At 68.3% G+C, this 57,671-nt stretch carries 47 protein-coding genes (2 of these 47 cut by a window edge); 24 read left to right on the top strand and 23 right to left on the bottom strand.

The window, feature by feature from the left end; genetic code table 11:
- Positions 1–308: the 5' end (the start) of a hypothetical protein gene (locus tag QHF83_RS21935; protein WP_282419848.1), read on the bottom strand. The gene continues 526 nt to the left of window position 1, outside the view; only the first 308 of its 834 coding nucleotides appear in the window; its start codon is at positions 306–308; its stop codon lies beyond the left edge, outside the window.
- A 358-nt stretch (positions 309–666) separates the two neighbouring features.
- Between QHF83_RS21935 and QHF83_RS21930 the strand changes: the two genes are divergently transcribed.
- The 14 genes from QHF83_RS21930 to QHF83_RS21865 all read left to right on the top strand — a co-directional run bounded on the left by QHF83_RS21930 (position 667) and on the right by QHF83_RS21865 (position 13,520).
- On the top strand, positions 667–1,182 hold the full coding sequence (locus QHF83_RS21930) for a DUF6572 domain-containing protein (RefSeq protein WP_282419847.1): 516 nt from the start codon (positions 667–669) through the stop codon (positions 1,180–1,182).
- 218 nt (positions 1,183–1,400) lie between these two features.
- Positions 1,401–2,543 (top strand): HNH endonuclease, encoded by a 1,143-nt coding sequence (locus tag QHF83_RS21925; RefSeq protein WP_282419846.1) that lies wholly within the window; start codon positions 1,401–1,403, stop codon positions 2,541–2,543.
- Positions 2,544–2,635: 92 nt separating this feature from the next.
- A complete protein-coding gene (locus tag QHF83_RS21920; protein ID WP_282419845.1) occupies positions 2,636–3,697 on the top strand; it encodes a serine hydrolase domain-containing protein in 1,062 nt (353 codons plus the stop codon).
- Between the two features lie 191 nt (positions 3,698–3,888).
- Positions 3,889–4,566 carry a hypothetical protein gene (locus QHF83_RS21915; protein WP_282419844.1) on the top strand — a complete coding sequence of 226 codons (678 nt, stop codon included), beginning with the start codon at positions 3,889–3,891 and terminating at the stop codon, positions 4,564–4,566.
- A 5-nt stretch (positions 4,567–4,571) separates the two neighbouring features.
- Positions 4,572–5,243 (top strand): DUF5819 family protein, encoded by a 672-nt coding sequence (locus QHF83_RS21910; RefSeq protein WP_282419843.1) that lies wholly within the window; start codon positions 4,572–4,574, stop codon positions 5,241–5,243.
- Entirely contained in the window at positions 5,233–6,201 is a 969-nt protein-coding gene (locus tag QHF83_RS21905; protein WP_282419842.1) for an HTTM domain-containing protein, read from the top strand. Before QHF83_RS21910 ends, QHF83_RS21905 begins: the two co-directional genes overlap by 11 nt.
- 332 nt (positions 6,202–6,533) lie before the next feature.
- Entirely contained in the window at positions 6,534–6,872 is a 339-nt protein-coding gene (locus QHF83_RS21900) for a hypothetical protein (protein WP_282419841.1), read from the top strand.
- Between the two features lie 14 nt (positions 6,873–6,886).
- The gene (locus QHF83_RS21895; protein WP_282419840.1) at positions 6,887–7,963 is read left to right on the top strand and encodes a serine hydrolase domain-containing protein; all 1,077 of its coding nucleotides are present in this window, start codon (positions 6,887–6,889) and stop codon (positions 7,961–7,963) included.
- Between the two features lie 4 nt (positions 7,964–7,967).
- Complete coding sequence (locus QHF83_RS21890; RefSeq protein ID WP_282419839.1) at positions 7,968–8,552, top strand: hypothetical protein; 585 nt, start codon at positions 7,968–7,970, stop codon at positions 8,550–8,552.
- Entirely contained in the window at positions 8,549–9,433 is an 885-nt protein-coding gene (locus QHF83_RS21885) for a hypothetical protein (protein ID WP_282419838.1), read from the top strand. Before QHF83_RS21890 ends, QHF83_RS21885 begins: the two co-directional genes overlap by 4 nt.
- A gap of 17 nt (positions 9,434–9,450) precedes the next feature.
- Positions 9,451–9,876, top strand: a complete 426-nt coding sequence (locus QHF83_RS21880) for a hypothetical protein (protein WP_282419837.1) — start codon at positions 9,451–9,453, stop codon at positions 9,874–9,876.
- A gap of 97 nt (positions 9,877–9,973) precedes the next feature.
- Entirely contained in the window at positions 9,974–12,058 is a 2,085-nt protein-coding gene (glyS, locus tag QHF83_RS21875) for a glycine--tRNA ligase subunit beta (RefSeq protein ID WP_282419836.1), read from the top strand.
- A gap of 52 nt (positions 12,059–12,110) precedes the next feature.
- Positions 12,111–13,196 carry a ribosome small subunit-dependent GTPase A gene (rsgA, locus tag QHF83_RS21870; RefSeq protein ID WP_282419835.1) on the top strand — a complete coding sequence of 362 codons (1,086 nt, stop codon included), beginning with the start codon at positions 12,111–12,113 and terminating at the stop codon, positions 13,194–13,196.
- Between the two features lie 54 nt (positions 13,197–13,250).
- On the top strand, positions 13,251–13,520 hold the full coding sequence (locus QHF83_RS21865; protein WP_282419834.1) for a hypothetical protein: 270 nt from the start codon (positions 13,251–13,253) through the stop codon (positions 13,518–13,520).
- 6 nt (positions 13,521–13,526) lie between these two features.
- On the opposite strand, the gene QHF83_RS21860 is transcribed toward QHF83_RS21865, so the two are convergent.
- From QHF83_RS21860 to QHF83_RS21850, 3 genes are read right to left on the bottom strand one after another with little or no spacing between them, the layout of a single operon-like run.
- The gene (locus tag QHF83_RS21860; protein WP_282419833.1) at positions 13,527–14,414 is read right to left on the bottom strand and encodes an alpha/beta fold hydrolase; all 888 of its coding nucleotides are present in this window, start codon (positions 14,412–14,414) and stop codon (positions 13,527–13,529) included.
- Positions 14,411–15,271: a 16S rRNA (cytidine(1402)-2'-O)-methyltransferase gene (rsmI, locus tag QHF83_RS21855; protein ID WP_282419832.1), complete on the bottom strand. Its 861-nt coding sequence runs from the start codon at positions 15,269–15,271 to the stop codon at positions 14,411–14,413. The genes QHF83_RS21860 and rsmI overlap by 4 nt, the downstream gene beginning before the upstream one ends.
- Before the next feature lie 3 nt (positions 15,272–15,274).
- Positions 15,275–16,444, bottom strand: a complete 1,170-nt coding sequence (locus QHF83_RS21850; protein ID WP_282419831.1) for an RNA polymerase factor sigma-32 — start codon at positions 16,442–16,444, stop codon at positions 15,275–15,277.
- Between the two features lie 96 nt (positions 16,445–16,540).
- Here QHF83_RS21850 and QHF83_RS21845 point away from each other — a divergent pair, with 96 nt between their 5' ends.
- Together QHF83_RS21845 and mutL are read left to right on the top strand one after the other, a co-directional pair.
- The gene (locus QHF83_RS21845; RefSeq protein WP_282419830.1) at positions 16,541–17,227 is read left to right on the top strand and encodes a hypothetical protein; all 687 of its coding nucleotides are present in this window, start codon (positions 16,541–16,543) and stop codon (positions 17,225–17,227) included.
- On the top strand, positions 17,224–19,251 hold the full coding sequence (mutL, locus tag QHF83_RS21840) for a DNA mismatch repair endonuclease MutL (RefSeq protein ID WP_282419829.1): 2,028 nt from the start codon (positions 17,224–17,226) through the stop codon (positions 19,249–19,251). Before QHF83_RS21845 ends, mutL begins: the two co-directional genes overlap by 4 nt.
- Before the next feature lie 68 nt (positions 19,252–19,319).
- Here the strand turns inward: mutL and QHF83_RS21835 are convergent, their stop codons facing one another.
- From QHF83_RS21835 to QHF83_RS21815, 5 genes are all read right to left on the bottom strand, one after another.
- The gene (locus QHF83_RS21835; RefSeq protein ID WP_282419828.1) at positions 19,320–20,177 is read right to left on the bottom strand and encodes a S1-like domain-containing RNA-binding protein; all 858 of its coding nucleotides are present in this window, start codon (positions 20,175–20,177) and stop codon (positions 19,320–19,322) included.
- A 21-nt stretch (positions 20,178–20,198) separates the two neighbouring features.
- Positions 20,199–21,242 carry a hypothetical protein gene (locus QHF83_RS21830; protein ID WP_282419827.1) on the bottom strand — a complete coding sequence of 348 codons (1,044 nt, stop codon included), beginning with the start codon at positions 21,240–21,242 and terminating at the stop codon, positions 20,199–20,201.
- A 64-nt stretch (positions 21,243–21,306) separates the two neighbouring features.
- Entirely contained in the window at positions 21,307–22,308 is a 1,002-nt protein-coding gene (locus tag QHF83_RS21825; protein ID WP_282419826.1) for an NAD-dependent epimerase/dehydratase family protein, read from the bottom strand.
- Positions 22,305–27,092, bottom strand: coding sequence for an AMP-binding protein (locus QHF83_RS21820; protein WP_282419825.1), 4,788 nt, complete (start codon positions 27,090–27,092; stop codon positions 22,305–22,307). The genes QHF83_RS21825 and QHF83_RS21820 overlap by 4 nt, the downstream gene beginning before the upstream one ends.
- 99 nt (positions 27,093–27,191) lie before the next feature.
- The gene (locus QHF83_RS21815; protein WP_282419824.1) at positions 27,192–29,402 is read right to left on the bottom strand and encodes a prolyl oligopeptidase family serine peptidase; all 2,211 of its coding nucleotides are present in this window, start codon (positions 29,400–29,402) and stop codon (positions 27,192–27,194) included.
- A gap of 152 nt (positions 29,403–29,554) precedes the next feature.
- Here QHF83_RS21815 and QHF83_RS21810 point away from each other — a divergent pair, with 152 nt between their 5' ends.
- Positions 29,555–30,856, top strand: a complete 1,302-nt coding sequence (locus QHF83_RS21810; protein WP_282419823.1) for a cytochrome P450 — start codon at positions 29,555–29,557, stop codon at positions 30,854–30,856.
- On the opposite strand, the gene QHF83_RS21805 is transcribed toward QHF83_RS21810, so the two are convergent.
- The 5 genes from QHF83_RS21805 to QHF83_RS21785 all read right to left on the bottom strand — a co-directional run bounded on the left by QHF83_RS21805 (position 30,851) and on the right by QHF83_RS21785 (position 36,828).
- Positions 30,851–31,936 (bottom strand): 3-oxoacyl-[acyl-carrier-protein] synthase III C-terminal domain-containing protein, encoded by a 1,086-nt coding sequence (locus QHF83_RS21805; protein ID WP_282419822.1) that lies wholly within the window; start codon positions 31,934–31,936, stop codon positions 30,851–30,853. The two genes, QHF83_RS21810 and QHF83_RS21805, sit on opposite strands and share 6 nt — an antisense overlap.
- Complete coding sequence (locus QHF83_RS21800; protein WP_282419821.1) at positions 31,933–33,627, bottom strand: thiamine pyrophosphate-dependent enzyme; 1,695 nt, start codon at positions 33,625–33,627, stop codon at positions 31,933–31,935. Before QHF83_RS21800 ends, QHF83_RS21805 begins: the two co-directional genes overlap by 4 nt.
- Positions 33,628–33,702: 75 nt before the next feature.
- A complete protein-coding gene (locus QHF83_RS21795; protein WP_282419820.1) occupies positions 33,703–34,128 on the bottom strand; it encodes an STAS/SEC14 domain-containing protein in 426 nt (141 codons plus the stop codon).
- Between the two features lie 7 nt (positions 34,129–34,135).
- Positions 34,136–35,815 carry a urocanate hydratase gene (gene hutU, locus QHF83_RS21790; RefSeq protein ID WP_282419819.1) on the bottom strand — a complete coding sequence of 560 codons (1,680 nt, stop codon included), beginning with the start codon at positions 35,813–35,815 and terminating at the stop codon, positions 34,136–34,138.
- A 44-nt stretch (positions 35,816–35,859) separates the two neighbouring features.
- Entirely contained in the window at positions 35,860–36,828 is a 969-nt protein-coding gene (locus tag QHF83_RS21785; protein ID WP_282419818.1) for a quinone oxidoreductase, read from the bottom strand.
- Between the two features lie 105 nt (positions 36,829–36,933).
- Here QHF83_RS21785 and QHF83_RS21780 point away from each other — a divergent pair, with 105 nt between their 5' ends.
- A complete protein-coding gene (locus tag QHF83_RS21780; RefSeq protein ID WP_282419817.1) occupies positions 36,934–37,359 on the top strand; it encodes a hypothetical protein in 426 nt (141 codons plus the stop codon).
- Positions 37,360–37,430: 71 nt separating this feature from the next.
- Here the strand turns inward: QHF83_RS21780 and QHF83_RS21775 are convergent, their stop codons facing one another.
- Genes QHF83_RS21775 through QHF83_RS21765 form a run of 3 tightly spaced genes read right to left on the bottom strand, consistent with a single transcriptional unit; the run spans position 37,431 to position 39,287 of the window.
- Positions 37,431–37,745 carry a cupin domain-containing protein gene (locus QHF83_RS21775; protein ID WP_282419816.1) on the bottom strand — a complete coding sequence of 105 codons (315 nt, stop codon included), beginning with the start codon at positions 37,743–37,745 and terminating at the stop codon, positions 37,431–37,433.
- A gap of 10 nt (positions 37,746–37,755) precedes the next feature.
- On the bottom strand, positions 37,756–38,169 hold the full coding sequence (gene mce, locus QHF83_RS21770) for a methylmalonyl-CoA epimerase (protein WP_282419815.1): 414 nt from the start codon (positions 38,167–38,169) through the stop codon (positions 37,756–37,758).
- A 32-nt stretch (positions 38,170–38,201) separates the two neighbouring features.
- Entirely contained in the window at positions 38,202–39,287 is a 1,086-nt protein-coding gene (locus QHF83_RS21765) for a MaoC family dehydratase (protein WP_282419814.1), read from the bottom strand.
- A gap of 141 nt (positions 39,288–39,428) precedes the next feature.
- On the opposite strand from QHF83_RS21765, the gene QHF83_RS21760 reads away from it, so the two are divergent.
- On the top strand, positions 39,429–40,760 hold the full coding sequence (locus tag QHF83_RS21760; protein WP_282419813.1) for an AAA family ATPase: 1,332 nt from the start codon (positions 39,429–39,431) through the stop codon (positions 40,758–40,760).
- A complete protein-coding gene (locus tag QHF83_RS21755; protein ID WP_282419812.1) occupies positions 40,757–42,364 on the top strand; it encodes a hypothetical protein in 1,608 nt (535 codons plus the stop codon). The genes QHF83_RS21760 and QHF83_RS21755 overlap by 4 nt, the downstream gene beginning before the upstream one ends.
- A 304-nt stretch (positions 42,365–42,668) precedes the next feature.
- Here QHF83_RS21755 and QHF83_RS21750 read toward each other — a convergent pair whose 3' ends face one another.
- The gene (locus QHF83_RS21750; protein ID WP_282419811.1) at positions 42,669–43,358 is read right to left on the bottom strand and encodes a hypothetical protein; all 690 of its coding nucleotides are present in this window, start codon (positions 43,356–43,358) and stop codon (positions 42,669–42,671) included.
- Between the two features lie 125 nt (positions 43,359–43,483).
- On the opposite strand from QHF83_RS21750, the gene QHF83_RS21745 reads away from it, so the two are divergent.
- From QHF83_RS21745 to QHF83_RS21735, 3 genes are all read left to right on the top strand, one after another.
- Positions 43,484–43,939: a hypothetical protein gene (locus QHF83_RS21745; protein WP_282419810.1), complete on the top strand. Its 456-nt coding sequence runs from the start codon at positions 43,484–43,486 to the stop codon at positions 43,937–43,939.
- A gap of 61 nt (positions 43,940–44,000) precedes the next feature.
- Positions 44,001–44,951, top strand: coding sequence for a hypothetical protein (locus tag QHF83_RS21740; RefSeq protein ID WP_282419809.1), 951 nt, complete (start codon positions 44,001–44,003; stop codon positions 44,949–44,951).
- A 132-nt stretch (positions 44,952–45,083) separates the two neighbouring features.
- Complete coding sequence (locus QHF83_RS21735) at positions 45,084–47,324, top strand: MopE-related protein (RefSeq protein WP_282419808.1); 2,241 nt, start codon at positions 45,084–45,086, stop codon at positions 47,322–47,324.
- A 92-nt stretch (positions 47,325–47,416) separates the two neighbouring features.
- Here the strand turns inward: QHF83_RS21735 and QHF83_RS21730 are convergent, their stop codons facing one another.
- Positions 47,417–47,974, bottom strand: a complete 558-nt coding sequence (locus QHF83_RS21730; protein ID WP_282419807.1) for a protease complex subunit PrcB family protein — start codon at positions 47,972–47,974, stop codon at positions 47,417–47,419.
- 214 nt (positions 47,975–48,188) lie between these two features.
- Here QHF83_RS21730 and QHF83_RS21725 point away from each other — a divergent pair, with 214 nt between their 5' ends.
- Positions 48,189–50,372 (top strand): hypothetical protein, encoded by a 2,184-nt coding sequence (locus tag QHF83_RS21725; protein ID WP_282419806.1) that lies wholly within the window; start codon positions 48,189–48,191, stop codon positions 50,370–50,372.
- 3 nt (positions 50,373–50,375) lie between these two features.
- Here QHF83_RS21725 and QHF83_RS21720 read toward each other — a convergent pair whose 3' ends face one another.
- The 4 genes from QHF83_RS21720 to QHF83_RS21705 form a co-directional block, all read right to left on the bottom strand.
- The gene (locus tag QHF83_RS21720; RefSeq protein WP_282419805.1) at positions 50,376–51,602 is read right to left on the bottom strand and encodes a cytochrome P450; all 1,227 of its coding nucleotides are present in this window, start codon (positions 51,600–51,602) and stop codon (positions 50,376–50,378) included.
- A 46-nt stretch (positions 51,603–51,648) separates the two neighbouring features.
- Positions 51,649–53,700: an alpha-amylase family glycosyl hydrolase gene (locus tag QHF83_RS21715; RefSeq protein ID WP_282419804.1), complete on the bottom strand. Its 2,052-nt coding sequence runs from the start codon at positions 53,698–53,700 to the stop codon at positions 51,649–51,651.
- Positions 53,701–53,711: 11 nt separating this feature from the next.
- Positions 53,712–55,853, bottom strand: coding sequence for an alpha-amylase family glycosyl hydrolase (locus tag QHF83_RS21710; RefSeq protein WP_282419803.1), 2,142 nt, complete (start codon positions 55,851–55,853; stop codon positions 53,712–53,714).
- Positions 55,854–55,975: 122 nt separating this feature from the next.
- A protein-coding gene (locus tag QHF83_RS21705) for an AAA family ATPase (protein WP_282419802.1) crosses the window boundary here: on the bottom strand, positions 55,976–57,671 show its 3' portion. The gene runs 2,951 nt beyond the window's last position; 1,696 of the gene's 4,647 nt are visible here — the last part of the coding sequence; its start codon lies beyond the right edge, outside the window — the gene reads right to left on this strand; its stop codon occupies positions 55,976–55,978.

Here is a 57,671-nt window from a genome sequence, read left to right as displayed (position 1 = left end):
CGCGCGCGTTCGAGCAAGGCGCGTTGCGAGAGCCCCGCCTCGCTGCCGACCTTGGCCAGGAGGGCCGCATGATACTGGTCGCGCTCCGGGTCGCGCGGGGCGGGCGCCCAGAGGACAGGCTCGTCCGGGAGATCGAAGACCTCGTGTACCTCGCCGGGAATGGGCTCCGGGACGGCGATGCGCTCGGGGTTTTTCGAAAGGGATGGGCAGACGGCGGGCGGAGGTTCCGGGTTGGCGGGAATGGGAGCCGATGCCGAATGGCAGGCCGTGGCCAGCAGCGCGAGGAGGAGGGAGAGGCGGGAGCGCACCGGGGAACGCTGCGAACGCGATCCGGGGGTGTCAAGGCATGCTACGCCGTGCACTTCGGGTGTTTGGATGCTTCCTCTGCAGGCGGGGAGCGACACGAACCGCCTTCCGGGTCGATCGCTGCATGCAGGGACGTGCACCGAAGCCCGTTCGTGCGCGTTCCTTGCATGACGCGGACTGCACCAAGGGCCTTCGGTGCACGCCGCTGCATGACGCGGACCGCGCCAAGGGCCTTCGGTGCGCGTCCCGGCACGACAGGGCGGCGTCCGAACGCCCTTGGCGCGTTCCGTGTCGCGTGGATCGTGAGGCGGCTTGCAGAGCGTACTGAGCGGACGTAGCCTGCGATGATCGAAAAGGCCCATGAAGAGCCGCGGAAGAAGAATGGTGGGCCAGGCGAGGGTTGATGCCCATGACGAGGAGCCGCGGGGAGCGTTTCGTTCTGTCGCTCGTCGCGGCTCTTTTGCACCCGTATTTTACCAGTCGTGGCGCCTCTTCGCGCCGGACCAAACTGGAAGTGAGGCGACCATGACCATCGAACAAAGCAGAGTCGTGGATTGGCTTGGGATCGAGAAGGGCACAGGTCATGTAAGACTCACCGTCATCGACGATCTCGATTGGGTAGACGAACGGCGACACCTTCTGTTGCTGCAAGAAAAACTGAACACGTATCTCGCGTTCATCGAGAGTGGGGAGGTGTTCCAGCGCCTCGCCGAGGACGTCGGGCGTGAAGTGGAGCATTCCACACCCATCAAGGTATACATTCTTGCCAAATATGCGACCACACGCGAAGGCGAGGATTTCCTTGACTATGCCAGATCCATGTTCAAGGGCGCGGGGATCGACCTCATCTTCAAGCTGGTTGAGGTCCCGGGCTAGGAGCTTCACCGCGCCGGAGACGCGAAGAGAAACCGCCACGCTGGGGAGACCTGGATGACTGAGCTGAAGCCCGAGGACCGCACGACGCGGCGCGGGTGGAGTCGTATTTCAGCCGCTTCGCGAAGCCGCGAAAGAAGAAGGGTGGTCCGGGCGAGGGTTGATAGCCGTGACGGATGCTCGCTTGACAGGCGGGCGTCGCAAGCCCACGTTCAGTGCCCATGTCGATTTGCAAGTTGTGCAAGAAGCAAGATGCGATGTCGTTGGAGCACGTAATCCCGAGCGCGCTTGGCGGAACGCTCCAGGTAAAGGGCATCCTCTGCACGAAATGCAACAGCGAATCCGGTAGAGGTATCGACGCGGAGCTCATCAAGGCATTTGACTTCGCTCGTATGCTACTCGACATCAGAGGGGACCGGGGCCAGGCGGCCAACGTACGGGGGCAAGATCCCAAGCTTGGCGGTCTCATTTTGGAGTCGGGCGGCAAACCCCGACCCATGGATCATGCGCCTCAACTCCTCAGTGAAAATGCAGACGGGTCCAAGACCTACCGAGTAGCATCTCCGGCGGCGGCACGCAGGTTCGTTGAAGCGCAACGACGCAAAAACCCTGGTGCAAACTATCGAGTAAATGAGGCATGGACCACGAGTTCGTTCTCCGATATGGTCAACGTCAACTTCTCCATCGGAGGAGAGGATTTCTATCGGAGTTGCGTCAAGAGCATTCTATCGCTCCTCATTGTGCGTGGCGTGACCGATTCTCAGATCCTTGATGCAGGTGCTTGGCGCTACGTCGCCGGTGCATCCGGCGACGAGTCTGGCGTTCATACATGCTTGGCGCCGGCTCAGCCGCTTTGGAGCCCGTCCGAGCGCCTGGGTAAAATGTACCATGCAATTACGGTTCATGGCGATTCGTCAACCCGAGACGTACGGGCGGAGGTTCGCTTTTTTGGTGGCATATCAGTGGGCGTCGAGATCAGGGGCGCAGCCTGCACGGACTGCCGCTTCGGGTATGCCGTGGATCCAATGACCGGAGAGGAACAGGACCATGACACCTGGTCTGGAGCCCTCGCGGCACCGCCTCGTTACATAACTGACGAGGTCATCGAATCAACGCGCCAGGCTGTAACAGCTATCGTCAAGACTGGGCTGGAGCGACAAAACCAGCAACTGCTCCACGACATTACTGACAGAGCCATGGCGAAGGCTTTCGCCGGTCTCGAGGAAGGCGCCCCCATCCCGGCTGAAGTCCTGGACAGACTCGCTGAGGAAGTGGCCCTCGACTTCACGCGACACCTGATGCGCACCGACTGGAAGGAACCGGCCCCCGACCTCGTGGAAGAGCTGAATCGTCGCAAGTCGTGAGCCGACAGGTGCCCACGGCCAACCTCTTGCCCGTCCTTCTCCCTCCTCGATCCCCTCCCACACCCCCCCGTTTGCGCTACCTTGCGCGCCCCATGTCCCAGACCCGCGACCTCCTGCTCGAAATCGTGAGCGAGATCGAGGCCCCCGGGCTCGTCGTCGCCGTTTGTGACCGACGTGAGATCCTCTGGCACCACACTCGCGGTCATGCCGATCGCGAAGCTCGGTCGTCGGCAGACCTGGATACCCTCTTCAGCGCTTGCTCGATCACGAAGACCTTCACGGCTACTGCGATCCTCATGCTCCGTGACGCCGGGCTTCTTGCCCTAGACGAACCGCTGCACGAGAGCGTCCCGGAGGCGTCGGCTCTTCGCTATCCCACGACGGACTGCTCACCGATCACGCTACGCCACCTGTTAACACATACCTCCGGCCTTCCCCGGGGCATCCGAGACTTACGCGGTGTACTCCGACGCGAGCCAGATGAGCGCGAACTGTTGGAACATCTCTCCAACGTGACTCTGGAACGCGCACCGCATGAGGAGCGGTCCTATTCGAACCTCGGGTACGCTTTGCTCGGCATTGCCGTCGCTCGTCGGAGTGGAAAATCCTATACCTCGTACGTCGAGGAACAGATCTTCGCCCCTCTGGGAATTACAGAAGCGACATTCGATCCCGAGAATCATAGCGCGACTCACGCGACTCCACATGACATGCGCGACGGCGGCTTTTTCCCACAGGCGCTATGGAAACACGGTGCCTACGTCCCCGTCGGCGGCCTTTACGCATCCGCGCGCGCGCTCGTCCATTGGGTTCAGTATCAGCTTTCGGCGTGGCCCCCTCGCGACGATCTCGATCCTGCCAGGCCGCTTCGCCGATCGACCGTGCGCGAGTCGCACCGCATCGGCGGACTGCAACGCGCTGGGCGCAATGGTAGCGGCCTCGGATGGGCCATCGAACGCGGAGGCCTGGGGCATGTCGTGCATCATAGCGGCGGATCCCCGATCGGATACTCCTCGTTCGCAGGCTTCGAGCCCAACGTCGGCGTCGGTATCGTAGGACTGGCCAATGCCGACGTTGGCCTGGAGGCATCCCTCGTCAGATTGCTCCACGCTTTCGCCGTCTCCCGCGGCCTCGTCGAAGATCGCCGCCGGTAGCTCCCGTGCGCCGCGTCCGCGCCCTCGTCCCCTGGACCATCCTCGCGCTCCTCGTCCTCTGGCCGCCGGTCCACGTCCTCCTCGCGCTGGCGGCAGCCGTTACCTTGCTCAGGCTCTGACCCGATGCGTCCGTGGGGCTGCACACGTCAACGGCCTTGCCCGAGCGTAGCGGGCGGACGTACTCTGTGAGGATGGACAACCCCCGGGATGACACTCCCACCAAACAGTACCGCAAGAGCGGCGCCTTCACGATCTCCGGCATCCGGGCGGACGCCGAGACGCAGGGAATGGAGGCCGCCTTCGCGGCGGTGCACGTCGAGCTGAAGGCCAGGGACCGCGAGCAAGAGGATCTGGAAGAGGCGGTCGAGGAGCACGAGGCCGTGATCTCCTGCTGCGACCGCGTCGTCGATCGGATCGTCCGCTCCTTCGAGCTGCGCCTGCTCGATCTGTGCGAAAAGAATCGGGACGACCCGCGATATCGTCGTTATTTCGCCGAAGGCCTGCGCGCGGTGACGGAGGCCGACGCGCGCGAGGTCGAGCCCAAGATGGTGCGCGACATCGTCAAGGCCCTCGACGAGGACAAGAACAAGCCCGGCATGAAGCCGCTCCACGAGGAGTATTTCGCCAAGCTGCTCGGCGCCGTGGAGGCGGTCGAATTGGCGGACGCCGCGTGCACGAAGGTCGAGGAGGAGCTCGCGTTCCTGAAGGAAAAGACGATCCCCGAGGTGAAGCGCCGCTGGGTGGAAGAGCGAATCAAGCTGCACGCCGAGCTGACGAAGAAGTTCCCGCACGACGCGGCGCGGGTGGAGTCGTATTTCAGCCGCTTCGCGAAGCCGCGGAAGAAGAAGGGTGGGCCGGGCGAGGGTTGACGCCCGTGACGAGGAGCCGCGGGGAGCGTTTCGTTCTGTCGCTCGTCGCGGCTCTTTTGCTCGGCCTCCTCGGCGTTCATTTCGCCTGCACGCTGCTCTATCTCACCCCACCGAATCCGATCCGGATCGCGCTGCATGCGCCGCTCATGCGGTACATGCATCCGTACTTCTACCAGTCGTGGCGCCTCTTCGCGCCCGATCCGGGCGGGACCGACTCGCTCCTGCTTGTCAACTGCAATGTGCGCGAAGGTAGCGTGATGGTCGAGTCGGACTGGTTCGACATCACGACACCCCTTCACGAGCACCGGTACCGGCGTCGATTCTCGCCTGCGCTCCTCCTCGCCCGCGCGCAGGAGCCACGCTTGCTTCTGCGCGCCGATCCGATGAACGAGGCGATTCGCCGCTATGGGTTACCGAACCCTACGATCGAAGCCGCTCGCGAAGCGCTGGCTGCGGAAGCGCGCAGGCAGTTCGAGAGCGGGCGCGCGCACGCGAACCGCATCGCCTCCGCTGCATGCGATCGGCGCTTCGGTGTGGGCCGTACGGCGCAGGTGAGCGCGCAGTTGGTCTTGCGGAAGGTGCCACCCTTCGGGATGCGGGAGGGCGCGCCAACGCAGGAAGACACGTACACGCTGGAGCTGCCCTGGGCGCCGTACGAGGTCGTGGATGGCTATTGAGCCCGAGGGCTTCCTCGACCGCTTCTCACGACCCCATGGTCTGGCTGGGCTTGCGGCGTTTCGTATCGTCGCGGGGAGCACGATCCTTTATCAGTACCTCGTCAACCACGCACAGCGACGGTTCCTGTTCGGGCCGAATGGGGTGTATCCGCGAGACCTCCTCGGCGGCGCGTTTCCGCTCCTCGCGTGGAGCCGTTCCTACGTTTGGTTCGAAGCCATCTATCACGCGGGTATCGTGCTGGCTCTGCTCTGGGTCGCCGGTTGGCGGACGCGCTTCGTGACGCCGATCCTGTACGTGCTCTGGAGGTCGCTCGCAGCGCGCAATCCCGTGCTGGCCGACGGAGGGGACAACCTCGCGCATCTCCTGATGCTGTACGCATGCTTCGCGGATGTCTCCGGGCGGTGGTCGGTTGATACGCGAAGACGGCCCGAAAGCGCGCCCTGCACGCTCCTGCAGAAGTGCACCGCGATGGTGCACAACACCGCGCTCCTCGCGATGCTCGCGCAGGTCTGCCTCGTGTACGCGGTTGCGGGAGCGACGAAGGTGCAGGGCGAGACGTGGCGCGATGGGACGGCGATCTACTTCGCGCTACGCAAGGCCGAGTTCGCGTGGCCGGGATGGAGCGAGAAGGTCTACGCGAGCGCGTTCGTGGTGACGGCGCTGTCGTACGTGACGGTGGCGTTTCAGATCGCGTTTCCGTTCTGCGTCGCGCTCCATGCGCGAGCCAGAAGAGTGGTGCTCGTGATGGCGATCGGGTTTCACCTCGGCGTCGCGATGTTCATGGGGCTCGTGACGTTCGCGGCTTTCATGATCGCCGCGGATTTGCTGTTCGTGCCGGAGGAGGATTTTGCGCGGATCGGCCGGGGGTTGAAGCGGCTACGCGGCTGGCTTAGCGTGCGCATGCAGCATCGAGACCGGCGCCAAGGCGAGCCACCCAACGCGGGAGCAGGGGGATGAGTACGTTGTCAAGATTTTCGTACGCTGTGCCGGCCGTGGCGGGAGCGCTCGTCGTTCTCTGCGCGCTCGCGCTCGTGCGATCCTACTCGTCGATGCCCGAGGAGCCTCTGCGGGTTGCGATGACCCACGAGACGAACAGCGGTAGCACAGGCGAGGGAACGCCGCGGTCGCGGCAAGACGCTCCGCTGTCGGCGAGGTGGCTCGACGAGGAGGACGAAGTGGGCATGTTGGCCCAGCGCGCGGAAGAGGCGCGAGAGGAGCAAGAGGAGCTACGGGAAGAGGCCGAGGAGGAGTCAGGGTTGTCGACTTCGCGTTCCCCGCGTCCGCACTCCATGCTGCTCGCGCACATCGAGGTGATCAGCACCCGAGATCCGGCATCTGGTGTGGCGCCCGATCCATGCGTGCACCCGATCCAGCTTCCGCCGCCCAACGAGGCGATGCCACACACGAAGTTTTCGCTGCGCACGACGGCGCTTGCTGCGGATGGATCGAACGCCGAGATTCGCCACCTCGCCGAAGTTGCTGCTATCGCATCGTGCTCCCCCGAGGGCGGGTTTTACTTTGATAACCCACGGGCCGCTACGCATATCCACCGCTGCCCCACATCGTGTGCTTGGGTGCGGGGCGCGACGCATGGCGTGCGCGTCGACGTCCTCGCGAGCGCTCACTGAACCTAGAGGACCGCATGTTCGACACGGATGACGCGAAAGACCGAGTACTCCACGAGCTTATCGGTGAGGTCGAAGCGCCGGGGCTCGCCGTCGCCATCTGCGGCCGAAACGGGATCCTCTGGCATCACGCGCGGGGCCACGCTGACGCAGAAAGATCGGTACCCGTCGACCTCGACACGCCATTCGGCACCGGCTCAATAACAAAAACGTTCACAGCCGCAGCCATCCTGGCGCTCCGGGACGATGGCATCCTCAAGCTCGACGAGCCGCTGGTCGAGAGCATCCCAGAAGCTGCCGCGCTTCGGTATCCGACGAAGGATAGCGCGCCAATTACGCTGCGTCATTTACTCACCCATACCTCGGGCCTTCCCCGCGGCGTCCGCGATTTGCGGGGCGAGCTTCACCGCGAGCCCAATGACGACGAGCTGCTGGCGCACCTCGCGTCCGTGAGGATGGCGCGCGCGCCGGGAGTCGATGATGAATACTCCAACCTCGGCTTTGCTCTTCTCGGTATCGTCGTCGCGCGTCGCAGCGGGCAGCCCTATGCCTCCTTCATCAAGGAGAGGATCCTCGATCCCCTCGGAATGACGACGTCGACATTCGCGCCCGAAGTGCTTGGTGAGCATCTCGCCACACCCCACAAGAACCGCGATGGGGTGCTCGGTCCCAATAGACTATGGGAGCATGCCGCATACACGCCTGTCGGTGGTCTTTACGCGTCCACCCGCGACGTCATCCGCTGGATCTCATTCCAGCTCGCAGCCTGGCCGCCACGGGATGATCCTGATCCTGCGCGACCGCTGCGGCGTGCCACGGTGCGTGAGTCGCACCGCGTCGGCGGTCTCCACCGTATCGGACGACGCGGAAAGGGACTCGGCTGGTCGATCAAGGCAGATTCGCCCCTCGGGGAAATCGTTTGGCACAATGGTGGACTTCCGATGGGGTACGCTGCCTTTTGCGCGTTCGAGCCCACCGTTGGCGTCGGGCTCGTAGCGCTGACGAACGCGCTCGTCGACATGGATGACCGCATGTTCAAGACGCTTGCCAAGTACGCCGTCTCCCGCGGCCTCGTCGAAGACCGCCGCCGGTAGCTCCGTGCGCCGCATCCGCGCCCTCGTCCCCTGGACCATCCTCGCGCTCCTCGTCCTCTGGCCCCCGGTCCACATCCTCCTCGCGCGCCATTACCACTTCTCGACCTGGCGCTACGGCGGCTTTGGCATGTACGCAGCGCCCGACGGCGGCGAACGGGAGGTCTACGTCTTCATCCAGGACTGCAGCGCTCGGAACGCGACAGAGGTCGCTCCGACGACGACGAAGGCTCCTCCCGGTTTCATTTACCGCGTCCGCGCCGGTCGGGCGGACCTGATGGCTCTCCCCGAGCTTTCATCAGACGAACAACGGGCCTTGTCGAGCTTGACGAGGGACATCCGCTCCCTGAGCCGCCCCAGCGATTTCGAGCAGCTCGGCCGGTGGATCGATGCCAGGGGCGCGGCGAAAGGCGAGTCCCCGCCAGTCATCGCTGTCCTCGTATCCACGCCTCGCCTCGATACCGTGAAGGGAGCGGCGTACGCCGACGTTTTTGGTTTCCTTCGCGAGCGAGGCCGTTGGTCGTCCGTCGGAGAGGCATCGGGTACCAGCGCCCTCGATGTCCTGACGGCGCGCCTCTCCGCCTGCCCATGAATCCGCTCTCCTTGCGCGAGGTGACGAACGGGCTCGGACGCGAGTTCTGCGCGCCCGTCGCGCCGGACGTCGCCGCGTGGTTCCACCGGTTCTTCCTCGGGAAGACGCTGCTCCTCGAGTGCCTCGGCGTGATGGCTGCGCGAAATGCGGAAGGGCTCGCGCTCGCGCGAGTCCTTATCATGAGCACGGCGCTCCTGCTCGCCGAGACACGACACTTCGAGCGCTTGGGCATCTTCGTCTTCTTCCTGCTTCGGACCACGGACGTCGTCCTATCCTTCCCCTACACCATCAATCACGCGTTCTTCGAATGCGCGCTTCTCCTCGCATTGCTGCTGTCGGACCGCGAATCGGAGGTCCCGCAGCCGGCGCGCGTGGCGCAGGTCGGTATCCTTCTCGTCTTCTTTCAAGCAGGGGTTCAGAAGCTCGCGCACGGTCATTACGTGAACGGAGAGTTCCTCGCGCTGCGCGTGCTCTTCGACGAGGGAGACATGGGCCGACGGCTACGCTGGATGCTCGAAGGGACGGCGCAGCTCGGCGGGCTCGCTCCTTTGCCGCCGCTCCCGCTCCCGCGGCCGAGCTTCATCGCTGGCGCCGAAGTCTCGCTCCCAGCGTGGACGTGGAGCGTCCTCCGGGGGCTCTCGAACGGCGTGTGGATCGCCGAAATGGGGCTGCCGGTGCTCGCGCTGCACAAGGCGAGTCGAGCCTGGGCCGCGATCGGGTTGCTGTTCCTGGAGAGCTTCATCCTCGTGCTATCCGGCGAAACGAGCTTCGGGTTCACGACCGTGGCGTGCCTCCTTTCGTTCTTCCCGGAGCTGGCACGGTGGACGTACCCTGCTGCTCTGCTCGCCCTCACTGGGGTCGTCGTGCTGCTCGGCCGCTGAGCTCGGAGGTTATCATCATGAAACAAATTGTATGTTCGGTTTTCGCCCTGTGCCTCGTCGCTTGTGGCCCCGATTGGAATGGCACGTTCGCCGGGGAGCTCTCGCAGAGCGGCGATTGCTCCGATGGTTCGTCCGTCCCGGTGACGGAGGCGGACATCGAGCTGACGTTGTACGACAACGGCGATACCGTATCGTGGGACGCCGCGTGTGGCACGACGGTCATCGCCGACGTGGACGGCGAGGTCGCGAGGTTGCGTCAATCCAGTTGCCCGGCCGAGACGGTCAACGGGACGACCCAGAGCACCACGATCGAAGGCGGCACCCTCAGGCTGAGCGACACGGCGCTGCGCGTGGAGCTGGATCTCACGGTGACCCTCGCCGGAGCCACGACGGCGACCTGCGACCTGACGGCCGAGGGGACGCTCGAGCGCCTGTCGCAGTAGGCCGCTCGCGCCGAGGACGTACCCGCGAGCCCACGGCGGGACGTCCCCCACGCTTCCCCTGCCCCAAGCCGTCCGTTTGCGCTACCTTGCGCGCCCCATGTCCCAGACCCGCGACCTCCTGCTCGAAATCGGCTGCGAGGAGCTGCCCGCTTCGTTCGTCGACGCCGCGCTCCGCGCGCTCCCCGATCTTTTGAAGAAACGCTTCTCGGATCTGCGCATCACGCACGGCGCGATCCGCGCGCTCGGTACGCCGCGAAGGCTCGCCGTACTCGTCTCCGGCGTCGCCGAGCGCCAGCCCGATCTCGAAGAAGAGGTCACGGGTCCGCCCGTCAAAGCCGCGTTCAAGGACGGCGTGCCCACGAAGGCCGCCGAGGCGTTCGCGTCGAAGATCGGCGGCTCCGTGGCCGATCTGCGCCGCGTCGAGACGCCGAAAGGCGAGTACCTCGTCGGCACGCGGCGCGAAGCCGGCAAGCTCGCCTCCGCGCTCCTGCCCGAGGCGCTCGCACAGGTCGCGACCGCGATCCCCTTCCGCAAATCGATGCGCTGGGGCGCGGGCGATTACGCGTTCGGCCGGCCGATCCACTGGGTCATCGCGCTCTTCGGCGAGGACCTGCTCGACGTCGAGATCGCCGGCGCCAAGAGCGGCCGCACCACCTACGGCCATCGCTTCCTCGCGCCGGGCGCGATCACGATCACCTCGGCCGCGATGTACGTCGACGCGCTCCGCGCCGCGCACGTGCTCGTCGATCCCGAGGAGCGCGCGCGCGTGATGCGCGAGCGGCTCCTCGAGGCGGCCGCGTCCGCGGGCGGCACGCTCATCGAGGACGACTTCCTCATCGAGGAGAACCTCTCGCTCGTCGAGGAGCCGCACGTGATCGTGGGCGGCTTCGGCGACGAGTTCCTCGAGCTGCCCGAGCGCGTGATCCTCGCCGTCGCCAAGGGCCACCAGCGCTACTTCGGCATGCGCGCGCAGGACGGCAAGCTCCTGCCGAAATACCTCTCGGTCGTGAACACGGCCGAGAACCCCGCGAACATCCGGCGCGGCAACGACAACGTCATGCGGGCGCGGCTCTCGGACGCGCGCTTCTTCTACCGCGAGGACGTCAAGATTCCCCTCGCCGATCGGCGTACGAAGCTCGCCGGCATCGTGTTCCAGAAGCGGCTCGGCACCATGCTCGGCAAGGCCGAGCGCGTCGAGCGGCTCGCGCGCGAGCTCGGCCTCCTGCTCCAGCTCCCGGAGCCTGCGATCATGGCCGCGGCGAGCGGCGCGCACATCGCGAAGAGTGACCTCGTCTCGCTCATGGTCGGCGAGTTCCCCGAGCTCGAAGGCGAGATGGGGCGCGCGTACGCGCTCGCGCAAGGCACGAGCCCCGAGGTCGCCGACGTGATCCGCGAGCATTACCAGCCGAAGGGCGCGCAGGAAGCGACGCCGCCCTCGGACGCGGGCGCGCTCGTGTCGATCGCGGATCGGCTCGACACGATCGTCGGCTGCTTCGCCATCGGCCTCACGCCGACAGGCGCGGCCGATCCGTACGGCCTGCGTCGCGCGTGCCTCGGCATCCTGCGCACCGTGCTCGATCGAGGCTTCGACCTGCGCATCTCGGACGCGTTCCGCGCGGCGTACGACGGCTACGGCGGCGTCTCGCTCGACCTCGGGCCGGGCGAGCTCACGGACAAGCTCGGCGACTTCTTCACCGAGCGTCTGCGCGGTCTGCTGGAAGCGAAGCTGCCGAGCGACGCGGTCGCGGCCGCGCTGCCCGTCGCGGCCGAGCGGCCGCTCGACGCGCGGGCGCGGGCGACGGCGCTCGCGGGCCTCGACGCGGACACGCGCGCGCGGGTAGGGGAAGTCTTCAAGCGCGCCACGAACATCGCGAGCGGCGCTCCGGCCGGCGAGCCGACCCCGCCGCGGGTCGAGGATCACGCGAGCGAGAAGGCCGTGCACGACGGCTACCTCGCGCTCGCGTCGAAGCTCGTCGATCTGCGCCGCGCGGGCGACTACGCGGGCGCGCTGCGCGAGGTCGCGAGCTTCGCGCCGCTGCTTCACCGCTACTTCCTCGACGTGTACGTCATGACGGACGACATCCCCGTCCGCGAGAATCGCCTGCGCCTCATGCGGGCGATCAGCGAGACGTGCGCGACGCTCGCGCGGCTGGAGCTGCTCGGCGAACGGAAAGAAGCCTGACGGAAGGCCGTCCGTTCCTCTGCTATGGTTCGCGGGAGGCCACCCCTCCCGCATGAACCCCGACCTCGTCCGACTCGGATTCACCCCTCATTTCGCCGGCCATTTCGCCGCGCACGCCGCCGAGCATTCGACCTCGCGGCTGCCTGCCCGCGTCATCACCGAGCACCGGGGCGCCTATCGCGTGCACGATGGAACGATCGAGCGCTGGGCCGTGATCGCGGGCCGGCTCCGCCACGAGGCCGAGAGCCCGCTCGACATGCCCGCGGTCGGCGACTGGGTCGTCCTCGACGAGACGGCCGATACCGAAGGGCGCGCCGTCATCCAGGCGATCTTGCAACGCCGCACGGCCTTCGTTCGCCGCGCGGCGGGCCTCGACAAGAAGCCGCAGGTCGTCGCGGCGAACGTCGATCGGGTCTTCCTTGTGAGCTCGCTCAACCGTGATTTCAGCCCGCGTAGGCTCGAGCGTTACCTCGCGCTCGCCCGCGAGAGCGGCGCCGATCCGGTCATCCTGCTCAGCAAAGCCGACCTCGCCGATCCCGGCCCCGCGATCGAGGCGGCCTCGGCCATTGCGCGCGGCGTGCCCATTCATGCGTCGAGCTCCCAGACGGGCGAGGGCATCGAGATCGTGCGTGACTACCTGCGCGACAACAGGACCGGCATCCTGCTCGGCTCCTCCGGGGTCGGCAAGTCCACGCTGATCAACCATTTGCTCGGCGAAACGCGGTTCGCCACCTCGCCCATCCGCGACGACGACGACACGGGCCGCCACACCACGGTGCGGCGCGAGCTCGTGGTGCTGCCGACGGGCGGCATCATGATCGACACGCCGGGCATGCGCGAGATCGGCCTCTGGGAAGCGAGCGCGGGCCTCGACGAGGCCTTCGACGACGTCGCGGTGCTCGCGGCGAGCTGCCGGTTCTCCGATTGCCGGCACGAAAAAGAGCCTGGATGCGCCGTCCAGAGGGCCATCACCGAGGGCGCGCTCTCGGCGGAGCGGCTCGCGAGTTACAAGAATCTTCAAAAAGAGGGCGATCGGATCGAAATGGCCAGCGACCCGCGGGCGCGCTCGGAGGAGATTCGCAAGAATCGCGTGCAGGCGCGCGCATTGCGTGCGCACCTTCAGAAAAAGCGCGGCTGAGCCTCATTCGCTGCCCCTTGCGCTCGCCCCACGATCGAGGCGACCATACCGCCCATGCACGTTGCCTTCGTGGTGCACATGGTGAAGGGCTCCGACGCCGACACGCTCCTCTCGGAAGAGACCAAGCGCGATACGCAAGCCGTCGTGATGTCGCTCGAGGACGCCGGCAAGATGGGCTTCTCCACGTCCGGGATCACGCCGAAGCCCGGCCAGGAGGTGAACATCATCGTGGTCGCCCGCCGTGACGCGCCGTGGGTCCGCCGTCAGATCGAGGCCCACGATCACGTCGCGGGGTTCCACGAGGTCGACGTCAACCTCGCCTGAAGCGCGCTACGCGAGGAACGACGAAAGCAGCTCGGTGACACGCGCCGCGCCCTCGATGTGCGGCGTGTGCCCGAGCCCCGGCAGCATCACGAGCCGCGCGCGTGGCATCGCGGCCGCAGCCCCGATCGCGATCGGCGCGGGCAAGACGGGATCACGCTCGCCCCACACGAGTAGCGTCTCGGCGTCGATCCGCTGGAGCTCCGACGCTCGCTCGTACGCGGGGCCGACGAGCGGCATGAGCGCGTCGAACGCCCGCACCGGCGGCGCCTTCCCTCCGAGCACGGAGAAGAGCTCGACTTCGAGGCGCGCGAGGCGCTCTTCCCACGCATCTCCACCACGCGCGTCCCGCGGCAAACCGAGGGCCCCGAGCGTCCGCGCGATCCGCTCCGGCCCGAGCCGAAACAGCGCGCGTGATCGCAGGCTCGCCCAGGGACCGAGCCCCATCGAGGCGACGAGCGCGAGCTTCGGCGGCCGCACGTGGCCTCCGAGCACGAGCTCCAGCGCGACGAGCCCGCCCAGCGAATGCCCCACGATCGAAGCCTCCGCGAGGCCGAGCTCACGCACGAGCGCGGCGATCGGATCGACGAAGAAACGCGCCGCCGCGTCGCGATCGTCGCCCTGGAACGGCGGCGACGACGAGTGACCGAACCCCGGCAAATCCACCGCGATCACGCGACGTGATCGCGCGACCTCCGCGAGCACCGGCGCCCAGATCGTCCCCGCGGACCCCCGCCCGTGCAGAAACAGCACCGGCGCGCCCCGACCGCCTTCCAGCGTCCGCAGCGTGACCGGTGGCAGCGCCCTTCGCTTGACCTCAAACGAATCGCCGAGCGCCGCGAGGATCTCCGACTCGACCGGGCCCGGCCGCGACACCACCGCGTGGATGTCCGTCACCGCTCGTCCCTCTTCCGCGCGAGCACACGCGTGTAGAGCTCGCGACGCGGCCGGCCCGACACGAGCGCGAGCTCGTCGGCGATGTCCTTCGGCCGACGCCCGCGCGCGAGGTGCTCGTCGATGAGCCGATCGAGCTCCTCCTCGCCGACGAGCGGCCCCTTCGGCGCCTCGCCCGGACCGATCACGATCGTCACCTCGCCGAGTGTCTCGCGCTCGGCCGCGATACGCGCGAGCTCGGGCAACGTGCCGCGCAGGATCTCCTCGTGCATCTTCGTCAGCTCGCGCGCGACCGCGCCGGATCGGTTCGGCAAGCTCGTCGCGAGATCGGCGAGCGTCTCGGCCGTGCGCTCCGGCGACTCGAAGAGCACGACCGACTCGGGCGTCGCGCGCACGAGCTCGAGCGCATCGCGCCGCTCGGGACCTTTGCGCGGCAGAAAGCCGAGGAACCGAAACGCGCCCGTGCAAAGCCCCGACGCCGAGAGCGCCGCCATCACCGCGCTCGGCCCCGGGATCGGCACGACGCGCACGCCGGCCTCGGCCGCCGCGCGCACGAGGTCCGTTCCCGGATCACTCACGACGGGCGTGCCCGCGTCGGTCACGAGCGCGACGTCTTCCCCCGCGACGAGCCGATCGACCACACGCGCGACGTCATGCGCCGACGCATGCGCATCGAGCCTGTCGATCGGCTTCCCCGTGATCCCGAGGTGCGTGAGCAGCCCGCGTGTCCGCCGCGTGTCCTCGGCGGCGACGCGCGCCGCGTTCCGGAGCGTCTCCGCCGCACGTGGCGACAGATCGCCGAGGTGGCCGATCGGCGTCGCCACCACGTAGAGCACCCCTCGCTCGGGCGCGTCGCTCACGGCCTAGCTCGCGCCGCCGACGGCGTCGCCGAGCTCCTCGCGCAGGTACTCGCGCAGCTTCGTGGTCAGCCGCGCTTCGAGCTGCCGCACGCGCTCGCGCGAGATGCCGAACTCGTCGCCGAGCTCCTGGAGCGTGAGCGGCTCCTCGGCCGCCATGCGCTTGTCGAAGATGATGACGTCCTTGCCCTTCAGCGTCTCGCGGAACTTCGCGAGACGCTCGCGCACCATCACGTCCATCTCGTGCGACTCGAACGCGGCGTCCGGGCCGGTCGTGTACGAGGGCATGAGATCGATCCGCGACACGGAGCGACCTTCGCTGTCGCCGACGGGCGCGTCGAGCGACGCCTCGCCGCTCGACAGGCGCCGATCCATGTCGACGACCTCGCTCTCGTCCACCGAGAGGCGCCGCGCGATCTCGCCCGCCGTGGGCTCGATGCCCATCGCCGAGAGCCGCGCCTTCTCCTTGTTCAGGTTGAAGAAGAGCTTGCGCTGGGCCTGCGTCGTGCCGAGCTTGACGAGCCGCCAGTTGTTCAGGATGAACCGGAGGATGTACGCGCGGATCCACCACGCCGCGTACGAGGAGAGCTTCACGCCGCGATACGGATCGTAGCGCTTCACGGCCTGCATCAGGCCGATGTTGCCCTCCTGGATGAGGTCCATGATGTTCTTGTAGGCGCGGCGATACTCGTACGCGAGCTTCACCACGAGCCGGAGGTTCGCCGTCACCAGGCGCGCGGCCGTCTTGACGTCCTGCGTCTCGGCGTAGTGCCGCGTGAGCTTCTGCTCCTCCTCGGGCGTGAGCAGCGGATGGCGCTGCACCTCGCGCAGGTAGGCCTGCAGCGGATCGGTGCGCGAGAGCGCGCCGTCGCCGCCCTTCGCCGCGCCCTTGCGCTCCGCGAGGGGGAGTTTGTCCAGGGATCCCGCGTCCGCGTCCTCGTCGACGACCTCGAAGTCGGCCTCGACCACCTCGGCGTCCGCGCCCTCGTGCTCGGCCGCGTGGTCTTCGTCCTCCCCCGCGCCTTCGGCGGCCTGACCCGGCTCGGCGCTCGTCGCGGCGGCTCGCCGCTCGGCTTTCGCCGCGGCGGATGCCTCGCCTCGCTTGCCTCGCTTGGTCGCCCCGCCCGCCGAGGCTTTTGTCGTCTTCTTACCCGGCTCGGTCTTCTTGGTGGCCACCCGGTACCTCTTGCGGGCAATTTCTTAGTACACGTGGCCTACCTCGCGCCACCTGTGGTTCGCGGCCCCGCCGGAACGTGCTAGAGCCCCCCTTGCGTGAGCACTTCCGCGCCGCCTCCGCCCCCGTCCGCGCGCAAGCGCACGCTTCGGCCCTGGTACCTCGTTGCAGCGATGATCCTCGCATGGCTCATCGGTGTGCAGGGGCTCTCCGAGGCGTTCGCGACGCTCGTGTACCTGCGCGAGGGCAACCTGCCCGATGTCGCTGCCTTGACCGCGTCCATGAAGGACGCCGCCGAGCCGATCGAGGCGCTCATGGTCCTCCAGGAAGCCGCGCGTCTGCGCACGCTCGGCGAGATGGGCCCCCTCGCCTTCCCGCTCTTCGCGGGCCGCTTCTTGCTCTCCGTGCTGCTCGTCGTCGCGAGCGGCATGGCCATGAGCGGCAGGCCCGGGGCGCGCATGCTCGCCATCCAGGCGCTGCTCGCGAACGCCGCGCTCGCGACCTTGACGTTCTGGCTCTTGCGTGACGCGCGGTATGCGTGGGTCGACGCCGTCGTGCGCGTCGGGGACGTCCTGCCGGCGCTGCCCCAGGCCGCGCCCGCGGATCAACGCGAAGCGTGGCCGCTGCTCCTCGACCGGCGCCTCTGGCTCTGGCTGCCGCGCATCCGGCTCATCCTGTTCGACGTGGGGGCGCTCGTGCTCGCGACGATCACGCTCACGAGCCCGCGCACGAAGGCCTATTTCGAAGCGGTCGCGGCCGCCCAAGAGCAGACCGAGGACTCGTGACCGAGCTGCCCGGGCGTGTCCACGTCCTTCCGGACGACCTCGCCAACCAGATCGCCGCCGGCGAGGTCGTCGAGCGCCCCGCGAGCGTGGTGAAGGAGCTCGTCGAGAACGCGCTCGACGCCCGCGCGCGGAGGATCCGCGTCGACATCGAGGGCGGCGGCGTCACGCTCGTGCGCGTCACCGACGACGGCAGCGGCATGGATCGCAAGGACGCGACGCTCGCCGTGCTCCGCCACGCCACGAGCAAGATCGGATCGATCGACGACCTGCGCCGCATCCAGAGCTTCGGCTTCCGCGGCGAGGCGCTGCCGAGCATCGCCAGCGTCAGCCGCTTCGCGATGCGCACGCGCAAGCACGAGGACGACGAGGGCACGCTCGTCCGCATCGAAGGTGGAAGCCCCGCCGACGTCGGCCCGTGCGGCGTCGCGGTGGGCACGAGCATCGAGGTGCGCGACCTCTTCTTCAACGTCCCGGCGCGGCGCAAGTTCCTGCGCGCGGTGAGCACGGAGAGCGCGCACGTCACCGAGGTCGTCGAGTCCGCGGCGCTCTGCCGTCCCGACGTCACGCTCGTGCTCGCGCGTGATGGGCGCGTCGCGCGCGAGTGGCTGCGCACGCAGAGCCGCGAGGAGCGCGCGCGCGACGTGTTCGACGACGAGCCCCTCGCCGCATGCCGAGGCGAGCGGGGCCCCATGAACGTCGAGGCCTTCCTGTCGCGACCCGAGCGAGCACGCGCAGGCGCGACGCGGCTTCTGTTTTTCGTGAACGGCCGTCCCGTCAAGGACCGCACGCTCGCGCGCATGGTCGCGAATGCCTACGGCAGCGTGCTCGAACCGGGCCGTTATCCCGTCGGCGTCGTCCACCTCGACCTGCCGCCCGAGCTCGTCGACGTGAACGTGCACCCGCAGAAGGCGGAGGTCCGCTTCGCCGACGGCCGCGCGATCCAGGACGCGCTCTACAAGATCATCGCGGCGCCCCTGGCCCGCGCCTTCGGTTTGCCCGCGCCCGGCGCCTCGCCGTGGGCGCATTACCACAAGAATCGCGCCGAAGAGCGCAGCCTCCCGCCCGAACCCGCCGCGCCCCCGCCGCCGCCGACGGCCTATCTGCCCGGGATCTTCGGCAAGGGCCCCGCGCCCGCCGATGCCTCGGGCCCGGCTCCCTTCGGCCAGCGAAAACAGAAGCCGGTCGACGAGGCCACGCCGCCGCTCACGACGTGGAATGGCTCGGGGGAGCTGCCTCCGACGGAACATTGGAATGGTCATTCGGGACAAACCATTCCTTCGGAGCCGGAGCCGGACCCGTGGGGGCTCGCCGCGGAGGCGCCTCCTCCTGCGTCCCCGTTCCCGGCGGAGGCGCCGCAGACGCCGCCGCCGATCGCCGCTCCCCCACGCCCGATGCCATATCCGACGGCGGAGGAGCGCGCGCAGACGGCCGAGCGACCGGGCGCCTTCAGCGGGCTCTCGTTCGTCGCTCAGGTCCGGCGCACGTTCCTCGTCTGCGAGGGGCAAGACGGGCTCTTCGTCCTCGACCAGCACGCGGCGGCCGAGCGCGTCACATTCGAGCGGCTCCGCCGCGCCTACGAGACCCGCGCCGTCGCCTCGCAGCGGCTCCTGATCCCCGAAATGGTCACGGTCACGGCCGAGGAAGCAGCGATCATCGAGGAAGCGCAGGACGCGATCAGCCGCACGGGTCTCGACGTCTCGCTGCGAGGCATGCGCGACGCGGCGATCACGGCCGTCCCGCAGATCCTCTCCGCTCGCGCCACGCCCGCCGTCCTCCTGCGCGACTTGCTCGCCGAGCTCTCGCGCGTCGGCGAGCGCGCGTTCTCCGGCGCGATCGACCTCGCCCTCGCCACGATGGCCTGTCACGGCTCGATCCGGGCCGGCGACGCCGTCTCCAAGGAAGAAGCCGAGGCGCTCTTCCGCGCGCTCGACGAGGTCGATTTCGCCGGCCATTGCCCGCACGGCCGCCCCGTGGTCATGCGGATCCGATGGTCGGAGCTCGAACAGAAGGTCGGGCGGCGTTGACCGGGTCGAGCTCCCCGCGACCAAGTTCGCCGATGTCTGCGCCGTGACCCCGTCGCTTTGACGCCGCGCTAACGCCGGTTTGGCACGATGAACCCTTGCGGGTCCAGCGAAACCACGCGCTGCTTCAAGAGGTGCCCCACGGCCCGCTTGAAGGCCTTCTTGCTGAGCTGAAACATCGAGCGGATCTGGTCCGGGCTCGACCGATCGCCGACGCGCGGCGCGCCGGGACGCTCGATCACCGCGAGCACGCGCGCCGCGTCGTTCTCGATTTCCTCGTGCGCGTGCCCGCGGAGCGAGAGCTCGACCTTGCCGTCGGGCAGGATGTTCGCCACGCGGAAACGCGCCGTCTCCCCGCGCGAAAGCCGGTGCGGCTCGTACGCCGGGACCAACCCGACGACACGCCGTTCCAGAATGACGAACAGCCCGATGTCGGGGTCGTTCCGCCACGCCTCTCCGTCGATCCAGTCATCGAGTTCGTAATCGCCCTGGTCACGCAAAAGCTCGCTCACGCGCATCGTCCCGGCGAGCCGCCCCCGATCGTCGAGAAACAAACCAATCGGGTGCCGCTCGCCCACGTGCACGTCGCGCGTCTGCTCGCCATACGGCACGAGCAGCTCCTTCGGCAGGCCCCAATCGAAGAACGCGCCGTACCGATTGACGTCCGTCACCTTCAGGAAGGCGACCTCGTCGAGCGTGACCTTCGGCGTGCGTAACGTCGCGACGGGCCGCCCTTCCGAATCGAGGTAGACGAAAACGTCGAGCTCGTCCCCCTCCTTCGTGCCCTCGGGGACCTCGCCCCGCGGCAGCAGCACGACCTCGGCATTCGGCCGCAGGTCCCTCGAATCGACGGAGAGAAACGCGCCCGGCGGCCCCAGGCGCCGCACGGGCAGGTTCACGAATCGGCCGAGGAGATCGTCGTAGGGCATGCGGTTCGTCGCGAACGGCCTTTACTTGGCCGGCTTCGCCTCCTTCGGGAGCGGCGCCACGGTGCCGAGGTCCCATTCCTCTTGCACCGGCGAGGGGTTATCCTTGAAGGTCAGCACATACCCGAGGCCACCGTCGAACACCTGTTTGACCGTGCACGCCCCGAAGCGCACGACATCCTCGGTGAGGCAAGGCGCGCCCACCGCGAGGGGCTTCGAGACGTCGATGGGCGTCAGGTTCGCGGTCTTGACCTTGTGCACGCGCCGCCCCTCGCGCGCCCCGTATCCATTGCCGAATTGCGTCTCGACCGTGACCCAGGCGTCCTCGCCGCTCACCGCGAAGACCTGCCCGGCGTACGACGTATCGGGGTCCGGGCCACCGTCCGCGAAGCGCACCATCACATAACTCCCCATGCCGAGCGGCGTCTCGAACGCGAGCACCTCCTCCAGCGGGAGTTTTTCCTTCCGCAGCTTCTTCATGAACCGAAGCGCGCACGTCGCCGATTTCGCGTCCACGGCCTCGATGCGCCCGACCCAGTGGCTTTGCCCGAAATTGCAAATCGCGAACGCGCCCTTCTTGAGCCCCTTCGGCGCCACCGCGGGCCGCGCGAGCGCCGCCGGCACCGCGTACTTGTTCCCCCGCTCCTCGTAGACGACCTCGTTCGCGTCGGCCTTCAGGACGGTGACGAGCTTGATCCGGACCGCGCCGAACGAGTCCTTCGTCTCCCCGAGGCGGCCCATGTTGGGCGCGACGACCCACGCCTTCGGCGTGGTGATGGCCGCTCCCGTCTTCGGCCCATCCCAGAGCGCCCAGCGGCGAATGCCATCGGGGCCATCGACGTCGTGGACGAGCTCCTTCGGCTTCTCGGGCTCGGCCGCGGGCTTGGCCTCGGGAGCCGCGGTCGGCGTCGCCGTCGGAGCGGCCGAGGGAACGGCGGTCGGCGTGGTCGCGGTCGCCTTCGCCGGGTCCGCCGGAGGCGGGTTTTCCGCGGAGGAGCCGCCGCAGGCGGCAACCGTGAGGACGAGTGTCGCGAGAATCGCGGGAGAAACGAGCTTCGGGTAGGACATCTCGCCCGCGGACCCTAGTCGAGGGTGGTGCGCATCGCAATGGCCCCGAGGGGCCGTCCTCGACCTACACCTTCGGCCAGACGACCCCGCGCTCGCGCAGATCCTTCACCGTATCGGAGAGCGTCTCGATCGCGTCGCGCGGCGAGAAACCGAGCTCCCGCGCCGCCTTCTTCGCGTCGAGGTACCAGTAATGCTGGCTCATCTCCGCGCTCACCCGGTCGAGCGGGTTCTCCGTGTTCATCCGCTTGGCGATCCGCTCCATGATCTCGGCGCCCGCTTGCGCCAGAAGCAGGCTCTTCGGCGCCTTCATGGTCGGGCCCTTCACGCCCGTCACGCGCTCGAGCATCCCGAAGAATACCTCGAACGTCAGGTTTTTCGCGCCAAGCAGATATTTTTCGCCCGCCCGGCCCTTCTCCATCGCCGCGACCATCGCCACGGCCGCGTCCCGCGCGTCCACGAACGAGAGGCCGCCGCTCGGGATCATCGGCACGCGCTTTTCCATGAACTTCACGACGTCGCCCGTCGACGAGCCGAGCACGTCCCCGGGGCCGAGCAGGAGCGAGGGATTGACCGACACGACCTCGAACCCGGGGCCGCTGCGATCGAGCCCCGCGCGCTCGGCATACAGCTTCGACCGGTAATACGGCCAGCGCGCGATCACGTCCTGCGGCGGCAAGGCCGTCTCGTCGATGACCTTGGCCTCGCGGCTCACGGCAATCGTGCCGCTCGTGCTCGCAAGGACGACGCGCCGCACGCCCGCGGCCCGCGCCGCGTCGAGCGTGATCTTCGTGCCCTCGACGTGCACCCGGAAGAGCGCCTCCGCGTCCTCCGGCCGCCGCGAGACCCGGCCCGCGCAATGGAAGAGCCCTTCGCAGCCCTCGGCCGCGCGCTTGACGCTCTCCGCATCGAGCACGTCGCCGCGCGCCACGGAAAAACCCTCTTTTCCAGCGAAGTCCGTGGGCTCCTTGCGGCAAAGCGCCACCACCTGGTGACCGCCCGAGAGCAGCACCGAGACGAGGTGACGTCCGAGAAACCCCGTAGCACCCGTGACGAGATAGCGGCTCATACGAGATCGAATACCTTCTGGAAGGTCAAGAGCAGGGAGATGTCGTTCGATTTCACGGCGCCCGACATGAACTCCATCGGGCTCGGCGTGTAAGCCTCACGCACGATCTTGAGGAAGATCTCCGGCGACGTCTTGAGCACGCAATCGGCCGCGGCGCCCTCGGGCTTGCCCATCTTCGCCTCGCACTTGTTCGGCTCGACGCGCAGCGTCCACTTCGCCTCGTTTTCGTTGCCGAGCGTGAAGTAATACGTGACCGGCGCGGTCACGCGGCCCGGGACGAACTTCGTCTCGAGGTCGCGGAACAGGACGACGAGCGGGTGCTCCTGCTTCGGCGCCGCTTCCTCGATCCGGTCGATCTGCCGGATGTCGAGCACCTTGCCCTCCTTGAGGAGGACCACCGCCTGCCGCGTCAATTCCGCGACCTTGCGGCACGCCACGGTCGTCTTCATGCCCGCCGTCAGGCGCTTGAGCTCGCGCACTTCGAGCGGCGGGCCGATCCGCGCCACGAGAGAGCGCTTCTTCGGAAAATTCGCGCCCTTGGGCAACGCCTCGTAGGTTCCGCCCAGCCAAACCGGGAGGATGTCCACCTCGTGGTGCAACGCGAGGTGGCCGATCGCCGCGCCAAACTCGTGAACCTGGCCGTCGGTGCTGCGCGTGCCCTCCGGGAAGATCAGGATCGTGTTGCCCTGATCGATCAGATCCCCCGCCTGGCGGAGCGCCTGCCGGAGGCCGCCCTTGCGATCGAAGGGCGCGAGGTTCGTCAGGTTCTCGAAATACGCGCGGCGCCATTTCCCCGACTCGAAGAAATAGTCCTGCGCCGCGAGCGAGACGAGCTCGTCGCCGTACGCGCCGAGGGCGTACTTGACGAACCCCATGTCGAGGTGGCTCGCGTGGTTCGAGGCGACGATCGTGTTCCGGTTGTGCGGGATGTAGGCCCTTCCGTAGACCTTGGGGTGCATCACCCGGTCGTAGAAGTTCATCTGGGCCTTGCCGAGGAGCTGCTTGGCCATGTCGGCGAACGGCCTCGGGAGCTTGATCGGCTCGTCCTCGCCGTCCTCGACCTCCGCGAGCTCGACCTCGTGCGCCGCCTCGCCGCCGATCTCGACGACGAGCGCCTCCACGTCGCCCACCGTGTCGCAACGCGAGAGCCGGTCGGTGTCGATCGCCCGGCCCGTCTGCGCTTCGAGCGCCGCCGCGAGCTCCATCGCCATGAGCGAGTCGAACCGGAGATCCCCCCGGAGGCTCATCCCCGGCGTGAGATCGGCCGACTTCTTGTTCGCGATCGTGGCGATCGCGTGCCGCGCCGACGCGCTCGTCGCTTGCCCGCCCTCGCCCGCGGGCATCGCCGACGCGCTCGCGAGCTTCGCGAGCACGCTCTTCACCTCGCTGCGCTTGACCTTGCGCGTCGCGGTGCGCGGCAGGTCGTGGTCCCAGAGGTGCACGACCGACGGCTGCGCGACCTTCGGCAGCTTCTGGAACGCCTCGCGCAGCGCCTTCATCGCCTTCTCGTGGCGCTCGGCGCGGGAAGGACGCTTCTCGCCCTCCTCGGGCTCGCCCTCGTCACGCTCGGGCACGGCGAGGCACGCGACGCGCTCGCCGCCCTGACCGTCGTCGATGCCCACGATCGCGATCTCGCGGACGTGCGGGGTGCCGCCGAGGATGTTCTCGACGTCGTCCGGGTACACGTTCTCGCCGCTCGCCGTGACGATGACGTCCTTCTTGCGGCCGACGATGACGAGGCGGCCCTTCTTGTCGAGCTTGCCGAGATCGCCCGTGTGCAGCCAGCCGCCTTCGTCGATCGCGGCGCTCGTGGCCTCCTCGTTGCCCGCGTAGCCGAGCATCACGTTGGGCCCGCGCGCGAGGACCTCGCCGACGCCGCCCGCGTCGGGTTTGTCGATCTTGATCTCGACGTTCGGGATGGGCTTGCCGACCGTGCCCGGCTTCAGGCTCGGCGAGGCCTTGGCCACGGTGAGCACGGGCGCCGCCTCGGTCAAACCGTAGCCCTCGCTGAGCGGCAAACCGAGGCCGCGGAAGACGTTCGCCGTGTCCTTCGGGAGCGCGGCGCCGCCCGAGATCAGGAAACGAACGTTGCCGCCGAGCGCCTTGTGCACCGTGCCGAAGAAGACGCGGCCGAGGTTCAAGCCGGCCTTTTCGCCGAGCAAACGGTTGAGCTCGAGGGCCCAGTCGAAGGCCGCCGCGGCGGCAGGACCCTGCTCCTTCACGCGCGAGGTCACGCGGCGCTCGAGCATCTGCCAGAGCGCGGGCACGCCGACCATCGCCGTGATGCGACCCTCCTTGAGGCCCTTCGAGACGCGCTCGCCGCTGAGCTCGCCGATGTAGATGATGCGCGTGCCGCGCGAGATCGGAAGCAGGAGCCCACACGTGAACTCGAACGTGTGGTGCAGCGGCAAGACGCTCAGGATGCGGTCGTGCTGGGCGAGCGGGAAGATCGGCGCGAGCGCGGCGAGCAGCGCCGTGAAGTTGTCGTGCGAGAGCATGACGCCCTTCGGATCGCCCGTCGTGCCGCTCGTGTAGATGATGCTCGCGATGTCCTCGCCCTTGACCGTGACCTCGGGCGCCGAGAGTTCTTCGTGCGCGTCGGGGTCCGCGAAGCTCGCGAGGTCGTAGACGCGAAGCTCGGGGAGCGAGGCGCGCGCGGCCTTGCCGCCCTTGCCCTCGACGAACGAATCCCAGAGCGCGACGCGCGCCCCCGAGGAGCGGATGATGTTCGCGAGCTGGCGCTCCTCCAGCGCGGGATCGACGGGCACCGCGATCGCGCCGGCCCGCAAGATGCCGAAGTACGCGACGGGCCACGCAGGCTGGTTCTCGCCCGTGAGGACCACGCGATCGCCCGGCCGAACCCCGACCGCCGCGAGGCGCGCGGCCGTGGCGAGCATGCCGTCCCGGAGCTCGCGGAACGTGGTGCGCGTGAGGCCCTCTTCCGTGAGGAGCTGCAGCGCGACGGCGTGGTCGTGCCGCTCGGCCATCTCCTCGATGAGGTCGATGAGGTGGTCGTACTTGCGCAGGGCCTTGAGCTGTTTGTTCTGCTTCTCGTCGATGAGCGGGAAGACCCACTTTTCGAGGCCCGGGATGTGGATCTCCCACATGAACCAGCGCCAATCGAGCTTCTCGGGCTCCCAGTAGAACTTCGCGCGCTCGTCCTCGGGCATGCGCGCCATCGCCGCGCGCGTGTTCGCGCAGGAGAACACCCAGTCCGCCTCCGCGACGAACGGGAGGAAGATGTCCATCACGCCGGCCATCTTCTCCTCGGCCTTCGCCGCGCTGAGGAGCATGTCCGACGCAGGCTTGAGCAGCGGCCGCACCGGCCCGCCCGCGAGCTTGCCGAGCACGCCGCCGAGCGTGTTCATCGCCTTCGCGATCTGGTGCGAGCCGTGCTGCTCGTATTGCTTCTTCGTGAGGCCGACCGGCTCGAAGTACGCCTTGACCCAGTCGAAGAGCGCGCTCCGCTTGCCCTCGTACGCGAGCTTGCGCTTGTAGAGGCCCATGAGCTCGTAGTACCGCGTCATGCGGCAGCCGTTCGTGTCCGTCGTGCCGTACTGGTAGACGACGGCCGCCTTGCCCTCGAGCAGCTCGCAGAGCGAGGCGATCATGCCGCTCGTGACCATGTCGCAGGGGATGATGTCGAGGTGGACCCGGTGGTCGCCGGGGATCTGCACCTGGCCCTGCATGGCCATGTAGATGAACGGCGCGCTCGTGTTGATGCCCTCGTTCCAGCCGGGGAACGGAAACACGCACGAGGACTCGATGACGGCCGGACGAACGATCGTGTAGGGCACGCCGCTCGCCGCGAGGACCTGCTCGCCGATGCTCTTCGTGTACGTGTAGATGTTCGTCCAGCCCCAGAAATGCGCGCGCTCGGTGCCGGCCTCGATGAGCTGGTTCTCGATGAAGCGGCGCTTCACCTTGGCGAGCTCGGCATCGAGCGCCGTGCCGCGGCAAGGCTCGCCGCGCGCCTGGAGGTTCTCCTTGGCCTCGTCGAGGAACGCGCTCTGCCGGAACGCGTCCTCGCAGCGGTGCCGCGCTTGCTTGACGAGGTCGAGGCACTCGTCGATCTCGCGCTGCGGATCCCAGTGCGAGCGATCGAGCGTGCGCTCGGCGATGCCCGCGCCGAACCAGGTCTCGCCCTCGGCGCGCGGGAACGGCACCTCGCGCGGGTCGACCTCCTCGATGAGGCCGGAGCGATACCCGGCGACGTAACACGTGCTCGTGTGCAGGACCGGCGCCCCGAGGCGCCTCGCGAGCGAGACGAGGTTCGTCACGCCGAACGCGTTGACCTCCAGCGCCTCGTCGAGCGGCGGGTTGAAGTCGACGACGCCCGCGACGTTGACGACCGCGTCGATCGTGCCGTCGATGCGCGCGAGCAGGTCCTTGTCGAGGCCACACTCGTGGTGGACGATGTCGCCGGCGATCGCGGTGATCTTCGAGGCGATCCACGTCTCGAACTCGGCGCCCGGGTGCGCCTCGCGGATCGGGTCGAAGGCGGCCGAGGTGGCGATCTGCGACCAGAACCGCTCCTCGGCGGACTGGCCCGCCTTGGGCCGGACGAGCAGGTAGAGATGGCCGATCTCGGGGAACCGATGCAGCAGCATCGAGACCCAGACCTTGCCGAGGAAGCCCGTCCCGCCGACGACCACCAGCCGCTTGCCGGAGAGGACGCGCGAAGGGAGCAGCGGGGTGATGTTCGCGCCGTTCATCGTTTGGGGGCTCTGCCCGGCGGTGCCGGGCTGCGCTCCCAAACCCCCGTTCATCTCCGTCTCGCTCATGGAATTCGCCTCGTTCCCCCCCGTGAGAGGGAGAGGATTTCGGGTCCCTAGCCGATCAAGTCAAGCTCGACGTAGCGCGAATCCACATTCGCACCGCGATCACGGCTTCTTGATGCCGAGCACGTGAAATAGAAATGTGTAGACGTCCACGGCTTCGAGCACCGCGTGGTCGAGCGGCGTGCCGACGCCGCGGCCCGTGTCACCGCTCGAACGCAGGAGGATCGGCGCCTTCGCGCTCGTCGCCGCGAGGAGGCGCGCCGCCATCTTGCGGGCGTGCGAAGGATCGCCGCGCGGGTCGTTTTCACCGGTGAGCAAGAGCGTCGCCGGGTAGGGCTTGCCGTCCTCGACGCGGTGGTACGGCGAGTAGCCGTAGAGCGCCTTGAACTGCTTCTCGTCGGCGATCGAGCCGTACTCGGGGACGTCGTAGGCGCCGTTCGGCGTGCCTTCGAGCCGGAGCATGTCGTAGATGCCGCCGCGCGCGACGACGGCGCGGAACATGTCGGGCCGCTGCGTGAGCGCCGCGCCCATGAGCAGCGGCGACTGCGGGGCGCCGAGGAGGGCGAGCTTGTCGCTCTTCGTCACTTTGAGCTCGAACAATCGCTCGGCGCAGGCGAAGAAATCGTCGAACACGGTCTGCTTCTGCGTGAGCATGCCCGCCTTGTGCCAGGCGTCGCCGCCCTCGCCGCCGCCGCGCACGTTCGCCACCGCGACGATGCCGCCGACGTCGAGCCAGGCGCGCCGCGTGGGGTCGTAGTCCGGCGCGACGACCACGCCGAAGCCGCCCTGCCCCGTGAGGATCGTGGGGTTCTGCCCGTCGAGCTTCGCGTCCTTCCTGCGCAGGATGCTGAGCGGGATCTTCGTGCCGTCCTTCGACGTGCACGTCTCGCGTACCACGGTCGCGTCGCTGAAATCGGCCGTCGCGGGCTGGGCCATCGCGGTCTTCTCGACCTTGCCGCTCGACGCGCGGAAGCGATACCAGGCCGAGGCCTCGGTGAAGCTCTCGTTCTCGAAGTAGAGGTCGTCGTCCTGGAGCAAGACGACCTCGTGCACCCCGGAGACGGGCAGGATCGGCACGACGCCGCCGGGCTTGCCCTTGATGTCGAACCAGCGCATCTCGGTGGGCCCGCCCGCGCTCGAGCGCACGTAGATCCGCTGCAGCGTGGGCAGCACGTCGCGCAGCACCGACTCGCCTTCGGGCACGACGACCGCGGCCTTCGCGAGCTGGGGCTTCCACGCCGAGGTGCGCAGGAGCTTGCCGCGCGGCGCGTCCTTCTTCGAGATGATGTAGAGGTCGCCGTCGGGACCCGCGACCATGCGCTCGACCTCGTCGACGGCGTCCGCGACCTTGGTAAAACCCCCGCCCTGGCGGAAGACGTGGTGCTCTTTCGGCCCGCCGTAGCCGCTCTCGACACGCGCCGTGACGAATTTGCCGTCGCCGCTCGTCTCGAGGTCGATCTGCGCGAGGCGCGGCAGTTTGTCGATGGCCGGCGCGTCGTCCTTCACGGGCGTGTGGAGCTTGTGGAAATAGACCTTCTGGTAAAACCCTCGGTCCTCGGGTTTGCCCTCGCCCTCGGCGGGATAACGCGTGTAGAAAAATCCGGTGCCGCCGGCATTCCAGGCAATGCTCTTGCCCTTGTATCGGCCGGCGCCCTGCGGGACGACCTCGGCCATCTCGCGGCCCGAGCCCACGTCGAAGACGCGGATCGAGCCGCCCTCGCTGCCGCCCTTCGACAGCGAGACCGCGATCTTCCCGCCGTCCGGCGAGGCGACGTAATAATCGATCGAGGTATTGCCCGAGGGGTCGATCGTGGTCGGGTCGACGAGGACCTTCTCGGCGTTCGGCTTGTCGACGGGCGTGAGCGTGACCAGGAACGGCTGCTGCTTCGGCGGCCGCCAGCGCATCGAGAAGAGCACGTTGCCCTTGTGCTGGAGCGCGTAAAACGCGGGCGAGCCGTATTCGACGAACTTGCGCACGCTCGTGTAGAGCGCCTGACGGCCCGGCAGGATGTCCAGGAAGGCCCGCGTCCGCCGGTTGTGGTCGCCGACCCAGCTCTTGACGTCGGAGTTCGCGCCGTCTTCGAGCCACTGGTAATCGTCGGCGACGCTCTCGCCGTGATATTCCTTGAACACGGGCTTTTTGGGCGTGGGCGGGGGCGGATCGAGCGTGGGGCCGGGCGCCTCGACGGACGCGGACGCCGACGAGGAGGGGCCGGCCTTGTCCTTCGGGCCGGTGACCGGCGAGGTGCCGGGGCAGGCGGTGAGGAGGAGCGCGAGGGGCGCGAGCGCCGCAAACGAACGGACCAAGGTCATGTCGGGGGCGAGGTTACGACGGACGAGGCGATCTGTCAGGTGTCGATGTGCGCATACCGCGCCCTCGGGTTGCGCGATGGGACGCGCTCCGTAAGGACGAGAGGCTCGCCGACCTTTTCTCTCCCTTGCCCGTCTACGCCCACGAGAGCCCTATGCTGCCCCCCGGCCCCGGTTCACGCACGTGGAATACTTGGAGCTACATCACCGATCCGGTCACGGCGCTTTCGCGCTGGCGCGATCGGTACGGCGATACCTTCACGGTGCGTGATTGGTCGGCCACCACGGTCGTCACGAGTGATCCGGCGCTCGTGAAGGCGATCTTCGCGGTGCGCGACGTGGGCGTGTTCGGGGCCGTGGCGCCCGAGAGCTTCGACGTGATCCTCGGGCGGCGATCGCTCCTGCTCCTGTCGGGGCCCGAGCACCAGGCCGAGCGCAAGCTCTTGCTCGGTCCGCTCTGCCGGGCCGCGCTGCCGGCGTGGCTCGGGGCGATCGCGGACGCGACGCGCGGCGCGTTCGCGGGGCTCGCACCGCGGCAGTCCTTCGTCGCGCTCGAACGCATGCGGGAGGTGACGCTCGCGAGCATCTCGCAGATCCTGTTCGGACCCGAGGATCCGAAAGAGCCCGCGCTGCGCCGCGCGACGCTCGACATGATGGTCCACGTGCGGCCGAGCTTCCTCGTGGCGCGGGCGCTGCAAATCGAGGGCTTCGGCCGCACGCGCTTCGGTCGCTTCATGACGGCGTCGCGGGCCTTCGACCGGCTGCTCTACGGCCGGATCGCCGAGGGACGAGCGCGCGGCGAGCAGGACGGGAGCCTCCTCGCGCTCTTGCTCGCGGCGTATCCAGAAGGCCCCGCGGGCGACGAGGCGATCCGCGACGAGCTGCGCACGATGCTCGTCGGAGGCCACGAGACGACGTCGTCGGTGCTCGCGTGGGCGCTCTACTATCTGCACCGGGATCCCGCGCTCCTCGCGCGGGCGCGGGCCGAGATCGACGCGATCGCCGATACGGAGGGGCTCCTGCGCGCGCCCTTGCTCGACGCGATCGTCGACGAGGTGATGCGGATAAGGCCGCCGGCGGGCCAGTGCTTCCGGATGCTCGTCGAGCCGCTCGATCTCGGGCCGCTTCGCTTGCCCGCGGGGGTGATCGTCTCGCCCGCGATCAGCACGATCCACCACCGCGAGGACCTGTGGCCGGAGCCTTCGCGCTTCGATCCGGCGCGTTTTTCGAACGGCTCGCGGCCGGGCCCGTTCGTGTACCTCCCGTTCGGCGGAGGCAGTCATCGTTGCATTGGGGCGAGCCTCTCCAAGGTCGAGAGCGCGATCATCCTCGGGACGATCTTGCGCGAATACCGCCTCGGGCTCGACGAGGCGCGCGCGCCCGCGTGGCGACGCGAGGGAATCGCGCTCTGCCCGAGCCCCGGGGTGCGAATGCACGTCGAGGGCCGGCGCTCATAACTCGACGCTCCGGAGCCCGACCTCCCCGATCCGGAACACCACGGCCGAGGCCGTGCTGACGCTGCCCACGGAAAACCCGAGCACGACGTCCCCGGGCCGGATCCGCTTCTCCTCGAGCGCCGTGCGCAAATTGTTCGGCCAGAGCGTCGGGCCACAATTCGCATAACGCGGATAGGTATCGACGGTGCGATCCATGCCGAGCCCGAGGGCGGCGGCGCAGAACTCCGCATACCAGGCCGTGGGCGTGTTGCAGATCAAGAAATTCACGTCCTTCAATGCGAGCTTCGCCTCGCGGAGCGCGCCGTCGACACAATCGCGGAGGTAGCCCTCGGACGCGTCGCGGATGCTCTTGCCGGCGATGTGCTTGTTCGCCTGGAGTTGCAGCGCCGGGGCGCCGCCGAGGACCGTCAATTCATACGCGAACGCGCCGCAGGTCTCGATCGTGGGCACGGTGTGCGCTCCGAGCACGCCCATGCCGGCCGGGGCCGGCTCGACCACGAAGGCCGCGGCGCCGTCGCCAAGAAACCAGGAAAAGGAGTCGGCCTGGTCGACGTCGCGGGTGTACGTGCAGCACACGATGACGAGGATCCGGCGATAACGGCCTGCGCGGATCAGATCACTGGCCAGGTGAAACCCGACGAGCGCCGACGAGCAAGCGGTCTCGAAGCTGATCGCCGGTGCGCGCAGCCCGAGGTCGCGGACCACGTACGCCGCATCGCCGACCACATGGCTATCGGGCCGCAAGGCGTGCACCAGGAGGAGATCGACACTCGCGGGATCGATCGCACAGGCCTCCAGCGCCGCGCGGGCCGCCGCGCGTTCGAGGTCCTGCGCGCGCATGTCCGGGGGCATGACCCGGCGCTCGACCGTGCCGCGGAACGGATCGGCGAGGTATCGGGCGATCGCGCGATCGTAATGGCTCGGCTGCGTGTCCTCGAAATCGGCCCAGACCTTGGCCAGGGTGGCCTCGCGCGCGTTCGCGATCAGCTCCGGATGACGCGCTTCCCACCAGTCGTTCGTCCTGATCTGCCGGGGAAACGCGACGCCGAGGGCGGTGATCGTGCCGGGAGGGTTCGTCATGCGGAGGAGCTTCCTTGCGTCTGGTGGTCGATGCTGCGCAGGCGGTCGCCGAAGGGCGCCGGTTCGTCGAGGTCGATGGGCACGTCGAGCACGAACGGGCCGCGGGCACGCATTGCCTGATCGAGCGCTTCGAAAGCTTGCATCTCGCCCCGCACGCGGGCGCCCTCGACGCCCAGGGAACGGGCGAGCATGGCGAAGTCGACCTCGGGGAAATCGACCTCCGGCCTCGAATGGCCGAGCGCGCGGAGGCCTTGATCGACCATGCCGTACCGCGCGTCGTTGAGCACGATCCAGGTCACGTCGGCGCCGAGCTTCGCAGCCGTGTTGATTTCGTTCTGCATGAGGAGGGCGCCGTCGCCGACCACCGCGACGGCCCGCTTTCGCGTCGCGAGCGCCGCGCCGATGGCCCCGGCGCTGATGTGCCCCATCGGGCAAAACAGGCCCGACTGGCGATACCGATGGGGCGACGCGAAACGCAGGTATCGGGTGGTCCAGGCAAACGCATTGCCCGCCTCGGCCAGGAGCACACCGGACGAGCCTTCGATCACCCGCTCCTGCAAGCATTGCATGAGATATTGCGGGCGAACCCGCGCGGGCGTCTCGCGTGGATCGAGGCGTGGCGGTCGGGATCGGGGCACAGGAAAAACCCTGCGCGGGCGGGCGTCCATGCGAGCGAGCAGCGCGCGCAAAAATACCCCGATCTCCGCCTGCACGGCGAGCGTCTCGGCCTGGGGAAATGCGCTGCCGGGCACGTCGGGGTCGAGGTCGACGTGAATCAACCCGCGCGAGGGAATCAGGCCTTGCAGAAAAGCCGTGCTGAACTCGCCGAGCCGGGATCCGAGCACAAGCGTGCGATGGACGTGGCTCGCTTTCAATCGCTCCGCGAGATCGGGATCGCTGCCGAACGCGCCGCTGACCCCGAGGTAATGCGCGTCGTCCTCGGAGACGATCCCCTTGCCTCGCGGCGTGGAGATCACCGGCGCGCCGGTGCGCGCGACGAGCTCCCGCACCTCGACGGCGGCATGCCGCGCTCCATGACCGACCCACAAGGCAAAGGGCTCGCGCAAGCATTCCAGCACCCGCGTCACGGTCGCCTCGTTCGCCGCGACGTCCGCGGCGGGGACGGTGAGCGGCACGCGCGGAGCTTGCTTGGCCTGCAAAGCAAGGGGCATGGCGACATGGGCGACGAACCCACGCCGGCTCGCAAACCCACGCGCGAGGGTCCGCATCACGTGCGGCAGCTCGGCCTCGTGTTCGAGCGCGACGGCATCATCGAAGAGCGTGGAAGGCTCGTAGAGGTCGCCCGGCAGCATCCGTGTATTGCTCTCCTGCAAGGCAAAACGCCCCCGGAGCTCGCCGCCCGTCGCGCCCGACACGAGCAGGATCTTCGCCCCTTCCCAGCGGGCCGTGACCACGCCGGTGATCGCATTCGTGAGCCCCGGGCCGGTCGTCGTGAACACAATCGCCGGCGCGTCGGCCAAAAGGGAGGCCTCGATCGCCGCATACACCGCGCCGCTCTCGTGACGGCAATGGACGACCTCGAGCGAGGAGCGCATCAGCGCGCCGTAGAAGGGAACCAGCGCGCCGCCGGCCACGCCGAACGCGAACCGCGCCCCGAGGTGCCGCAGACCTTCGATGAGCTCGTCGGAAACCGTCGTGACCAGAGGAGCGTCAGGGTGCGGTCGCGCCATCGATGCATCCACACGACGAGCTCACCCGCGATCCCTTCGTCGTGCGGCACCTCGGGGCTCCGTCCCGAGCGCAGATTACGACAAACCGGAGGAGCTGTCAGGTCCGGAGGGCGCCCCGCACGCGACGCACCCCCGGGCGCGCAGCCACGCCCGGGCGCTCGGCTCGTCGTCGAAGAATGCAAGGTCGAACCCGGTCCGCGCGAGCACGCGCGCGGCGGTCGCGACGAGCTGCGCGAGTACGCGGGAGCCGAAACTCGCGCCGACCACGGCGTTGACGAGGCGAGGTAAGCCGCGCATCGCCTCGATGAGCGCCTTCCGGCTCGTCGAGGACATCGCGATCTCGCCCTCGATGATGCTGAGCATGAAGGCGGTCCCGCCCCTGGCGTGCGCCTTCATCGCCGTGCCGAAGGCCTGCGCATCCGCGGTGAGGACCTCACCGCGGATACAAAGGACCACGAGATCCGGTGTTTCTACTTCGATGTCATGCGCCCCCACCCTCACGACGACCTCAGCCTTTCGTCCGGTGTGGCACCCGGACGCCCTTTTCCTCGGCGATACGCGCCGCCGTCTCGTACCCCGCGTCCGCGTGACGAATCACGCCCATGCCCGGGTCGATCGTCAACACCCGCTCGAGCCGCCGCGCCGCCGCGTCCGTTCCATCCGCGACGATGACCATCCCCGCGTGCAGCGAATTGCCGATGCCCACGCCGCCGCCGTGATGGAAGCTCACCCAGGACGCGCCGCCCGCCGTGTTCGCGAGCGCGTTCAGGATCGCCCAGTCCGCAATGGCGTCCGAGCCGTCCTTCATGGCCTCCGTCTCGCGGAACGGGCTCGCCACCGACCCGCAATCGAGGTGGTCGCGGCCGATCACGATCGGCGCCTTCACTTTGCCCTGACGAACCAGCTCGTTGAACGCGAGGCCGACCTTCGCGCGATCGCCATAGCCGAGCCAGCAGATGCGCGCGGGCAGCCCCTGGAACTTCACGCGCTCCTCGGCGAGCTTGATCCACCGCGCGAGGTCCGGGTCGTTCGGCACGGCTTCGAGCACCGCGCGGTCCGTGGCCAGGATGTCCTCCGGATCGCCCGAGAGCGCGACCCAGCGGAACGGGCCCTTGCCCTGGCAAAAGAGCTCGCGAATGTACGCCGGCACGAAGCCCGGGATGTCGAAGGCGCGCTCGCAGCCCGCCTCCTGCGCGCACGTCCGGATGTTGTTGCCGTAGTCGAAGACCTCCGAGCCGCATTGCGCCATCTCCAGCATGGCCTCGACTTCGAGCCGCATGGAGCGCTTCGCCCGCGTCACGTACTCCTTCGGGTTCGAGGCCCGGAGCGCGGCCGCCTCCGCGAGCGAGAGGCCCTCGGGGATGTAGCCGATGAGCGGATCGTGCGCGGCCGTCTGCTCGGTGACGAGATCCGGCACCACGCCGCGCCGCACGAGCTCGGGGAAGATGTCGGCCGCGTTCCCGCAGATCGCGATCGACGTGGGCTGGTTCTTCTCGACGGCCGCCTCGATCGCGGCGAGCGCCTTTCCGAGGTCGTCGATGCGCTGATCGACGTAACGCGTCTCCAAACGGCGCTCGATGCGATGCGGATCGATCTCGACCGCGAGGCAGGACATGCCGGCCATCGTCGCGGCGAGCGGCTGCGCGCCGCCCATGCCGCCGAGCCCCGCCGTGAGCACCCAGCGCCCGCCCGCGCGGCCCGAGCGCGCCTCGTGCGCCTTGCGCGCCGCGACGAACGTCTCGTACGTGCCCTGCAAGATGCCCTGCGTGCCGATGTAGATCCACGAGCCCGCCGTCATCTGGCCGTACATCGTCAGGCCGAGCTGCTCGAGCTTGCGGAACTCGTCCCAGTTCGCCCAGCGACCGACGAGGTTACTGTTCGCGATGAGCACGCGCGGCGCGTCGGGGTGCGTGCGGAACCGGCCCACGGCCTTGCCCGACTGCACGAGCAAGGTCTCGTCGTCCGCGAGATCCTGGAGCTCGCGCACGATGACGTCGAACGCCTCCCACGAGCGCGCGGCCTTGCCCGTGCCGCCGTAGACGACGAGATCGTCCGGCCGCTCGGCGACCTCGGCGTCGAGGTTGTTGTGGAGCATGCGCAGCGCGGCCTCCTGCACCCAGCCCTTGCACGAAAGGGTGGAACCGCGGGGCGCGCGGACGGGACGGGGACCAGATTGGCGGGTCGACATGCCCCCGCTTTACCACGACAGCCGGAGAATGGGGCGGCGAGGCGCTACGGGATCAGGAGGAGCTTGCCCGTCGTCTCGCGGCCTTCGAGGCGGCGGTGGGCCTCGCCCGCGTCCGCGAGCGGCAGCTCGGCATGGATGCGGACGGAAAGCGCGCCCTCGGCGATCCGCGCGAAGAGCTGCGCGGCGCGGGAGGCGAGCTCCTCGCGCGTGGCCGTGTAGTCGACGAGGCTCGGCCTCGTCAGGAAGAGCGAGCCCCCCGCCGAGAGGCGCTGCGGATCGACGGGCGCGACCGGGCCGCTCGATTGGCCGAAGAGCACGAGCATGCCGCGGCGCTTGAGGGCCCCGAGGCTGCGATCGAAGGTGTCTTTGCCGACGGAGTCGTACACGACGTCGACGCCCGCGCCGTCCGTGTGGCGCCGCGCCTCGGCGGCGAAATCGACCTCGCGGTAAAGGATCACCTCGTCGGCGCCCGCCGCGCGCGCGAGGGCCGCCTTCTCGGCCGTCGAGACCGTACCGAACACGAATGCGCCCGCGTGATCGGCGAGCTGGCACAGAAGCAGGCCCACGCCGCCCGCGGCTGCGTGCACGATGCACGTATCGCCGGGGCCGAGCGGGTACGTCGAGGTCGCGAGGTATTGCGCGGTCATGCCTTGCAGCATCACGGCCGCGGCCGTCTTCGGATCGACGCCGTCGGGCACGACGACGAGCTTGTCGACCGGCGCGACCACGTGGCTCGCATACGAACCGGGCACGGAGGCCCAGGCGACGCGCTGTCCGGGTGCGATCGACGTGACCTCGGGGCCCACCGCCTCGACCACGCCGGCGCCTTCGAGGCCGAGACGACCGGGCAGGGGCAGCTTGTAGAGACCGGTGCGCTGATAGACGTCGATGTAGTTCACGCCCGCGGCTTCGACGCGAACGAGGGCCTGACCGGGGCCCGGTGTGGGGGTGTCGAACTCGGCGAGGGAGAGGACCTCCCGGCCGCCCGGCGTGGAAACGGCGATGGCGCGCATACACGGCAATTCGCCGAGGTAGGCCCGAGCGTCAAGGGCCCATGGGTGGACGGGAACGAGCGGCCGCGTTCCAAAGCCGATCGGATTCTGCTATTGCGGGGAGCCATGGCCCTCGATCGCCCGACCCCCGTGAGCTTCCATGCCCCGATGGTCCTCGCCGTGGGCCTGCCCCCCGACACCCTTTCGCGGGCGGGCGTGGTGCTCGGGCCCTCGGGCGTGGGCCTCCGGGAGACGAACCTCCTCGATCTACGCAGCGACTCGGCGAAGTATCGGCCGCTCGTGCTCCTCGTGGACGCCGAGCTCTACGACTTCGACCCCGAGGCATTCGACATGGTGGCGAAGGACGTGGGCGCGAAGCTCGGGATCGCGGGCAGCCCGCGCGAGTGCGAGGTCACGCTCGGGCAGATCATCGCCGCCGTCACCCGGAAAAGCGTGTTCCCGCCGCCGCCGAGCAGCGCGGACGCGGCGACCGACAAGTGGGACTTTTCCGAGGTCGTCGCCGCCGTGTCCGCCGCCGAGGGGCGCGAGTAGCGGAGACAATCGTCGTGAGGGACAAACGCGGTTCGTCCGGGCAATGCGCTCGGCCCGACGAACCGCGCCTGTCACTTCTTGTCGCGGAACATCGTCACGAGCAGCACGAGCGCAGGCTTTCCCTCGACCTCGTGCACGACGTGGGCGTCGAGCGGGACGACGACGCCCGGCGACATCGGGACGACCTCCTCGCCCACGCGGAGCTCGCCCTGGCCTTCGAGGCAATGGATGGTGATCGGGTGGATCGCGTGGTGCGCCGCGAGCACCGCGCCCTCGCGCAGCGCGATGAGCACGAGCTTGCGGCGCTCGTCGGAAAGGACGGTGCGGACCTCGCGCTCGCCCTCGCCGCGGAGCGCATCCTGGAGCTGGATCGGTGTGATCGTCATCGTTCGCTCGTCAATGCGACGGTTCGGGCTCGACGAGCTCGACGAGCACGCCGCCCGTCGCGCGCGGGTGCAGGAACGCCACCTTGTGGCCCCGCGCGCCGACACGCGGGGTCTCGTCGATGAGCGGGACGTGGAGTGATTTCAGGAGCGCGAGCGCCGCCTCGATGCCCTCGACCTCCACGGCGATGTGGTGCAGACCGGGGCCTTTTTTCTCGAGGAACTTTTGCAGCCCCTCGTTGCCCTTGGGCTCGATCAGCTCGACGTTGCTTTCGCCCACGGGCAGGAGCACGACTTCGGTCTTCTGCGAGGAGACGAGCTCCCGCACGCCGGCCTCGAGGCCGAGCGCCTGTTGCCACTTCGCGAGCGCGTGATCGATGTTGTCGACGGCGATGGCGACGTGATCGATGCGCTTGATCTTGATCATGTTGCTCTCCGGGCCAGTGAGAGGAATGCAATTCACGTGCGACGCCGCACGAGGAGCGTGCGGGTGATCTCGACGGCCTTCTCGGGCACGCGGCCGTCCGTCTTGCCGAGCTCGGGCGTGAACAGGTCCGCCCCCTTCTCGAGCAGGACCCGCGCCGGCGTATTCTTGAGCCCGATCACGCGCAGGACCACGATCCCCGAATCCTTGCCGCGCTCTTCCTTGGCCACGACCGACGACGCGGCGTAGAGCGTGTCGCCGGCGAGCACACCGCTCGGATGCGCGCCGTCGTCGAGGCCGAGGTCCCAGACGGCGTTGCCCGCGGTGTCGCGGCTCGACAGCGAGAGCACCCAGGCGAGCACGAGGCCGCCGAAGACGACGCGCGTCTTCGCGAACGAGCTCTTCTGGCAATACCGCTCGTCGACGTGCATCGGATGCGAGTTCCGGAACAGCGTCGTGAGCTGCATGTGCTCGGCCTCGCTCACGGTGCGCCCGGCCTCGTGCGCGTAGACGTCGCCGACCTCGAAATCGTCCCAGAACGTGGGAAACGCGGCGCGGCGCGGCGGCGCGAGGTCCCCGAGGAGCGAGGCGGGCGCGCGGGGCATGGGCGCGGCGGGGCGCTCATCCACGGAGCTTTGCGGCGCGATCGCGGCGCGCCCCGCGACCTTGCCCACGCGCACGAGCACTTTGCGTTCGAACGAACAGACGACCTCGCCGTCCTGGTTCGAGACCTCGGTGCGCACGTGCACCACGCCCTTGTCGCCGGTGGAGACGGGCCGCGTGCCGATGACCCGCGACGCGGCGACCACGGTATCACCCGGGTAACACGCGTTCGGGAAGCGCACGTCCATGTACGCGAGGTGGGCGATCGCCTGCTCGCTCACGTCGTGCACGCTGAAAGACAAGCCGAGGTTCAGGAGCAAGAGCGGGTGGACGGGCCTGTCGCGAAGGCCGAGCTCCCGCGCGGCACGCCGGCTCGCGTAGGTCGGGATCACGTCCTGGAACGAGGCGGCGAAGAAGGCGAGCATGCCCTCGTCGACCGTCACTTCCCAAGGATGGGCGTAGATCGCCCCGGGAACGAAATCGTCGAAGAGCCTGCCGTAGCGGATCGTGTGGATCATTCGGAGAGGTCGCGGCGCCGTGGACGGACGCGAGCATGGCACGAGTTCGGAGCGGATGCGAAGGCCGAGCGCGCTCTGCCGCTTGCTTGACGTCCGGCGGGCCTTCGTGCAGAAGTGCGCGTCGGAGGAGCCCTTCCACGCATGTCCCGGCGCGACACATGGCTCACGGTGATCGATCGTTTCGACCCGGAGCTCTCGCCACGAAACCCCGCGTGGCGCACGCCGCGGAGCCGTAGCCCGGCAGGGACGATCTGCGAGTGGCTCGATATTCCGCGGGGTATCCCGCGGCTGCTCGTGACGGGGACGATCGGGACGGGCAAGACCACCGAGCTCCAGCGCATCGCGGAGGAGCGAGCGGGCAAGGAGTTCGTCGTCTTCGTCGACCTCGAGCGCCATTGCTCCGAGGTCGTGCACGACGCGCAGGCGATCGAGCGCGTGAGCCCGTGGGAGGTGTGTTTTCTCATGGGCGTCGCGCTTCTTCGCGCGGCCGAGGAGCGGCTCGCTTACCACCTCCCCGAGGAGCACCGCAAAGACCTGGAGAAACGGTGGGCGGCGCTCGCGAAGAGGACGAACGCGGATGCGCCGCCGCAGATCGACATTGCAGCGCTCGCGAAATCGATGGTCGTGCTGGCGTCCTCCGCCGCCACCGGCGCGCCCGCGGCCGTGGGCGCGGGGCTCCAGCTCCTCAAGGCTGGCACCGAGTCCGTGAAATGGACGGCGCCTTTTGGCAAGACGCAGAAAGCGCTCGCGGACCAGGAGTCGGACGTCCAGGCCCTGCTCGATTGCGTCAACACGCTGATCGGCCTGGTCCAGCAGCGCGGCTCCCGCATTCTCTTCATCATCGACGGGCTCGATCGGATCCGCGATTTCAACCGCGCGAAGGCGCTCTTCCTCGACTCGGTGCTCATCTCGCAGCTCGCCTGCCCCATGGTGATCTGCGGGCCATTCGCGCTCCGGCACCACCCGGCGACCGCGGCGATCCGGGGCTTCCACGACGTGCCCTCGCTGGTGAACGAGCCTGTCCTCCTGAAGGCCGAACCCCAGAAGAGAGGGCCCGGCATCGATTTCTTCCGGGACCTCTATACGAGGCGCGTGTCCGACTTGCCGGACGGGCCGTCGCTCTTCACCGCGGAGCAAATCGACGAGCTCGCCTATTATTCGGGTGGTCGAGCGCGGGAGTTCGTCGCGTTCATCTACCGCGCGGCCGGGCTCGCCTCGCTGGACGATCTCGCGCAGGCGACGGACGCGCTCGTGGAGCGCGTGCTCGACGAGTTCCGGCGGAAACGAGAGACGGGGCTCAACAAGGGCCACATCCGGACGCTGGAGGAGATCGCCAAGGATCCGGACCATCGGCTCCCCGAGGGCAACCTGGCGCAGGAGCTCCTCACCTACGGCACGCTCTTGCCGTATCCGAACGACTCGGAGTGGTATTTCCCGCATCCGCTCCTCCTCCGCCACATGATCAAATTGTGAGCGACTGGATCGAAGAGATCCGTCTGGGGCTCCGGCTGAGCCCGCGAGGCGTCCTCATCCTGGTGGACCACGCGGTGCCGGAGCGGCTCGGCGGTCTCGCGCGCGCGCTCCTCGCCGATCATCCCGATCTCGAAGTACTGGCGAGGCCGAGCGGGCTGATGGATCTGCCCGACGGCTCGGTCGTGGTGCTCGTCCCCGAGGCGGAGGACGCGTTTTGGCTCAACATGAACCGGCCGGTCTTCGCGCGAAAGTCGCTGAAGGTCGTGCTCTTCTGCCGGCGCGAGGTCACGGAGGTGCTGGCCCGGGAGGCGCCCGATTTTTACGATTGGATCGCGCAGCGGCACGAGTGCCCGCCGGGCGTGGCGGAGCATGCGGTGTTCGGGATTCGGCAGGCGCTGCGGTGTCGGGCGCCGGGGATCTTGTTTGCGTATGGGTACAAGAATCGACACCCGCTGGAGCGGCAGGCGCGAATCGAGCGGTTCGAGCGAGTTTTCCGCGAGGCTTTGCCGGGGCGAACGATTCGGTGGATCGAAGCCAACGAGCCTTATGCCAGGATCGTGCACGAAATCGAGACGGCGGGCCGTGCGTGGGTCGCTTGCGACACTGTGAGCTCCGCGCAAGTCGAGCGGTTCCGCTGGGCGCTCGCGGAGGCCCGGCGCAAGACGAGGGCGATCCTGCTTGTTCCATATTATCATGAGGATCGATTCTGGAACATCTCCGACGATGTCTGGGATCGCCTTGGAGTCGTCATCAAATTGCTTACGAATGCGGGCGCGAGGCACCCGGGCAGGCTCGCGGCAGTCTCCGGGCTGGAGGACGACCTCATCGCATCCCTGATCGAACTTTTGCGGAGGGGTTACCCCGAAGACGAGCTCTTCGCGGCCATGCTCCGCTCCGCGGACCCGGGCGCGGGGCTCGGGGAAAGGATCCTGAATGCCGGCCTCGCGCGAGTCCCCGTGCAGGGGGATTTCATCACTCCGCCCGTCCAGCGTCACCTCGGCAAACGTATTGGCCTCTGGCGACGATCGCGCCGCCCCGCCCGACAGGTCAGTGCGTGGATGTCTTCGGACGATGGCGGCGAATTTCCTCTGCTCCGAGGCCACGCGTCCCGGATCGAGTTCCTCCTCTGCCAGGGCGAGCGGACGCCGGAGCGCTGGAGCGAGCTCTCACAGCTCGCATACGACCAGGGTCACTTCGATGTTGCGCACACGTGGGAGATCCGGGCGCTCGAGCTGGAGGAGAGCTCGACCGCCCGTCGATGGGCGGAAAAGCAGTGGCTGGCCAAGCACATCCCAAGGCTCTTTTCCTTCCTTCTCGGCCTCGCCCTCAGTCTCAATCGCTCGGGACGCGCGGCGGACGCGGAGGTCTTGCTCCGCCGGCTGCTCGGGCTCCCGGTCGAAGGGGACCTCGAACCTCGATTCCTGGGCCTCAGTGGCCGCGACAATCTGCTTGCCTTCGTGCAAGGCACCCATCGTATCGAGCTATCCCCAGAGAACCGCAAAGAACTCTGGAACGAGCTCGCCTCCGCCCTCCGCGCCCAGGGTCGCCACCTCGAAGCCGCCGAGGTCGAAGCCCAACGCGACCAGGATCTCGACGCCTCGTAACCTTGACACCCCCCCGAGCCCGTGCCTCGCCCCCGCCGACACGCACGGCCATCCCTCGCCGCCTCCCCTGCCCCTCGCGCGTCACGCACGCCCCCTCCTCGACGTAAGCATCCACCCCCGCGCCTCACGCAAGAGGGTCCCTCGACGCCCCGAGTGACCTCCGTGCGTCACGCACGCCCCTACCCTCCTCGCGCCCAGCACCCCCCGTGCGCCACGCAAGATCCCTCCTCCCCGCGTCGATCCCCCCTCTTGCGTGAGCCACGTCGCTCGATCCCTCCTTCGAGCGACGCCCTCTCGCCGTCCATCAGCCCTCCCCGCCCCCCGGTCCCTCGTCCTCGCCGTCGTCGTCCTTCCGCTTCCGGCGCGGCTTCGTCGCCGTGAGGAACGACGCCACCCGCTTCGGCTGCCCGGGGAAGAGCTGGAGCAGCGCGCCCTCCAGCTTGTCGATCTCCACGTTGATCTCCCCGATGTACAAAAGCTCCGACGTCCCCTGCATCGCGAGCGCGGACATCGCCGCCTCGCGCTCCTTGCTGTTCGTCTCCAGCGTGTCCGTGGCGCTCGTCAGCCGAGGCGTCCACTTCTCCGCGAGCGCCGAACCCGGCTCCCGCCCGAGCTCCTCGATCCACGCGCGCCCCTGCTTCACCTCCCGATCGACCCCGAACGCCTGCGCGTCCGACGGGGTCACGCCCACGAAGAACCGCGTGTAGGGCGGCCGATCGCGCCGCCCTTCCGACTCGTTGACGACATATCGACCGAAGCTCGCCGTCTCCGCGTCCCAGCGCGCGTCGGCCACGGAGAGCCGCGCCCTCGCCCGCACGAGCGTACGCTCCAGCGCGCGGCGCTGCGCGGCGAGCCCGTCGCCCTTCTGCGCCAGCGCATCCCATAACGACGCAAGCGGCCGCGTGACCGGATCACTATCGAGCGCGCTCGTGATCGCGCCGCAGATGTCGGCAGCGGTCTGCGCCGCCATGTCTTCGCGGAGATGTGTGGCCATACGCTCCTCCCTGCACCGCGAAGCTACCATGCACGGGCGCCGCGTCGTCAACCGTCGCCGGAATGTCGACCCCCGGGCCTCCGTTTGGTAACGTGCACATTCCGCCAGGGGATGCGGGGAAGCGCATGTCGAGCACGCACAAGGACCTGAAGGTCCGCATGGTCCAACAGCTCGCCGACGTCTTCGGCCGCGTCGTCGGCTTGAAGCGCGCGGGAAGGCTCGACGAGGCGGTGGAGCTCGTCCAGACGACGGCGCTCCATCTGTTCGGCCCCATGTGGGAGACGCTGACGCGGCACGACGCTTCGAGCGCGGCGATGATGCTCGGCAGCCGCGAGAAGGTCTCGGCGTGCGCAATGCTCACCCAGCACCGGGCCGAGCTCGATGATCTGCGCGGCGAGGTCTGGAAGGCGCAGGCGGGCTACAAGCGCGCCCTCGAGCTCCACCTCGAAGCGGCGCGGCTCGGCGCCGACGTGGACGTGGCGACGCGCTCGGCGCTGAAGGCGCTCCGGCCGCGCGTCGACGAGTCGAAGCTCTCGAAATCGTACCAGATGCAGCTCGAACGAATCGACGGGCACCGCTGAACCGCCGAGCCGCTTGACAGGGCCGAGGAACTTCCGTGTCCTCGCGTCACTCCTCATCGCCATGCTGAGCGCTCGCCTCCTCCCGCTCCTTTGCCTCGCCTCCGTCGCCGCGTGCCGCACGCCCGACAGCGCTTCGCCTCCGCCGCCCGCGACGGCCTCCGCGGCGCCGCCCCCGAGCGCCGCGCCCGCCCCCGCGCCTTCTGCGAGCGCCCAAGCGCCCGGCCCCGCGGCCCCGCCCGAGCCTTGCGGCGAGATGGGCTGCCTGCTCTACGACACACCCAAGGACGCGTTTGCCGCGATCCTCGCGGAAAACCCGCTCATCCTCGGCATCGGCGAGTCGCACGCGCAGAAGGGCAAGGAGGGCATCCCCACGGCCACGAAGCGCTTCACCGAGACGTTTTTGCCCATGCTCGCGGGCAAAGCGAGCGACATCGTGCTCGAAATCTGGGTGTCCGAAGGGAAATGCGGGAAGGAAAAAGAGGCGCAAGTCGCCGAGCAGCAGAAGCCCGTCACGCAGGGCCAGGCCAAGACGAACCAGAACGAGTTCGTCACGCTCGGCGACGCGGCGTACGCGCTCGGCGTGAAGCCCCATATCCTGCGCGCGAGCTGCGCCGATTACGATGCGATCGTGAAGGCGGGGCCGGATTCGGTCATCGTCATGCTGGAGATGATCGCGCGGCTCATGGATGAAAAGGCCAAGACCCTCGCCTCGCGCAACGCGAACGCCGGCGCGGGGAAGATGGTCCTCACGTACGGCGGAGCCATTCACAACGACCTCACCGCGCGCCCCGGACGCGAGAAGTGGACGTTCGGGCCGGATCTCGCGGCCGCCACCGCGGACCGGTACGTCGAGCTCGATCTCGTGGTGCCCGAGTTCATTCAGGACAACGACGCGTGGAAGGCGCTGCCCTGGATGCCGCATTTCAAGCGCGACGCCCATCCCACGAAGACCACCGTCTTTCGGCCCGCAAAGGGCTCGTTCGTGCTGATCTTCCCGAAGACGGGGCAGTAACACAGGCCACATCCCCAACCCCCTCCGTGCGGGGCGCGCATTTCTTGCCTGGCCTATTGTGCGGGGGGCCCTATTTCGTGGATGATGCGCTGCATTTGGCTTGCAGCCACTTCCATTCCGGAGGTTCGTTCCATGTTGCATCGGCGTCACCTTGCTTCGTTCACATTTTCGTCCCTCGCGCTGATCGTCGGCGCGGGCCTCGCGGGCTGCAGCGACGACCTGCCCCCGGCCACCAGCTTGGGGTCGAGCAGCTCGACGGGCGGCGCCGGTGGACAGGGCGGCGGCGGGACGGGCGGCACCGGCGGTGTGGGCGGCGTGGGCGGCACCGGCGGCGTGGGCGGCGTGGGCGGCGGCACGGGCGGTACCGCCGGCGCCGGCGGCATGATGTGCGAGCCCGTGACCGAGGTGTGCGGCGATAACGTCGACAACGACTGCGACGGCCAGACGGACGAAGGTTGCTGCATGCCGGGCAGCACGCAGGCCTGTTACACGGGCCCGGATGGCACGATGGGCGTCGGCGCCTGCAAGGCCGGCGTCCAGACGTGCAACCCCGACGGCCTCTCGTATGGCCCGTGCGTGGGCGAGGTCGTGCCCGGCGTCCAGACGTGCGGCCTGACCGACGAGGACTGCAATGGCGTGGTCGGCGACGGCGCGGGCTGCTTGTGCACGCCGGGCAACTCGATGCCCTGCTACACGGGCCCGGCGGGCACGAAGAACGTCGGCATTTGCAAGGAAGGCCTCGCGACGTGCGCGCCCGACGGCCTCTCGTACGGCGCGTGCGCGGGCCAGGTCCTGCCGCAGGCCGAGGCCTGCAATGCCGTGGACGACGATTGCGACAGCTTCGTGGACGACGGCGCGAACTGCGCGTGCGCGCCGAACTCGACGAAGGCCTGTTACACGGGCCCGATGGGCACGTCGGGCGTCGGCCTCTGCAAGTCGGGCGTCGAGACGTGCGCGCCGGACGGCTCCGGATACGGTCCGTGCACGGGCGAGGTCGTTCCGACGCCGGAGAACTGCGCGACCACGGGCGACGACGATTGCAATGGCCAGGCGCCCGCGTGCACCGGCGACACGACCTGGGTGCGGACCTTCGGCAACAACCAGAACCAGATCGGGCTGGCCGTGGCGACCGACGCGCAGGGCAATGGCGTCATCGTCGGCAGGTTCTCGGGGGCGATCACCCTCCCCGCGCCGATCGGCACGCTGACCGCCACGGGCAACGACAACATCTTCGTCATCAAATACAATTCGACGGGCACCGTCGTGTGGGCGAAGAAGTACGGCGATGCGGCCGGGCAGGACGTGGGCAGCGTCGCGATCGACAGCGCGGGCGACGTGCTCATCGCGGGCGAGTTCCTCGGCACCATCAATTTCGGCGGAACGGCGCTGACGAGCAACAATGGTTCGCGCGACATCTTCGTGGCGAAGCTCGCCGCGGCCACGGGTGATCACGTCTGGAGCCAGGCAATCGCGAACGCATACACGCAGGAGGAGGCGAGCGTCGCGGTGGACGCGGCGGACAACGTCTACGTCTCCGGCACGTTCTCGAGCAACCTCACGATCGGCGCGAACGTCATCTCGCCGATCGCGGGGGGCGGCCTCGAGGTGTTCGTCGCGAAGCTGAACAAGAGCGGCACGCCGCTCTGGGCGAAGGCGATCACCGGCCCGGCGACGCAATACGCGTACGACCTCGCGGTCTCGCCCGCGGGCGACATCGCGCTCGCCGGCGCGTTCCAGACCAGCATCGATTTCGGCGGCGGCAAGACGCTCACGAGCGCCGGTGGTTACGACATCTTCGTCGCGAAGCTCGACACGATGGGCAACCCCGTCTTCGTGCTCGGCGCGGGCGACGGCGAGCTGCAGCGCGCGAACGCCGTGACGTTCGACAGCGCGGGCAACGTGCTCGTGACCGGCGAGTACAACGGCTCGATGGACATCGGCAACGGCACGGTCACGAGCGGCGGCGCGGAGGACGTGTTCATCGCGAAGTACAGCCCCTCCGGCTTCCACATGTGGAGCAAGGCCATGGGCGGCGTGAGCACGCAGCGCGGCAAGGACATCGCGGTCGACGCGTTCAACAACGTGCTCGTCACCGGTCAATTCTGGGCCAGCACCGATTTCGGCAAGGGCAACATCCAGTCGAACGGCGAGCACGACATCTTCGTCGCGAAGTACAACCCCGCCGGCACGGCCGCCTGGACCAAGAAGTTCGGCGGCGCCCAGACCGAGTCGGGCGAGACCATCGCCGCGGACAACAACGCCGCCGTGTGGCTCGGTGGCAGCTACCGGAGCAACAACGTGCTCTTCGGCGACGGGAACTTCACGGTGAACAACGGCCAGGAGGACGTGGTCCTCATCAAGATGGCGCAGTGATCGAATCGTAACGTTCGGACACACCATTCTCTGCACGCCCGCGGCTCGCACAGGGCCGCGGGCGTGCGCGCTTCGATCACATCTTCACGCGTTCACTCGGCCTCGGCCTCGACGTCCGGGCGCGCGAGCGTCGACTCCGACGCGCAGTCCCGCACCTCCGTGACGTGGGTGAACACCACGCGCTGTGCGTTGCCGGGATGCTGGAAGCGCACGAGCACGTACGGATTCGTGAGCGCCTGCGTCACGAAGCAATGAGGGCCCGGCTCGATGAGCCGGGTCTCGATCGTGAGCGTGCGCCCGTCCGTCGAGCGCCCGATGTACGAGATATCCGCCGTGTAGCCGCCGGTCGGCATCGTGCCGGCTGCATACAGGATCACCCATTCTCGCTGGAAATCGAGGTATTCCGGCGGCGGGCTGCCGACGAAGGTCTGGTACATCCGCGGCGACGTCAAGAGGGTCCGGAGCTCGCCGCGCGGTCGGCCGGAGGCGCGGACTTCCAGCTCCGAGAAAGGCAGGGCGATCTCGCCCGGGTTCGGAGCCCGCGGCGGACGTTCCGCCCCTTCCCTGGCCGAGGCGTCACCGAGGGCCGTGCACGAAACGATCGCCACGAGAGCCCAGCCGAGCACGTTCTTCCGGGAAAACGTCTTCATGATTCCCCCCGGGGCGAGGTGCGCGGCAAGACCCGGGCCGACCAGGCTGGACCACGCATTCCACTTTTCCAGCGTCCCGGAACATGGAATCGTCCCGCATTCCGAATTCGAACAAAACCCAGGCTCGGGGCGGCGGGCGCGGCGCGAGGACCGTGGACGGGTCGCGCACCGCGCGTTAGGCTCAGCCTGCCCGTCGCCAGATCCGGAGAGCACGATGATGACGATTTCACGAGGCAAACGCCTTTCCCTCGGCCTCCCGGCCGCGCTCATGGGTCTCTGGCTCGGATGTGGCACCCCCGGCGTCGTGCCCATGAAGAGCGAACCGGCCCCGGCGCCGACGACGCCCGGACAAGGCCAGGGCCCCGCGCAGTCGGCCCCGGGCGCCGAGGCGCCGCCGCCGGCCTCGTGCGCGCACGGGCTCGAGGAGCGCGTCTCCGTCGATGTCGCGAGCGGCTCCGTGGCCTATTTCTACGAGGACCGGCCTTCGCTCGGCCGGCTCGATTCCGGCGCGGGGTACGTGTACCTCGATCACGACACGCAGAAGGCCTTCGTGGCGCGGCTCGATTCGTCGGGCACGGCGAAAAGCGTCCACGAGATCGTGTTCCCCGACAAACACGAGCGCTCGCACGTCGTGGGGGCGTTCCGGGGGAGCGACGTCGTGGTCGGGTCGGTCGTGTATCACGCCCAGCAGGAGGCCGATATCGAGCTCGTGCGGCTCGATGCGCAGGATCGCCCGATCTGGTCGGCCCGGATCGATCCCTCGCCGCTGCTCGACGGCACGCCCGCGCTCGCGTGGGGCCGAGACGACATCGCCGTCGCCTGGACGCGTGGCCCCTACCCGATGCACGAATCGGTGCGCGTCGCGCTCGTCGACGCGAAGACGGGCAAGGTCAAGCGCACCTTCGAGCTCTCCGCGGGCGAAAATCCCGGCGTTCCCTCGATCGTGTGGGACGGCGAGGCGTACTGGGTCGGCTGGCATTCGCGCGAGACGCGCGGCAACATCGAGATCCGCCGGCTCACGGGGGAAGGGCTCACGGGCGTGGGCGCGACGCTCCAGGGCGGGCTCAATCCTGTCCTTTTGCCCACGCGGGTAGGCCTCGCCGTCGCCTGGGATCAGGACCGCAAGATATGGCTCGCGATCCTCGACGGCGCGGGGAATCCCAAGCTCTCGCCGCGGATCGTCGCGACGCACCCCGATCCCGTCGCGTCGCCGCGCAAGCCCATGCTCGGCTGGGACGGCGCGCGGCTCGCGGTGGCTTACGAGGCGCATTTCCACGCGTCGGTCCTCGTCGCGCGGGCTCCGGAGGCCCTGATCACGGTCGTGGATCCGAACGGCGCCGCCGCCCCGCCGCTCCCCCTGCACGACGAGGATTCCGCCGGGGAAATGCCGGCCGTCCTGTGGACCGGGAAGGAATGGCTCGCCGTGTACAATCGGGATCGATTGCAACAAGGGAAAACCCCGGAGATCGTGGCGGCCCGCCTCGCCTGTCGCGAGGGGCCGGCGCCGAGCGAGGTGACCCCGAAAGGCCCGTGCGACGCGCGCACGCGCCCCGCGCCCGAGGCCTTGCGCCTGCCTGCGCGCGCGGTCGAGGCCTCCGTCCTGCAGCTCGACGACGGCGGATGGGCGGCGCTCGTCCTCGAGAAGGACGAAGCCATCTTCGTGCGTGTCGATCGCGACGGGAAAACCATCACGCGCGCCGTCCTTGCCGCGGCGACCGGGCGGCGCGAGCCCACGATCGCGCGTGTCCCCGGGGGATTCGCGGCGGCGTGGATCGACGAGAATGGCGCGGTCGAGGTCGGGCGGCTCGACGAGGCCGGCGCAATGCGAAAAACGACGCGCCTTCCCGGGGACCCGATGACGAGGAAGCCCGGGCTCGCCTGGACGAGCAAGGGCCTCGTGGTGGCCTATGCGCGCGGGGGCGCGGTCGTGACGGCGCTGCTCGACGGCGCCGCGCGTATCGTCTCGCAGCCCGCCCCGGCGGCGCGAATGCCGTTCCAGCCCGGCGATTGCGCGCTCGGCCATGGCCCGAAGGGGCTGCTCCTCGCGTGCGTGACCGGCACCGAGCGGACCGAGACCAGCGTGATCCGCGTGCTGCGCCTCGACGACGCAGGAAAGACGAGCGGCGCGCCCTCGCTCGCGTCGGCCCCGAACGCGCTCCTCCGGGATCCGTTCGTGCTCGGCACGGCCGAGGGCTTCTTGATCGCGGCGACCGGGCCTTTTGCCCGCGAGGTGATCACGATCGAGCTCGGATCGACCGGCGAGGTGCGTCGGCCCGAACGAAAGCTCCTGTCGAGTTATGGGTACGGGGCGATCGGCGCCGCCATGACCGGCAAGGACATCGCGGTCTTCGGGATCGACGGGCAGACGATCGCAGAGCGGACGGTTTGTCCGGAATGACGGTCAGGCCGAGGCGCTGACGCGGAGGGGGAATTTATCCATCGTGCGCATGATCGGGTGATTCCCCCAGACCGGCTCGCCCGCGAGCTCGATCTTCGGGTACCGCGCGAGGAGGCTCTGGAGCGCGATCTCGGCCTCCATGCGGGCGAGCGAGGCGCCGAGGCAGAAATGGGGGCCGAGGCCGAACCAGTGGGTCCCCGTGTGCTGGCGACGAATGTCGTACACGTTCGCGTCGGGGAGATATTCGGGGTCCCGGAACGCGGACATCAGGAACATGAACACGGGCTGGCCGCGCTTGATGGGGACGTTCGCGAATTCGAACGACTCGGTCGCGTACCGGGGGAACGGCATGCGGCCGAACATGTTGTACCGGAGCGTCTCGTCGAATGCGTTGCGCGCGAGGCTCGGCTCCGCGCGCAGGATCGCGAGCTGCTCCGGGTTCTGGAGCAGCGAGAGAATCGTCTGGTTCGTCCCGTGGTACGTGGTGTCGGTGCCGCCGACCAAAAGCCCCGCGACGAGCGAGACGAGCTCGGGGTCGCTCAGCCGATCCTGCTCGTCACACGCGTTGATGAGCTGGGTCATGAGGTCGTCTTCCATCGGATGAGCCCGGCGGTCGGCGATGATCTCGCGCACGAGCGCCATGCCGCGCGAGACCGGCGGCATGCAAGCCGCGAATCGCTCGGGGGGGAGCCCCGGGATGATCGTGGCGATGAGGCTCTCCGCGAAGGAGATGAACTCCGGCTCGTGGTTCGGGGGGATGTTGAGAACGCTGGCGATCACGCGGACGGGGTATTGCCGCGTGTAATCCGAGGAGACGTCGATCACCCCCTCGAGAGGAAACTTTTCGAGCAGTCCCTCGATGATGGCCTTCACCTTCGGGCGGTGCACCTCGACCGCGCGCGGGCCGAACGTGGGGTTCAGGAGCCTGCGCAGGCGCGCGTGCGACTCCGCAGGGACCATGAAGAGATCATTTTCGCGCAGCGTCACGAAGTCGGGATAGGCGGCCTTCATTTCCGGCGGAAAGCCGGCCCCGACGGTGGGATCGTGTCCCAGCCGCGCGTCCCTCAACAGGGCAATGCAATCCTTGTAGCGGAAAAAGACCGGCCCGCCTCCCTGCTCCCAGTAGTATACGGGAGCCTCTTCGCGAAAGCGGGTGAGCAAGGGGTACGGATCCTTCACGTAGGAAGGATCCATCGGATCGTAACGCAGAGCAGGGAGCGTCGTCGTCATGGGCGTATTCATAGCACGCCATGACGCGCCTGACGGACGTGGAACGTTACTGCACGAGAATCATCGAGCTGCGTGGCGGAAGGTTTACAGTGGGACCACTCACGCTCTGACCCGTCAGCAGGTTCGTGAGGTTGCCGCTCGGCAGGTTCCCGACGGAGCCCTGCATGTCCCCGCGGTTGATGGCGATGTAGACCGTCTCGGTGGCGTGCACCATCTTGTAGGCCATCGTATCGGCCGAGGCCCAGAGCGACGAGCGCTTGCCTCGACGGAGCGCGATGTGATCCTTTCGGATCTGCCCGAGCTTTTCGAGGTGCGTGCGTAGCAGGGTTTGACCGGCGGAGTAGCCGTTCCATTGCATGAAACGCCGGTTGTCCGGGTCACCCGCGCCGGGCAGGCCGATCTCGTCGCCGTAATAGATGAGCGGCACGCCGCGCGTGGTCATGATGAGCGTGAACCCGTTCGCCATGCGCTCGAATGCGTCCGTCCCGGAGGGCAAACCCGGCTGGTTTTGCCAGTTCATGTTCTTGCCGCCGTCCCAGGCGTCGCTCCAGAGCGGGGTTTGCTGGGCCAGGTGAATGACGCGGGGCAGGTCGTGATTGCCGATGAACGTGCTCATGACGCCATTGCCATAGGCGTCGTCGTTGCCGTTCAGGAAGCCTTCGAGGTCTTGCATCGTGCCCTGGCGCATGAGGACCTTCGAGCAGATCTCGGCGCGGAGCGGGAAATCGAACTGTCCGTCGAGCATGGTGGACGGATTGACGTATTTCTTGATGAGCGACTTGTTGCCCGTGTACGTCTCGCCGACCATGTAAAAATGCTTGCCCGTGACCGAGTCGATCTCGGCCGTCACGCGCGAGCGGAGCTCCGTCAGCCACGACATGTGCATGTGCTTGAGCGCGTCGAGGCGGAAGCCGTCGATGCCCGTCTGCTGCCACCACCAGACCATGTTGTCGATGCTGTACTTACGCGCCGCCGCATTCTCGTAATTGAAATCCGGCAGGTACGGCGTGAACCAGCATTTCTCGGTGGTCGCGGGGTCGTCCCAGGAGCAGCCCTCGCCGCAGACGCAGTTGCCGCCGCTGCCGTTCGTGTTCGGCCAGAACCAGCTCGCGTTGTCCTTGTAGACCTGGGCCGAGTCGTGCGCGTGGTTCGCTGCGTAATCGATGAGGACGGTGATGTTCACCTTGTGCGCCTCGTCGACGAGCTCCTTGAGCTTCGCCATCGTGCCGAAACGCTCCTCGGCCTTGTAGAAATCCGTCGGCCAGTAGCCGTGGTAGGCGCTGTAGTTCTTGCCGTCGTTGCCGAATCCAGCGAGGTCGGTGTTGTCGATCGGGACCGTGAGCCAGAGCGAGTTCACGCCGAGCTTCGTGAAATAACCGTCCTTGATCTTGTTGATGACGCCCTGCCAGTCGCCGCCCTGGTAATTGGACGCCTGCGGGACGTTCGGCACCGGCGCGCCGTTGTTCGAGGCGTCGCCGTCGAGGAAGCGGTCCACGAAGACGAAATAAAGGACCGCGTCGCGCCAGGCCTCGACGGGGCTGTCCTCCGGCGGATCGTCGCACGTCCAGGGATCGCAGGTCGTCGGCGAGACGAGGCTATTTTTCCCGCCAAACCCGTCATCGATCGTGTTCGGGTTGCCCGGATCGTTGATCCAGTTGCTCCCGTCGATGACGAACTTGTACTGGACGGGCTGGTTGTAGGGGATCGGGACGGTGGCTTCCCATTGCCCGTTCGCCTTCTCCAGCGGGACGCCGACGTCCCAGCCGTCGGCCGCGAAGTTTCCGCGCACGACCACGCTGCTCTGGCCCATGTCGGCGAGCGTGAAGAGGTAATCGCAGCGCTTCAAGCTGTCGTCACACATGGGCGGCCCCGGGGGCTCGCCGCCGCCCGCGCCGCCCTGGCCGGGGCCGCCCGCGCCGACGCCGGAGCCGGAGCCGCTGAGCACCGGGGGTTTTTCCCCCGGATCGTAGCCTCCGAATCCATCGGGCGGCTGATAACCATTGAGGTCGTCGCTCGAGCAGGACGCCGCGCCGAGCAAAGGCGCGACGAGGAGGCCCGAGAGGGCGAGCGCTGTGAACGTGTTCGTCGAAAGTTTCATTCGGAGACCCGTCAGGGTGAAGGGTTGCGGCAAGGGCTCCCCGCGCGCACGAGCACGCGGAAGGAGAGGGCTTCGAGCGGGACGGCGCCGCCGGCGGTGATTTCGATCGTCTCGCCGGTCATGACGTCGACGTAGCTGCCGAGCGGCACGGCGCCGGTCGGCACGGAGACGAGCGTCGTCTTGCGCGCGAAAAACACGAGCACCGGATCCCCATCCCCCGCGTCGCGCAAATAAGCATATTCGTCCTTCGTCGCCACGATGGGCCTGCGCGTGCCCGTGCGGAGCGCAGGCGAGCAGCGGCGCAGCTGGCCGAGCCGGCGGACGAGGTCCCGCACCTCGGATTGCAGCGGCCCGACGGTGGCGGGATCCGGCATCACCCGCCGCGAGTCCGGATCCCCCGCGCCGGCGAGCGCAATCTCGTCGCCGTAATAAAGCACCGGCAGGCCGTGCAGCGTCAAAATGAACGCGAGCGCCATTTTCGCCCGCGCATACACGACCGGATCCGTGGGCTGCGCGGGTTTGTCGTACCAGGGGTCGTTCGCGCCGTCGCCCGTGACCTCCGAGACGAACCGCGAGGTGTCGTGGTTGTCGATCATGCGGCCGAGCGCCGCGCCCGAGCCTTCGATGGCTGCGTCGGTCGAGACGAGAATTTCTTCGAGCTCGGAGAGGCTGCCGCGGTCGTGGCCAAATGCTTCACGGAGCTTCCACATGAGCGGGAAATCGAAGGCGCCGGAGAGGGTATGCGGGCCGAGGAAATACCGGATGCTCTCGATGCCGATCGCGCCGGGGCCGGTGAAGACCTCGCCGATCGAAAAGAGCGCGTCCTTGCCCGTCGCGAGGCGATCGAGCGCGTGCGAGATCCGGCGCGTGGCCGCGCGCGGCATCATGGGGACGGCGTCGATGCGCACGCCGTCCGCGTCGAACTCCTTCATCCAGAAGACGGCGTCGTCGACCTCGGCGCGCATCGAATCGGGGTGCTCGAATCGCACGTCGGGCATGTACGAGGTGAACCAGCACGTGGGGAGCTTCTCGCTCCAGCCGCAGCCGGGCGAGCCACACACGCATTTGTCGACGCCGTCGTTGAACCAGCCCTTGTTCCGGTTCTGGATGTATCGCTCGTTGTGCTCGTAGACGTGGTTCGGCACGAGGTCGAAGATCACGCGGATCCCGTGCCGATGGGCCTCGTCGACCATGGCGCGGAGGGCGTCCTCGCCGCCGATCCGCGGCTCGACCCCGCGTGATTCGAGCGGCCAGTAGCCATGATATCCTTCATAGGGCCGGCCGTCGCCGCGGCCCTCGCGGACCTCGATCGGATTCGTGTAGGCGGGCGAAATCCAGATCGCCGTGACGCCGAGCTCGTCGAACGTGCCGCGCTCGATTTCCGCGCGCACGCCGTCGAGCGTGCCTCCCGCGCGCGAGCCGGATTTGTCCGGGGGCAACGGCGCGAGCGGCGCGCCTCCGTCGCCCCGGAAACGGTCGATCATGAGGTGATACAAAAGGCCCTCGTCCCAGGAGGCCTGGGCCGGATCGATCCACGCGACGGCGATCTCGGGGCTCGCCTCGTTGCCGGATTCGTCGGCGCCGCGAAGGGTGAAGGTATGTTTGCCGCGGCCGAGGCCACGCGCGACGAACGTGAATCGCCCATCGGACGCCTGCGCGTTCGATGGCAAAATATCGCCGCCGGCGCGGAGCTCGGCCCGTAGCGATGCGGGGTCGAGCGCGGCTCCCTCGGGCGCGGCCAGAAAAACACCGCTCACCGTGACCTCGTCGCCGGAGACCTCGACCGCGTCGATACGAATCTCGGGCGCGCCGCAGCTCTCGGCGATCACGAGCGACACCTCCTCTTCGCCCTTCCACGTGGTCAGAGGATTGAGCCGATCGAGCGATCGCTCGCCGTCGCGAACGATGCGGTATCCATACTCGCCGGGAGAAAAATTCAATGGGAGCAGAAACCATCCATCGTCGCGCTGCGTGAGGGGCTTCGCCTCGGCCCAGTCGTCCCAGCTCCCCTCGACGCGTATGTCGCCCTTCGAGCCGGGTTCGGCCCAGATCACGGTCGTGCAATCGCGCCGCGGCACCTCGGGCCCGCCGCAACCCACGGAGGCGAGCCCGAGCGCCAAAACCCATGCGTGAAGAAAGAACGTCGTTCGCATGGCTCCTCGTTATGCATTACCACACCGAGCGGCCGTTCGTCATGCGTGGAGCACGCGAAGACGGGACGAGCGCAGGGGACGGATCGGCCAAGGTCGGTAAGGGGTCCTGGTTCGAATCGATTCTAGCGTCGGCAGCGAGAGAGAGCATACGCGATCCCCGCCTGGAGCGTGCTCCGCGTGGGGACCTTCGCGCCGAAGTCGATGTCGAGCTTCACGAGCGCCTGCGCGACGTCACCGCGGATACCAGTGATCACGACTTCAGCGCCGAGCAATTCGACGGCTCGCACCGTGTCGAGCAGGCGGCCCGCGACGTGGCTGTCGACCACGCGCACGCCCGTGATGTCGATGATGAGCGCGCGCAAGGCCCGCTTGCTCGCCCCGTCGAGCGCGACGCGCTGGAGGTCCTCGGCGCGCGCGGCGTCCACCGTGCCAACGAGCGGGATCACCATGACGTTGTCGGTGATCGGCACGAGCGGCGCGGAGAGCTCGGCGAGGCGCGCGCGCTGCATTTCGATCATCGCCTGCTCGAACGACGCGCGCTCCGCCTCGGCCTTGGCCCGGCGAAAGAGCTCGGCCTGGAGGCCGTCGTTTGCCCGCGCCAGGTCGTCCGTCCGGCGCCGGACGTCGGCGAGGAGAATCGCATTTTCGAGCGCGATGGCCGCCTGCGACGAGAGGAGCGAGAGGAGCTCGACGCGGTCCTCCGAGAATGCGTCCTCGACGAGGCGATTTTCGAGATAGAGGACGCCCGAGAGCGCGTCGCGGTGGACGAGCGGCAATCCGAGGAAGGAGCAGGGCGCGGCGCTGCCGAGGTGCGGATCGGCCTCGAACGGCGTTCCAGCCACGCCGCGACCGACGACAATCGGCGCGCGCGTGCGGGCGACGTATTGCACGACGCTCGGCGCGACGCCCGAGGCCTCGGCGAGCGGGCGCATGGCGCCGACGTCCGCGCCGTCGACGGTCAACGTGGCGCCGACGAAGAGCTCACCGCGGCGCACGAGGACGAGCGCGGCGCGATCGGCGCCCGCGACTTCGAGGACCGTGCGGAGGAGGCGTTCGAGCAGGCGATCGAGGTCGATTTCGCCGGCAATGGCCTGCGCCGCGCGCACGATGGCCATCACGTCGAGCGACCGGCCGCCGCGCGAGGGACGATCGGCGTGGCGCGTCGGTTTGTCCGCGGAGCCGCTCCCCCAATCTTCCGACGATGTTCCGCCGAAGACGTCGGGGTGCCGCGCTTCGAGGTCGCGCACCTTCGCCGTGGCGCCCCAGCGTACGTACGCGCGCATGGCGGCTTCGAGGTACGGCCGCGCGAGCTCGGGCCTCTCGCGGCCGGCGTAATAATGCGCCGCGCGCTCGCAGGCGAGCGCCTCGTGGTGAAGGAACCCGTTTTTCCGGGCCGCCTCGATCGCCTCGTCGTAAAGCTCGCGGGCCTCGCCGTGATGCCCGTCCGCGACCTTGATTTCCGCGGAAACGAGGCGATGCAGCGGGAGCCAGTGGTCCGGATAAAGCGCGACCCAGGCGCCGAGCTTCGTGAGATGGGGCGCGAGGCGCTCCCGGAGGCGCGCGCGCTCGGCCTCGTCCGCGCCGGAGGAGAGGCGCGCCGCGAATGTGAGGGCGGTGGTGAAGGTGGAGAAGGTCTCGAGGTAGAGCCACATACCCGCGGCCATCTGCCCCTCGGTGCGCTCGGCCCATACGAGCGCGCCGTCGAGATCGCCGTGGAGCAGGCAGAGCTGCGTCCGGAGGGCGTGGTGCATGCACGCCGCATATCCGAAGCTCGGCTCGATCGTCTGGACGAACGCCGCGTCGTCGAAATCGTCGCCG

The organism is Polyangium sp. 15x6, assembly GCF_029960785.1.
Classification (GTDB): domain Bacteria; phylum Myxococcota_A; class Polyangia; order Polyangiales; family Polyangiaceae; genus Polyangium.
The sequence above is the reverse complement of the archived record's forward strand: the minus strand, read 5'-3'. Positions and strand labels throughout refer to the sequence as shown.

Coding starts and splice junctions, on each gene's coding strand:
- QHF83_RS21745 (WP_282419810.1), top strand. CDS start 43,484: ATGTCGAGCACGCACAAGGACCTGAAGGTCCGCATGGTCCAACAGCTC.
- QHF83_RS21715 (WP_282419804.1), bottom strand. CDS start 53,700: ATGAAACTTTCGACGAACACGTTCACAGCGCTCGCCCTCTCGGGCCTC.
- QHF83_RS21730 (WP_282419807.1), bottom strand. CDS start 47,974: ATGAAGACGTTTTCCCGGAAGAACGTGCTCGGCTGGGCTCTCGTGGCG.
- QHF83_RS21830 (WP_282419827.1), bottom strand. CDS start 21,242: ATGTCCTACCCGAAGCTCGTTTCTCCCGCGATTCTCGCGACACTCGTC.
- QHF83_RS21720 (WP_282419805.1), bottom strand. CDS start 51,602: ATGACGACGACGCTCCCTGCTCTGCGTTACGATCCGATGGATCCTTCC.
- QHF83_RS21815 (WP_282419824.1), bottom strand. CDS start 29,402: ATGACCTTGGTCCGTTCGTTTGCGGCGCTCGCGCCCCTCGCGCTCCTC.
- QHF83_RS21800 (WP_282419821.1), bottom strand. CDS start 33,627: ATGGCGCGACCGCACCCTGACGCTCCTCTGGTCACGACGGTTTCCGAC.
- QHF83_RS21925 (WP_282419846.1), top strand. CDS start 1,401: ATGTCGATTTGCAAGTTGTGCAAGAAGCAAGATGCGATGTCGTTGGAG.
- QHF83_RS21905 (WP_282419842.1), top strand. CDS start 5,233: ATGGCTATTGAGCCCGAGGGCTTCCTCGACCGCTTCTCACGACCCCAT.
- QHF83_RS21880 (WP_282419837.1), top strand. CDS start 9,451: ATGAAACAAATTGTATGTTCGGTTTTCGCCCTGTGCCTCGTCGCTTGT.
- QHF83_RS21930 (WP_282419847.1), top strand. CDS start 667: ATGAAGAGCCGCGGAAGAAGAATGGTGGGCCAGGCGAGGGTTGATGCC.
- QHF83_RS21750 (WP_282419811.1), bottom strand. CDS start 43,358: ATGGCCACACATCTCCGCGAAGACATGGCGGCGCAGACCGCTGCCGAC.
- QHF83_RS21895 (WP_282419840.1), top strand. CDS start 6,887: ATGTTCGACACGGATGACGCGAAAGACCGAGTACTCCACGAGCTTATC.
- QHF83_RS21785 (WP_282419818.1), bottom strand. CDS start 36,828: ATGCGCGCCATCGCCGTTTCCACGCCGGGCGGCCGGGAGGTCCTCTCC.
- QHF83_RS21805 (WP_282419822.1), bottom strand. CDS start 31,936: ATGACGAACCCTCCCGGCACGATCACCGCCCTCGGCGTCGCGTTTCCC.
- hutU (WP_282419819.1), bottom strand. CDS start 35,815: ATGTCGACCCGCCAATCTGGTCCCCGTCCCGTCCGCGCGCCCCGCGGT.
- QHF83_RS21775 (WP_282419816.1), bottom strand. CDS start 37,745: ATGACGATCACACCGATCCAGCTCCAGGATGCGCTCCGCGGCGAGGGC.
- QHF83_RS21765 (WP_282419814.1), bottom strand. CDS start 39,287: ATGATCCACACGATCCGCTACGGCAGGCTCTTCGACGATTTCGTTCCC.
- QHF83_RS21780 (WP_282419817.1), top strand. CDS start 36,934: ATGGCCCTCGATCGCCCGACCCCCGTGAGCTTCCATGCCCCGATGGTC.
- QHF83_RS21865 (WP_282419834.1), top strand. CDS start 13,251: ATGCACGTTGCCTTCGTGGTGCACATGGTGAAGGGCTCCGACGCCGAC.
- mce (WP_282419815.1), bottom strand. CDS start 38,169: ATGATCAAGATCAAGCGCATCGATCACGTCGCCATCGCCGTCGACAAC.
- QHF83_RS21725 (WP_282419806.1), top strand. CDS start 48,189: ATGATGACGATTTCACGAGGCAAACGCCTTTCCCTCGGCCTCCCGGCC.
- QHF83_RS21920 (WP_282419845.1), top strand. CDS start 2,636: ATGTCCCAGACCCGCGACCTCCTGCTCGAAATCGTGAGCGAGATCGAG.
- QHF83_RS21885 (WP_282419838.1), top strand. CDS start 8,549: ATGAATCCGCTCTCCTTGCGCGAGGTGACGAACGGGCTCGGACGCGAG.
- QHF83_RS21740 (WP_282419809.1), top strand. CDS start 44,001: ATGCTGAGCGCTCGCCTCCTCCCGCTCCTTTGCCTCGCCTCCGTCGCC.
- rsgA (WP_282419835.1), top strand. CDS start 12,111: ATGAACCCCGACCTCGTCCGACTCGGATTCACCCCTCATTTCGCCGGC.
- QHF83_RS21820 (WP_282419825.1), bottom strand. CDS start 27,092: ATGAGCGAGACGGAGATGAACGGGGGTTTGGGAGCGCAGCCCGGCACC.
- QHF83_RS21760 (WP_282419813.1), top strand. CDS start 39,429: ATGTCCCGGCGCGACACATGGCTCACGGTGATCGATCGTTTCGACCCG.
- QHF83_RS21710 (WP_282419803.1), bottom strand. CDS start 55,853: ATGCGAACGACGTTCTTTCTTCACGCATGGGTTTTGGCGCTCGGGCTC.
- QHF83_RS21810 (WP_282419823.1), top strand. CDS start 29,555: ATGCTGCCCCCCGGCCCCGGTTCACGCACGTGGAATACTTGGAGCTAC.
- QHF83_RS21735 (WP_282419808.1), top strand. CDS start 45,084: ATGTTGCATCGGCGTCACCTTGCTTCGTTCACATTTTCGTCCCTCGCG.
- QHF83_RS21835 (WP_282419828.1), bottom strand. CDS start 20,177: ATGCCCTACGACGATCTCCTCGGCCGATTCGTGAACCTGCCCGTGCGG.
- QHF83_RS21900 (WP_282419841.1), top strand. CDS start 6,534: ATGCTGCTCGCGCACATCGAGGTGATCAGCACCCGAGATCCGGCATCT.
- glyS (WP_282419836.1), top strand. CDS start 9,974: ATGTCCCAGACCCGCGACCTCCTGCTCGAAATCGGCTGCGAGGAGCTG.
- QHF83_RS21825 (WP_282419826.1), bottom strand. CDS start 22,308: ATGAGCCGCTATCTCGTCACGGGTGCTACGGGGTTTCTCGGACGTCAC.
- QHF83_RS21915 (WP_282419844.1), top strand. CDS start 3,889: ATGGACAACCCCCGGGATGACACTCCCACCAAACAGTACCGCAAGAGC.